The following is a 57,671-nucleotide window of genomic DNA, read 5'->3' on the forward strand; positions in this document are numbered from 1 at the left end:
GGGCACCCACAGCTGGGACATCTTCAGGTGCGTATCCGGGTCCGCCAGGAGTAAGCCCAGTGCGACCAACGCGAGCACGCCCTGACCGGCCAGTTTCCAGCGGCTGGAGAGGCCCTTGGAGTTTTTCTTGCTCACCTTCAGGTAATCATCGAGGAAGCCCAGACCGGTCAGCCCGGCGTAGACCAGCATCGTCACGATGACGTACATATTAGGCTCAGCCCACAGCAGTGTCGCGGTAAAGACCGAGACAAAGATGACCAGCCCGCCCATGGTCGGGGTGTCTTTCTTCCCGGCGTGCAGGTCGGCCAGCTTGCCCACCTCGTCCTTGTTGCGCAGGGTCTGGGATAGCTTGAGCTGGCGCAGGCGCGCAAAAATCCACGGCGCAGCGATAAAGCCGACCACAACGGCGGTTGCCGCCCCCATGGAGGCCCGGAACGTCAAGAAGCGAAATAGCCGCAGCGGGCCAAAGTATTCACTGAGATCAGCCAGATACGTCAGCATCGCTCGGCCCCTCCCTTTACGACGACCGGCAGCAAAGTCTCCAGCGCATAGGCACGGCTGCCCTTGAGCATGATCGCCCCCACAAACGCGGACACCTCGGGCTTCGCCGCTGCGGTTTCCGTGAAGAGCTTGATCTGGCTCGCCCGATTACCGGCCTTGAGCAGGCCATCGCGATAGCCATCGGCCTCGCTGCCGATCACCACTGCCCGGTCCTGCTCGCGCAGCTTGAGCTGCTCTGCCGTCTTGATATGAAAGCGGTAGCTGTCCACGCCCAGCTCCTTCATCCCGCCAAGCACGTACAGGCGCGGCAGCTCAGACGGAGCGGCAACGGCAAAGGCGGCCATGGCCTCGGCCATCGAGGCAGGGTTGGCATTGTAGCTGTCCACGAAAAAGCGCTGCTCTCCGTGCTGGAGCCACTCACCCCGCTGGGGTGAGGCCTTCCAGCGGGCCAGGCGCGTACGCACCGTCTCGGGAGAGACGCCGCAAAGCAGCGCAGCGGTGATGGCAAGCGCGGCGTTGCTGACCATGCCCGGCGAGTTAAACGGCAGCTCGCAGGAAATCGCCGGGATGGCCGCCGACTCCAATTCGAGCCGGCAGCCTCCCACATCCACATTGCCTGGACGTATAACCACGCACTGTTCGTCAGGCAAAGTCCGGGCCAGGCTCTGGTCGTCCGTCACCACCAGCGCACGGGCACCCAGATCGCGGAAGGGTGCGTACTGCCAGCAGGTGCCGGGAAAGATAACTTTGGCAGCCGCAGCTCCCAGACGTGCCTTTTCGCGGGCTACGCCCTCGACCGTACCGAGGCGCTCCAGATGGGCGGGGGCAACGCATGTCACAAGCGCGAGGTCTGGATCGATCATAGACGCGAGCGTGTCCATCTCGCCGGGCTCGTTGATGCCCGCCTCGACCACGGCAAAGTCATGCTCACGCTCATCGAGCCGGGTCAGGGTCAGCGGGACGCCGAGAAAGTTATTCAGGTTGCCCTCGGTGCGCAGGGTACGCTCACCCAGCAGCAGCCCCAGCAGGTCCTTGGTCGAGGTCTTGCCGCAGCTACCGGTCACACCGATAACGCGCCCGGTGTAGTTCGCACGGTGGCTGGCCGCGATTTTCTGAAACGCCTCCAGCGTATCGGGCACGACGAGCTGAGGCAGCTCCTCAGAGACTTGATGCCGCACGAGAGCGGCATCTGCCCCACCCTCACGGGCGGCAGGTAAAAAGCTGTGACCGTCGCGGGCAGAAGTTTCGAGCGCGACAAACATATCCCCCTTGCGGATACGACGGGAGTCCTGCGTAAAGCCCTTGACCGACGCCGGGGCACGGTCGCCGGCCCACGAGCCACCGGTCCATTCTGCGAGATTGTCAGGCATGAAATCAGGCATCCGCGTTGAGGTTCTTCAGATTGATCAACTCACGGGCGACCTGACGGTCGTCAAAGGGGATAACCGTGTCGGCAAATTCCTGATAGGTCTCGTGGCCCTTACCTGCGATCAGCAGGCAATCACCGGGACCGGCCTGCTCCATGGCCAACGAGATCGCGTGGCGGCGGTCCTCGACGAAGCTGATGCGCTCCGGCACGCTGACCCCACCCTGCATATCCTCGAAGATCTGACCCAGATCCTCCTTGCGGGGGTTGTCGGCCGTAGCCCATGCGTAGTCGGCAAAGTTCTGCACCGCGTGCGTCATCTTGGGGCGCTTGGTACGGTCGCGATCACCGCCGCAGCCGAAGACGACCAGCAGCTTGCCGGGCGTAATCTCGCGGAGCATGGTCAGGGCATTGGAGAGAGCATCGTCGGTGTGGGCATAGTCCACCAGCACCTGAAAGGGCTGTCCGGCCTCGACCTTTTCCATACGGCCGGGGACTCCGCCAAAGGCAGCGATACGCCGCACCAGATCGGCGGGAGACTTACCGTGAGCATAGGCCAGGCCAATGGCGGCCACGGTATTGGCGACATTGAAGTGTCCCAGCAAGGGCGTCTTGATTTCCACGCGCCCTTCGGGCCATACGAGGTCAAAGGTGCTGCCGTCGGCCCCGAGCTTGACGTGCTCGGCGCGCAGGTCGGCGTCTGCACAGACCCCAAAGGTGATGATACGCACGCCCTCGGGGATCATGCCCACGAGGCGACGACCGTAGGGGTCGTCGATGTTGATCAGCACCGTTTCAGGCACAGAGCCAAGCGCACCGGTAAAGAGGCGGGTCTTGGCCTCAAAGTAGGCCTCCATGTTGCGGTGGTAATCGATGTGGTCCTGGGTCAGGTTCAGGAACGCCGCCACCGGGAAACGCACACCGTCCACACGCTGCTGCTGGATGGCGTGTGAGCTGACCTCAAGCACCGCCTGTTTGCAGCCCTCGCTCACCATCTGGTTGAGCATGGAGTAAATATCAACCGACTCGGGCGTCGTCTTATACGAGGGCAGCGTGCGCTTGCCCAGGTCGTAGTGGACGGTACCGATCAGCCCGACGGTATCGGGTTCGTCGGCCAGCAGATGCTGGGCGAGAAAGGCGACCGTGGTCTTGCCGTTGGTCCCGGTGATACCAAAGAGCTTCAGCTCGTCATCAGGGCGTCCGTAGTAGCGACGGGCGACTTCGGCCAGCGTCGCGCGGCAGTCCTTCACCTGCAGGTACGGCACCTGCCGGATGGACTCGGCCGGGCTCTCGGAGATGATCCCCACCGCACCGCGGTCGATAGCCTCCTCGATGTAAAGGTTACCGTCGGTGCGCAGACCGCCCTGGGCAAAAAAGAGGGAACCGGGAGCTACACGGCGACTATCGGTAACGAGGGCACGCACGGCGGCCTTGCCTTCGCCGCGGGCATCCACGACGGGCAGGTCCTTGACGAGCTCATCAAGCGTGGGCCACTGAGGTCCCGTCGTTGATGAGCCGCCTCCGGCCATCCCAAAAGAGCATACGAAAGGCCTGCGCCCGCTGCGCAGCCCCCCCAGTAGCAGTTCCATTCCCGGCAGTGCCATTTCTCCAATTACCTTTCTGAAAGCGCCAGCATGGGTTTGTCCTCGCTCGGCGGGATGCCGAGGTAAGCCGCACACTTCTTCGCCAACTCGCTAAAAGCCGGGGCAGCGACAACGCCGCCATAACCAATGCCGTCGAGCTGAGCGTCATCCACCACGACGGTGATGACCAGAGCCGGAGAAGAAGCCGGGAAAAACCCGCTGAAAGAACCTACGTGATGGCGGCTGGAGTAGCGCCCGTTCACGATTTTTTGCGTCGTACCCGTCTTACCTGCGGCCTCATAGCCGGGGACGGCAGCCCGCCGTGCGGTGCCATCGGGGGTACAGACTTTTGCCAGCATACCGGCCACGGTGCGTGCCGTATCGGATGAGACCACGCGGCGGCGGGCGACCGGATCGAAATTCACGGCAGTCTCGCCATGCTCGTCAAAGAGACGGCGCACGACCTGGGGCTTCATCAGCACTCCGCTGTTAGCCACAGTGGCCATGGCCATGTGTACCTGCATCGGTGTCGCGCCCACAGCGTGGCCCATCGGCAGGCGGCTGATCGTCAAGCCGTCCCAGCGGGCAGGCTCAGCCAACAGGCCGCGTGTCTCCCCGTTCAGACCGAGGTCGGTCTTTTCACCGTAACCAAAGGCACGGGCGTATTTGTAAAGACGGTCGTCACCCAGGCGCATACCCAGCAGCGCGGCACCGCGGTTGCTGGACTTAACCACGACCTGCTCCATCGAGATTTTACCCAGATGGTGGTCGTCACGCGGCAGGCGCACCTCGCGGCCCTTGTACTCGACCGAACTCAGACCACAGTCGAGCTCGTCTTCGGGGCGGATAAGACGCTCTTCCAGAGTAGCCGCGGCGGCCACGATCTTAAAGGTGCTGCCCGGCTCGTAAACATCGGTCAGGGCACGATTACGGAGAGCCTCGGTGGGAGACTTCCAGAAGACATTCGGGTTGTAGGTCGGATAGTTGGCCAGCGCGAGGATGTAGCCGGTGGTCGGCTCACTCACGATGATCGTCGCCCCCTTGGGCTTGTACTGCTTGACCAGTTCGTTGAGCTGCTCTTCGGCAAAGTGCTGAATGACCATGTCGAGGGTCAGCTCGACATTCAGACCCGAGCGCGGCTGCACTTCGCGTGTCTGGAACTGCACCAGCTCGCGGCGGCGACCGTCACGCTCGGCTTCGCGCCATCCGTCCTGCCCGCGCAGGTAAAAGTCGAGCCACTGCTCCACTCCGGTCACGGCGGTGCCTTCTTTATTAATAAAGCCTACGGTGTGCGCAGCCAGCGAGGTCGAGGGGTAAACCCGGCGATACTGCGGGTTCCCGTAAACGGCCTTCATGTCCAGCTCGCGGATACGCATGAGCGCATCGCGGCTGATGTTGTCCGCCAGCTTGTGCCAGTGGATGTCGCGCAGCTCAGGGCCGTGCGGGCCGTTGACCTCACGCATCCGCGTATCGAACTTCTCACGGATCTCGCTCTCCGGCACACGCAGGATGGAGGCCAGAGCGGAAATCTTCTCGTAGTCTTCCTCCTTGATCGCGTGCGGGTCCACGCCGACCTGGTACACCTCGTGGGTGGTAGCCAGCAGCTCGCCACGCGCGTCTACGATGTCACCACGGCGGGCACTGATGACCTGAAAGGTCTTGCGGTTGCTCTCAACGATCCGGCTCAGCTTATCCTGGTCAATCACCTGCAGGTAAAACAGTCGACTGAAGACGACGGCAAAACAAGCGACGATGCCAACGACGATCAGGATAAAGCGGAAGCTGGAGACGAAGGAGCGATTCATCAGGGCTGCGGATCCCGAGGCTGGTTAAGGAGGGCGAGGTCGAAAGAAACGGAGGAGGAGCCGCTGGCAGCGACTTCTGCAGGAGCGCTCTGGCGCGCCTGCGCGAGATAGGAAGGCTGGGCACTGGCCTGAATCCAGACGATCTGGTTACCGCTGGTCGGGCGCAGACCGGCGGGCATATGAGTGATGAGAAACTCCGGGTTGTGGGCGCGGGCCATGCGCGCCGACAGCGTGGCGTTGTCGTTATCGAGGGCGCGCAGGTCGCGCTCCATCTGGGCCACATGCTTGGCGGTGCCGGTGATCTGGGTACGCATCCACACGATCCCGAGCGAGCCGCCCACGGCGACGAGCAGGATCATCAGGCACAGGCCGATCGAAAGCCAACGGTAGGAATTAAGATCTTTAAAATAATGCATGGCTCAGGCTGGTTGAAGTTCTCCGACGGCGGGCAGCTTGCGCACAGCGCGTACCTTGGCCGAACGGCTCCGGGGGTTGGCGGTCAGTTCGTCTTCGCTCGGAGTGAGCGGGCGGCGGGTCAGCAGCTCAGCGAGCTTGGTCCGCTCGTCCTGCGGGCGGGAGTCACCGGCGTGCTCAGGACGGCCCGCCAGATGGTTGAAAAAGCGCTTCACGGGGCGGTCTTCGAGCGAGTGAAAAGTGATAATGGCCAGCACACCGCCGGGGGCCAGGCGCTCGAAAGCAGCCGGAAGCATGCGCTCAAGCACACCGAGCTCGTCGTTGACGGCCATCCGGATGCCCTGAAAGGTCCGCGTCGCCGGGTGGATACGCGAGGGCTTGCCGCCGCGCTGCGGGATGGCCGAGGCCACCAGAGTGGCCAGCGCATCAGTCCGGGCGAGCTTACCGGTGCCGCGCGCCTCGATAATGGCCCGGCACACCCGGCGCCAGGCTTTCTCCTCACCCAGATCACGCACCGCATGCGCCAACTCAGCCTCGGGAGCAGTCTCGAGGAAGTCGGCGGCGCTGATGCCGGTGCTGGGGTCCATACGCATGTCGGTGGGGGCGGGCTTGCCGAACGAGAAACCGCGGGCGGCCTCGTCGAGCTGGAAAGAGGATACGCCGAGGTCGAAAAGAGCCCCGGCGTAATCGTGTTCAGTCAGTGTTTGTAGTTGAGAAAATTCCAGGTGGTAGAAATTGAAACGGTTGCCAAATTCCTCGCCCAGGTGCTGGGCGCGGAGGGCGGCGTCAGGGTCGCGATCGAGCGCGGTGAGCTTTACCTCCGGGCTGGCCTCCAGAATGGCGCGGCTGTGGCCGCCGCCGCCGAAGGTCCCGTCCAGAAAGTGGCCGCCCCGCTGCGGAGCAAGCAGGTCGAGGACCTCTCGCAGCATCACAGGCAGATGGCCGGCCATCCTATTTAAGAGGGCTTCCGGTGCCTGCCTAGCGAAGGCGCAGCACATGGGAGAGAGCTCTCCATCCGCGAGCGTTGACCTTGGTAGACTGCTCGCGGCGCTGAAAGGCCTCGAACAGAGGACCGCCCTCGCCAAATCGCGGAGCGTGATCGGCGACCACCCGGAAGGTGGTCGGCTTGCGGGTTTCCTGATGCCCCAGGATACCGGCATTATAGAGTTCCTGGCTGATTCTCATGTTAGGTGTTCGGTTAAAAAAGATGAAAAAAGAAGAAGTTAGAGTCCGAGTTCGTTAAGAACGTCGCTGAGGTCGCCCTCGTCGTCCTCGGCCGAAATGTAGGCCTCGTAGCGCTCAGGCTCCCACAGATGAAATTTGTCAACGCCACCGACCAGCACGACCTCCTTGCTGATACCAGTCTGCTGATACAGACGCTCGCTCAGGTTGACTCGGCCATTCTTGTCGATGGTGAACTGGTCCGCGCCGCTGAACAGCTTCATGACCGCCCGTTGGGCCTTCTGGTCACCCAGCTTCAGCGACGAGAGCTTAGCCTTGAGCTGCTCCACCATCGCGGGCGGGTAAACGGTCACGCAGCCACAGGGGTTGCGGAAAGCGAGGTACAGAGCCTTCTCGTCCCCATCGAATCGCCACTTCGACGGGACCGTCAGACGCTTTTTGGCGTCCAGATTGTGCCGAAATTCACCGGCATAAAGGCCCTGTTCGAAAAGATTCATGGAGAGAAGAGAGAGGATATCCGTTCCACTTCGACCCACATCACCCCACTTCGCCACCCCTGTCAACGTAAAAAATCCACCGCATCCCGCAATTTGACTCGGCATCCAGGCCGTTCCGTGTTTTTGGAAGATGCTCTCAACCAACTGTTAAAATGGAAAAAACACGCGCCGACGACCTCCTCGTACGTGCCGGGCAGGCTGCCAGCCGCAGCCAGGCGCGCCGCCTCATCCTGGAGGGCCGGGTAAGCCTCTCCGGCGGCGAGCCCGTGACCAAACCGGGACGCTTCCTGCCCCCGGACACCGCCCTCGTGGTTGAGAACCCGCCCCGCTTCGTCAGCCGGGGGGGCGACAAGCTCGCCGCCTACCTGGAGCGGTTCCCCGAAGATATTTCCGGCGTCCACCTGCTGGACGTGGGGGCCTCCACCGGCGGCTTCACCGACTGCGCCCTGCAAATGGGCGCGACCAGCGCTACCTGTATCGACGTCGGCCACGGACAGCTCCACCCCAGCCTGCTGGAGGACCCGCGCGTGACAAATCTGGAGGGCATCAACGCCCGCCACCTCGACCCCTCCATCCTGCCCCACCCCTCCTATGGGCTGATCACGATGGACCTCTCCTTTATCTCGCTCACCCAGGTCCTGCCTGCCGTCTGGCCGGCGCTCACGCCAGGTGGGCTGCTCATCGCGCTCGTGAAGCCCCAGTTCGAGGCCGGGCCGGAGGAAACCCGCCGCACGAAGGGCATCATCCGCGACGACGCGGTACGCCAACGCACCCTCTCCACCGTCCGGCTCTTCGCCGAGGGCAACCTCCCCGGCGCGCACGTCGTCGGCGAGATGGATTGCCCCGTCACCGGCGGCGACGGCAACCGGGAGTTTTTGCTTGGTCTGCGCCGGGCCGAAGCCTAGGCTCTCCCCTCACTCACGTCCGATGAAGCCCATCTCGAAAATCGCTCTGGTCGTTAACGCGCAAAAAGAGGGCGCGCACAAGCTGGGAGACATGCTCGCCTCACTCTGTGCGGACGCAGGTGTCGAGAGCCGACTGACCACCAGCCACCCGCTGGAGAAGGACTTCCTCAAGGGCGTCGATGCCTGCTGCGTACTCGGAGGGGACGGCACCCTGCTCTCCGCCGTGCCCGAGTCGATGACCCACCAGGTGCCGGTCTTCGGGATCAATCAGGGTAAGCTCGGCTTTCTGGCCACCTTCTCCGTGGAGGAGGCGCAGTGGCAGTTCAAGCGCATCCTCGAAGGCGAGTACATCATTGAGGAACGCTCGATCCTCGAGTGCACATCCGCCGGTGGCGAAGTCGCCTACGCGTTTAACGATGTCGTCCTGAAAAGCACTGACATCCAGCGGTTGATCGGACTGCGCGTCAGCTGCGATGGCGAGCTGGTCACCGACTACTGGGCCGACGGCCTGATCTTCTGCACCTCGACCGGCTCGACCGCCTACAACCTTTCCGCCGGGGGACCGATTATCCACCCGCACTCCAATGTCATCGGGATGACCCCCATCTGCGCGCACACCCTGACCAACCGCAGCATGATCTTCCCCTCGAAGTCGCAGCTCTGCATCAGCTGCTCCCCCAAGGGCAAGCCCCCCGTCATCTCAGTGGACGGGAACCTCGCCTTTCAGGGCTGCCAACTGCCCCTGAGCGTACGCCGGGCGGAGAAAACCGTCCCCCTGCTCCAACCGCCCAACTACTCGCACTTCCGCATCCTGCGCAGTAAGCTCATGTGGGGCGACGAGAAATCCATCGAATCCTGACCCGGCCCTGGCATCACGCATCAGCGAGGTCGTTGTTGTGATATCTGGTCTGCCCCTCGCATCTCGGCCAGGAGCCGCGACACACGCCGCCGTTTAGAAAATCACCTGGATCTGCCCGCGAAAGATATGCAGCCCGTAACCTGCTCCGGTGAATGACCCGCTCTCGGGATTAACGGTACCCCCGTTGGGCATGTTGTACTGGCCCGAGTAGTCCAGATAGCTGTACCCGAACTGGAGTTTCAGGTCGTCGCCGAGGATGTACCAGTTAAAGCCGAGATAAAAGGACTGCGCCTCCTGAAAGAAGAGTCGGCCGACATCGGGAGCATTCGGCACCGTGCCGTCGATCTGCACACCGCGACCATCTGTATTGATGTAGGCATACTGAAAGACCACTTCGTAGTCGTCGAAGAAACGGTACGAGGGCGTGACGACTATCCCCCACGGAATAGCCTGGCTGGATGCCGTCACGTTACCACCCGAGGCCGCACTGAGCTGTGCGTTGTCGTAGAGCTTCCCGTTCTCCACCCAGTTCATCAGGAACTCACCCGAAATCATAAACCCGTCCCACTGGAAAATCACGTAGGGGTTTACGCCGATGGAGCTGGCATCCGAGTCTGAATTACCGATGTAGAGGTTGGTCGCCGAGGCCGAAGCCCCGTTAGCGGTAGGCTGCCAGTAGGAGTTCCCGGAGGCTTGGTATCCGGTATTGATGCCAGCCTGCAGTTTCATCGTCTCACCCTCTTCCGATGACAGATCCCAGGAGCTGCGCAACTGCGCGTAAACGCCGATTTTATTCTGAAAGGTGTTCCCCGGTGAGGAAGAAGCGTAGCCGTTAACCAGGGCAAGCTCGGCCCCGAAGTTATCGTCGATCTTCCAGTCACCAAAGAGCCCCATGTGCTGGGCGGCAAAGCCGAGGTCGCCGTTGGCCTCCGTCCCTTCAGGGATCTGGTTCTCGGTCCCGGTATCGTTCCCCCAGTAGTCCGTCACCAGCGAACGCTCGATCGTGCGCAACTTCGAGGTCGAGGAATATTCTTCTTCATCGAAGCGCACCTTTCTCAGCCCCGCGTAAAACTTCATATCGGGGTTTTCGATCTCCTTGTAAACGTAGGCATGGTCGAGCCTCGCCTTGGCGTCTCCAAAGTTCGGCACGATAACCGCGCCGAAGCCGTCGCCGATCTTACCCTCCAGGGTGAGATAGGCCCGGCGTAGTTGAAAGTTGTTACGCGTTGCCGGGTTGGGTCCGCCACCGTTTTGCGCCTGCATGTAGTTATACTGAAACTGCAGCAGCGCGCCCACGGTCAGCTCCTCTGTGCGCTTCGAGTTCGGTTTAAAGTCGAAGCTCCCGTCACTCTCGATAATCTCGTTCGCCTCCTTCTCGGAGAGGTAGCCTTTTTGCTCCAGCAAACGGATCAGCTCCTCGTCCGCGGCCTGGGCAAGCGGAGCAGCCAGCAGCAGCCCGAGCAGGGCGATGCGAGAGAGTAGCGGCATGGCTCGAACAAAGCCATAACCGCACCCGTACTGGCAAAACCTTTAGTGTAACAATCCCGTGAACCCGTCACGGAAATTTTTAAAAGCCGGTTGCCAGCCTAACTCACGCTCAATCAGCCCGGCATCAATCCGGCGATTCGGGAGCTTACCACCGCTTGAGCGGCGGCCACTGTCGCGGGCACTTGCCTGCTGCGGGGTAAAGGTCGGCGCCGATTGCCCGAGTTGCTCCGCGAGCCAGCCGATGATCTCGCCGCGCGAGGCAGGCTGCCCATCGACCACATTGTACACGCGCTTGGCAATCTCCGCAGGTGCCTCAAAGGCCGCGAAAACCGCGCTGGCAATATCGTCGCGGTGGATCAGATTGAGCCATGATTCACCCGACCCCGGGAAGGTCGTGTCGCCCGTCCGGAGCTTGTCCACAAAGTAGTGACGATCGGGACCATAGATCCCACCCAGTCGCAGTACGAACCAGCGACTGATGCCCCGCGCGCCCTGCAGCAGAGACTCCGACTCCAGCAGCAGCGAGCCATGCTCAGAGGCTCCGTCCGTGGACGCAGACTCGTCCACCCACTCGCCCTCGGTCTGCGGGTAAACACTGGTCGCACTGGTGTAGACGTAGGTGCCGACGTGGCCATTGGCGGCCCACTTCAGGATGGACTGCTGCCCATCGATGTAGGACTTGCGATAGCCGTCGATCCCGCCTCCGGCGGAGCTGACGCAGTTCAGGACAAAGTCCGGGTGCGGATCGAGCTGGTCATGCCAGGTATCCTCGTCGAGGTCGGCCACTACGACCTGGGAGAGGCCGAGCTGACGCAGCTCGGCAGCCTTGTCCGGGTTGCGGGTCAGCGCGCGCACGTCCCAGCCCTTTTCCAGGGCCTGGCGGGCGACTTCACGGCCGACGTAGCCGCAGCCGAAGATGATGAGTTTCGGTTGGTGGGGATCAGTTTTATCAGACACAGATAGATAAGGGGTTCAGGTGAGAGAGAACCCAAGCAAAAGGAAAGATGCACCGATGGCAAGCCGTGCTCAGTCTTCTTCGGGATCTTTCATCCGCTTGGCCGGGCGGCGGAACTTCGGCTTGGGCCGAGAAGCCTGATCATCATCGTCTCCGCCAACCGCTTCTTTCGGCTCCTCAGCGTAGGCAGCATCTTCATCGACCACCGGCTCTTCTTCCTCGATGATTTCCTCCACGCTCATGGTCGAGGGAGCGATGCGGGCCTTGTTGAAGACCGGCTTCATCATGATACGGGCAGCCTTGCGACCAGCCCCCTGATAGAAGCCATAGGCGATCAGCGAAACCGTGACCAGATCCACCAGGTTCAGCAGCATCGGATAGAGCGAGCTGCTCGGCAGGAAGCGCGAAAGCAGGTTGAGGAACGGATAGAGGAACCAGCCGCAGGCGATCACCAACACGATCGTCGTGATCCCGCGCCGCAGCTCCTCCGGCACGTCATCCTCAGGCAGCGAGCCGAGCGTGAAAAACAGCATGACGATCAAACTCGCCGAGCACGTAAACGAGCCCAACGCGAACACCATCTGAAAGCCCTGCGCCATGCCGGCGACATTTGAAAGCGCAATAAAGAAGAACAGCCCGGCGGCCATCCCGAACATCACCACGTACACGGGAAGGTCCTTTTTCGCCACGTGGATGAGGCGCGAAAGCATGAAGAACAGGAACGGTGCCAGAATCGTCCAGCAAATCCCGCGCACCAGCAAGTTGTAGGTATCCTCCGCTCCCCACAGGAAGTCTGCGTAGCGCATCTTTGCGATGAAGAAGCTCGCAGCCAGCACCATGAGGAAGGCCCCGAAGCCAACCATCGCACCGTAGTGCACGGATGCCTTGCGGCGGATAGCCTGAGTCAGGAAAAAACACCCCATCAAGCCGAAGACGATCAGGTCCAGCACGAAGGAGTAGTACGTCATGCGCTGGAAACCCGTGATCGTCACATCGTCGGGCCGGGGCACCTCAGTACGGCTCTCGGTAGCAGCCTCGCCCGTATGCAGGGGCGAGTAATCATGAGCGCGTAGGGGTGCCTGTGCATCGGCACCCTTAACGGGGGGGAGTTTATCAACGAGAACAGCTCTTTCTGACATAGAAACCGGAGGGTTATCCCCCTACACAAACGGTCTTGATGCCTGATATCCAGCGCGAAGTTTGCAATTACCAGATGTTACAGCAGAATATAAGGACTAAGCCTCATTCACAATGGGGCTGAATGCATATTGGTTAAACGAGTGCAGCTATCGTAGATTTTCAGCCAGATGGGCAATTCGCCCGAGGGCATGCTTGCCAGCTCAGATATTTTCATCGAACCTCCCCTCTCATGCCGCTTCAGCTTACCCATGCCGATCTGTATTTCCCCGGTGAGTCCACTAAGGCCTTCGGGCGCACGACGCATCTGGGTATCGGTGCTCACCAGGACGATCTCGAGTTCATGGCTTTGCACGGCATCCTGGCCGGGTACCAGTCGCGTGAGCGTGGCTTCGCCGGGGTGACGTGCACCGATGGCGGCGGCAGCGCGAGGGCGGGACGCTTTGCCGAGTACAGCGATGAGCAGATGAAGGCCGTCCGCATTGAGGAGCAGAAAGCTGCCGCCCGGCTGGGCGAGTACACGTTTATGGCGCAGTTGAAGCATCCCAGCTCCATCGCCAAGGAGAAAGACCTCCGCACTCCCCTCGTCGCGGACCTCGTCGCAATCCTCAGAGAGTGCCATCCGAGCATCATCTATACGCACAACCCCTTTGATAAACACCGCACCCACGTCGGTGTGCTGATGGCCGTACTGGAGGCCATCCGGCAGCTGCCCCTCCGGCTGCGCCCGACTCAGGTGCTCGGCTGCGAGGTCTGGCGCGGGCTCGACTGGCTCCCCGACTCCCTCAAGCTCGTGCTCCCCGTCAGCGGGCATGACGAGCTGGCCCGCCAGCTCAGCGCGGTCTTTGAGTCACAGATCGAGGGCGGCAAACGCTACGACCTCGCCATCGAAGGCCGCCGACGCGCCAACGCCACCTTTCTAGAGTCACACGCAGTGGATCATGAGGAAGCCGTCAGCTACGCCATCGACCTGACCGCGCTCACCCGTGATGACGCTCCCCCGCTCCAAGCCTGGGCGGACTCCGTCCTGACAAATTTCCGCCACGAGATCCTCGACAACCTGGCCGGGGAATAGTGGCCTTCAAGCGACCAAGGCGGTAACCGACACTAATCGCCGCTCGTCACGCGCTGCACGACTAAGTACAGGACCTCCTCACCCGCGCGGCTCAAGCCACCTGCACAGAAAAGCGGGTCCGGCACGCGGACCCTGGTGCGGGACTCCCGCGTTGCGAGGACGGGCAGCAGCACCGATGATCCCGGCTCCTGCGGCACCCAACTCTCCAGCGTGACATAACTGATCTTCAGTTCGCAGCCGCGCGGATCATTTTCGTCGACGCGGATACTCGCGCTCAGCCCGACTGCGCGCTCCTCTGTGCCTGCGGGCTGGCCGTCGGTTTCCGGCATCTTGGCATAGCGTAGCGTGTAGGTCTGGTTAAGCTCCCACACCAGCGGCTCCGTTTGCGCCAGCTCACCGTAGGCCATCAAGGTCAGGCCATCCTCGCCGACACAGCTGATCATGACCTCAGCCAGTTCCAGATCCGCCTCTGGTGCGGGATACAGCTTTTGCGGTTTGCCGTCTGCGCCCACAAACTCAATCGGCTTCTGGTCACCCGCGGTATAGCCCTTAGCCTCCAGCCAGGCCGGAGTCGCGTAAAACACGTACACCTGAAAGGTGTCGGCACGGGCCGCCGCGAGGCAGCCGGTTAAAAGAACAAAGGCTAACAGCAAGGGGCGGGGCAGCATGCCCGCCATTAAGTAAGAATCATCACGCCAGCGCAAGCAGTCTCTGCTGCACGCGGGGCTTGTCCGCCGGGTAGGTCACCCCGAACCACTCCCCACTGGTGGGCAGGACGGTGCAGCGGGCACGCCCGGCACGGATCAGGTCGTCCACCACGGTCGGGATGTAGCACTCGGACTTGAGTTCAGTCCCATGCGCCTTGAGGAAGGCTGTAAAATGCTCCTCCAGTACGTCAAAAACAGCCGGAATGAAGCCCCAGAAATTCATCGAAACCGGTGCCTCCTCAGGAATTTCTACCCGCTCACCCGCGAGGTTCACGCCACGCACCTTGCCGTCAGACTCTGCACAGATATCCGTGTGCTCCTCCACCGTGCGCAGGAGCTCACCGTCCAGCCGGCACACCCCGCGGTTCACACTCCCGTGCGGGGAGAGGGTGTTTTTCAGTGGATAGCCGACCATGCACAGCTCGCTGGCGTCGGCAAGATCAAGCGCCAACAGATGCTTTAAAATACGCGCGTAGGCATCCGCCCCGTAGTAGTCATCCGCATTGATGGCGATAAAGGGATCGCTCACTGCATCTCGCGCGGCACGAATCGCATGCGCCGTGCCCCATGGCTTCACGCGCCCCTCGGGCACACTGAAACCGGCAGGCAGATCGTCCAACGCCTGAAAGGCGTAGTCCACCTCCATGAAGGCCGCAGCCTTGTCCCCCACTCCCTGGCGGAAAGCCTCCTCGAAATCCCGACGGATGACAAAGACGGCCTTCTCGAAGCCTGCCTCGCGGGCATCACGCAGGGAGTAGTCCAGCAGGGTTTCCCCCTGCGGCCCCATCGGGTCGAGTTGCTTCAGGCCGCCATAGCGGCTACCCATGCCAGCGGCGAGGACGAGGAGAGTCGGTTTCATAAGTCAGCCTGGGAGCATCGCCACCGCCCCTTGCTTTGGCAACCCGCGAATCCAACAAACGCTCGGCGTTTGATCCGATTAATGGGGCTCCGCCCCATGTCAGCGGATAGTGGAAACTGGACCGTCCCATGAACAGTGTGCGGGAAAATAGCCATTGTGGACAAGCCACCCAAGGAGAACCTCAAAGTCGGTCCAGCGTTTGGGTGAGGCCCGGACGCTGGACCGAAAGTGCAGGCTTCGCCCTGGCGGGGGTTGGGGGCGCATAGCCCCAAACAGCATTCCCATCCCTAAAACAAATCCCTTCTGTGGCTTGAAAAGCCCTTCGGTCGGGGCGTTATTCTTTCCACTCGCTACCGCCCTTGGTCAGCGTGTATATTTACCTTATGGATCTCGAAAGCAAGATCATCGAAGCCCTCAGCCGGCCCGACTACGTCCCCCTCAATCAACCCGACCTCTCCAAAGCTCTCGACCTCAGCAAGCGCGAGAGCAAGCAGTTTCGCCGCACCCTGCACAAGCTGCTCGACGACGGCCTCATCGCCAAGGTCAAGGGAGACCGCTTTGTCCGCCCCCACGATGCAGACCTGGTCAGCGGTACGATCAAGTTTCGACAAAGTGGCCGCGCGCTCCTGCTGCCCGACCGCCAGCCGGGCAAGCCACCGCGCGAGCCTCTCACCATCCTCGCTGAGGATACCGGTGTCGCCCTGCACGAGGACAAGGTACTCGTCCGCCTCCACGACGAAAAGTCGCGCCGCCAGCGTGGCCGTGACAAGCGCAACCGCCTCCGCGATGGAGAGACCCTGGCCCGCGTCATCCGCGTGCTCCAGCGCGCCCACCCCACCCTGACCGGCACGCTCAAGCAGTCCCGCATGTACCACCACGTCGTGCCGGACGATCCCCGCATCATCCACGACATCCTCGTCCCCCCGCCCGAGCGCGCCGAGGTCTTCCCCAAGCCCAAGGAGGGCGACAAAGTCGTTGTCCGCCTGCTGGAGTGGAAGATGCGCCACCTCAACCCCGAGGGGGTCATCACCGAGGTCTTGGGAAAAACCCATGAGCCCGGCGCCGAGTTCAAGGCAATCCTCCACAAGTACAAGCTGGACACGACCTTTCCGGATGCCGTCCTCGCCGAAGTTTCCAAGGTGCCCGCCCAAGTCTCCTCGCGCGAGGTCAAGGGGCGGCTGGACTGCCGTAAAAAGTTCACCCTCACCATCGACCCGGACGACGCCAAGGACTTTGATGATGCCCTCTCCTACGAGGAGACCGCCAAGGGCGGCTGCCGCATCGGCATCCACATCGCCGACGTGTCCGCCTACGTCAAGCCCGGCTCCCAGCTCGACAAGGAGGCCCGCCGCCGGGGGAACTCCACCTATCTAGTCGGCTGCGTCATCCCGATGCTTCCGCAGGCGCTCTCCAACGGTATCTGCTCACTGGTTGAGAACGAGGACCGCCTGACCAAGGCCGTCTTTCTGGACTTCGACCGCAACGGCAAGCACACCGGCACCACCTTTGCCAACACCGTCATCCGCTCCAGTAAGCGCCTGACGTATCGGCAGGCCTACGCATTCCTCAAAAAGGACGACATCGCCGAGATCCGTGGCACCCCGCTGCCGCCCGCGCACCAGACCGGCTCCACCGGTCGCGCCCTCACCGAGCTCGACGACCGCGAGATGCACAAAATCCAGAAGACGATCCGTCGCTGCTGGGACATCGCCGACAAGCTCCGCAAGGCTCGCATGCAAAAGGGTAGCCTCGACCTCGATATGTCCGAGGTGAAAATCTTCGTCGATGAAAACGGCTACGCCGACCGCATCGAGAGCATCGTCAACGACGAGAGCCACCAGCTCATTGAGGAGTTTATGCTCGCCGCTAACGAGGCCGTGGCCAAGGCCTTGTTCGAGGCAGCCATCCCCTTTATCTCGCGCGTGCACGACGAGCCCGACCCCGAAAAGCTCTACGAACTGCGCGACCACATGATGACCGTCGGCATCGCGGTGGGCGATCTCACCAACCGCCCCGAGGTCACGCGCCTACTCAAGAAGATCAACGACCACCCGCAGAACTACCCGCTGAAAATCCAGTTCCTGCGCAGTCTCAAGCAGGCCTGCTACCGGGCGCAAACAGACGGCCACTACGGGCTCTACAAAACCTTTTACGCGCACTTCACCTCGCCCATCCGCCGCTATGCGGACCTCGTCGTCCACCGCATCTTTGACTACTACCTGGCCAAGCACGGGCTCGACACCGCCCCGGCGCGCGCGTCCATGAAGTACACCAAGGGCGACCTCGACGGCATCGCCGATCACCTCACCCTGACCGAGCAGAACTCAACCGAGGCCGAGCGCGAGTCCGTCAAGATCAAGCTGCTGGAGTTCTTCGAGCGTGAAGCCAATCGCAAGAAGCCCTCGGTCTTCGAGGCCATCGTCACCGACGTCAAAAACCACGGCATGTTCATCGAGCTGACTGAGTCGATGGCCTTTGGGATGGTGCACGTATCCACGCTGAAGGACGACCTCTACACCCTCTCGGACGATGGCACCGCCCTGCAAGGGCGCCGACGCCGCAAGCAGTACGTGCTCGGGCAGACCATCAAGGTCGCCGTTGAGCGCGTGGACCGCTTCAAGCGCCAGATCGATTTCCATATCGTCGAGGACGAGGAAAAGGACTACGGCCTCGGCCCGGACTCCGCGAAGTTTATCGCACGAGATAAACCTGTGCCGAAGCTCAAAAAGGCGCGCAAACCCTCCAACCCGAAGAAAAAGCAACGCAGAAAGCGCAACCGATGAAACACTACGACTACCAGAAACACCTGCACAGCATCTGGGAAAAAGCGGTCACGCAATACGAAGGCGGCCAGCGCGACGCCCAGACCTATTTCGACACAGACGAGGAGATGTGGCTGCGTGCCAACGGCATCACCCCGCAGGAGATCTACGACTTCGCCGAGGACTACGTCAGCTCCGGCGAGCCAGACTTCGCGACCTTTGCCATGATCTGCGACGTGCGCCGCAACTATTTCTTCGAGAAGATGAAGGGCAAAGCGAGCGGTAAGATCGTATCCAACGACAGCTACACGCCCAAGGACGCGGAGGTCGACGGCATCCGCTGGCTGCCCCGCATCATCGAAAAGGCAAAGGCAAAGCTCCACGGCGAACTCGACGACGACACCATGTACGGCTGTGGCGGCGACCGCGCCTTTCTCAAGGAGCATGACATCCACCCGGCCGAGTTCCTGCGCATCGTAGCCGAGCACGAGGACGACGACCGCGCCGTCATCGACTGGGTCAAACAGCGCTCCGCCGCCAAGGCATAAATGTCTAATGGGGGCTAAGCGCCCTCACTCATTTACAGCAGCTCGGTCTGTTCACTCTGGCTGGGCAGAAACTCCGCGTAGCGTTTTTCCCAGTCGTCGAGTTTCTTCAGGTAGGCATCGGCGTTATACGGGCAGTCTTTTGAGTCAAAGCCTTCCAGTGGGCGCGCCACCTGCCAGTCCGGCGTTCGCTTCTTTTCCCCATAGGTGAGGAAGTACGTCACTTGCTCGCCCATACGCGGCTGCGGGTCCATTTTTAGCGCAACCTCCAGTGAGGCCCGGCGAGGCTTCTTCGAGGTCTCCACACTCTTGCGGTACACCTCGGGGTTCATAGACAGATACTCACGCTTGGCCAGCTCCTCGACCGGCATCTCGCCGGACGTAATGGATTTTCGATACGTATCGAGCAGCGCCTGGGGAGGCTCCGCATCCATCCCCAGCAGATAGCGAATGAGCTGGTCGGTCAGCGCCTTGAGGTAGGGCTCGATACCGCGCGAGCGCAGCGCCGACCCACGGATGCGCAGCTGCTCGCCGTCGTACAGGGCATAGTTTTTGGCCTTGTAGCAGAGCATGGCCGGATAGCTCCCGTCGTACTCCAGATCGATGCCGACTGGCATATCCCCGGCGACGCGTTTGAGCAGCCCCTCGGGATTTGCGAAATCCTTTTCCGAGCTCACGTAGATACCGTCGGTATCGGCCTCAAGCACGGTGCAGCCCTCCTGCTCGAAGGCCTCGATCAACTTGATCAACAGCTCGCGACCGCGCCGGGTGACCTCCGCCGCCAGTTCGCTGTCCGCGAAGCGCGCCCCGCCAAAACCCAGGTAACCGTAGAAAGAGTTGATGAGGATCTTAAAGCTCGCCTGCCGCGCCTGGTACTCGGCCCGCAGCTCGGCGCTCTCGGCCTCGCGGGCGAGCGCCTTGTACCGCAGGCGTTCCTCACGCAGCTCCTTTAGCATGGGGATAAAAATACCGAGCGAATCGCCAGCCGGGTTGCGGCCGATGTGCAGCAGCAGGCTCGGGTAGAGCGAGGCCACGTCATAGTGGAGCACATGTTTATACACGCCGGTGACAAAGCTGCGCGAGTACGCCCCCTCGAAGCGGTCCACCGGCGGCGGATCGGGCAGCGCCTGCCCGGCGTGGAAATACTTTTCCAGAAACAGCAGATCCACCTTACCACCCGTGCCGCGCAGGCAGGTCTCCTGCAGCGTCATAGGAAAGCTCTTGATCTGCGCCACATAGGTGGGCAGCAGCAGCGCAGCCACGCCCTCGGTCTCGCGCAGGTCGTCCCCGAGATAGCTCAGAAATGTTTCCCGATCCTCAGCGAACGCCTTCTGGATGTCATGAGCTTTCAGATACGTGCGCGTCTCGCGGTCAGAGATGCCGAGGTGGACGGCGACCTCTTTCAGAGAATACGAGGCCAGATCGCGCGTGGTCACATCGTAGATCTGAATCATCAGATAGGTATCGAAAACAGTGCGCCCCGGCAGGTCGCAACGCGGAAAGTCGATCCAGCGCTCGGCAATGCGGATACGGCTGTTGCGGAACGAAGCCTCCTGGCCAAAGCGTCCCCATCGGCACGGCACCTTGAAGCGGCCACAACGCCGCCGCAGATACTCCAGATCGAACTTGAAAATATTGTGCCCCTCGATGACATCGGGGTCCAACTCCTCCAGCGCGTCGTTGAGCGACTTCAGCAGCACGCGCTCGGCCGCATCCGTCATCTCCTCCAGCACGAGCGTATGATCCTCGCCCCCCATGCTCAGCCCGATGGCCAGCACGCGGTCCTCCTTGCGGCGTGGGCTGGGGAACCCGCCCTCCTCTGAGCAGGCCGTCTCGATATCGAGCTGGCAGCGGCGCAACTGGTCAAAGCGCAGCCCACCGAAAAGCCGGTCACGGGTCTCCAGCAGATACTGCTGCTCCAGCGGTTTGACCGCCACCACGTCCTCACGCGGGGTCTCTTTTAAAAACGCCTGATAATCCTCCGTATCCTCGAAATGCTCCAGCCGGTCAAAGCTCCCCTTTCCCGCCAGCGGCTCACCGCTACCCCTGCGGCACCAGGCGTAGGGGCTAAAGTCCACGCGGCGAACCGTGCGCGTCCCGTCTGCGCTGGCTTCAGCCAGGTGGATGCCGCCCTCGGGATCAGCCCACAGGCCGCACAGGGAAGGTTTTTCAGAGGTATCAGACATGCTCCGCCCACGCTGACTGCCGCCGCCGCGAAGTTCAACCCGTAAGCGACCTGCTTGGTGTGATTACCGGCCAGTGATACGGCCAACCGCGCGCTCATCGGTGATTGGGCTTGATGAGTCCGGCTGCGAGCCGCTTAAATCGGGGCATGATTTTTTCCAAATACCACGCTCTCGGTAATGACTACCTCGTGCTCGACCCGCAGGACTGCCCGCAGTGCCCCTCCCCCGAGGACACGGTCAAGATCTGCCACCGCAACTTCGGGCTCGGCTCGGACGGCATCCTCTACGGCCCCGAAAAGACCGACGAGGCGGACTTCGCGCTGCGCATCCTCAATCCGGACGGCAGCGAGGCTGAGAAAAGCGGAAACGGCCTGCGCATTTTTTCGCGCTACCTCTTCGACACCGGTCGCGTCAGCGGTGAACCTTTTACCGTGAAAACGCTGGGCGGCATCGTCACCTGCGAGGTGCGTGACGGCGGCGATGAGATCGAAGTCGAGATGGGCAAGGTCAGCTTTGACAGCGAAAAGATCCCCGTCATCGGCGAGCCACGTGAGGTACTCGACGAGCCGATTGAAATCAAGGGTAAGACCTGGACGAGCTACGCCGCCACTATCGGTAACCCGCACGTCGTGCTGCCGATGGAAAAAGTCACCAAGGAGCTGGCCTGCGAAATCGGACCGATCCTTGAGACCATGATCGGCCGCTTCCCCAACCGCACGAACGTACAGCTGCTTCAGATCATCGACCGCAACAACATCAAGATCGAGATCTGGGAGCGCGGCGCGGGCTACACCCTCGCCTCCGGCTCCAGCAGCAGCGCCGCCGCCGCCGTCGCCCACAAGATGGGTGCCTGCGACAGCGACATCACCGTGCACTGCCCCGGCGGCGACATCGGCATCCGCATCGGCGAGGACTTCGCCATCAACATGGTCGGCCCCGCCACCCGCGTCGGCCGCTATGAGATGGACGAGGCCGTCCTCAAGCAGACCCTGCCTGAGGCGTAGTTATGCTTTGGGGCTCTGCACCCCCATACCCCGCAGTGCGTGACCGCACTGGACATTGATGGGGCGTTGCCCCATTGCACGCAGTCAATGGTAATTGGCCCACAAAGTTGCCCCTCCCGGAAGAGAGGCGAGCTGACTTTGTGTGTGTTGGCGTCAATCGCCACTACCCATACCGACGCGTTGGCGGCGACATCAGTGGTGCAGGACTATGTCCTGCTAGCCGCAGCTTCGTCGCGGAAGGCCTGCTGCGTACGGGTAAGGCTGCCCGCCCCCGACCAGACGAGCACGATGTCGCGGCTCACCGGCTTCGGGGAGACGGAGTGAAACCCGACCTGCCGGTGCTCCATCTGTGTGGCGGCCATTTTAGGGATAAAGGAAAAACCCAGCCCGCTCTCCACGAGCGAGACGACGGTCTCCAGCTGTGAGCTTTCGATCGAGACTTTCGGGCTCAATCCGGAGGACTCACACAGGGAGATACTCTGCCGTCCCAGGCAGTGCATGTCTTTCATCACGATCATCGAATGCTCGGCGAGATCGTCGAGCTTGATGCGGCGGCGCTTATTCAGAGGACTGTTTTTAGCCACGGTGACGAGGAGCTCGTCCTCGAAAAGCGTGATGGCCTCCAGCTCATCCTCCCACGGAAAAGGTCGGCTCATCAGAGCGAAGTCCAGTCGTCCATTTCGCAGCGCGGCGACAAGATCATTCGTGGTGTCCTCGACGAGTGAGAGCTGCATCTGCGGGTACTTCTCCAGGCAGCGCTCCATCAGCGACGGCAGTAAAAAAGGTGCGATCGTCGGGATGGCCCCGAGGTTGATTTTTCCGCAGGTCTGGTCGTTCTGGGCCTGCGCCTCGTCGCGGATGCACTCGGCCTCCAGGAGGATGCGCCGGGCGCGCGGGAGCATCGCCTCCCCAAAGTGCGTGAGCAGTGCGCCCTTGCGGGTCCGGTGGATGAGCGGCTGCCCCAGCTCGTCCTCCAGCTTCATAATCTGCTGGCTCAGCGAAGGCTGGGACACGTAGCACGCCGCCGCCGCCCGCGAGAAATTTCCCTGCCGGGCCAGCTCGACGAAGTAGCGCAGCTGATGCATTTCCATAATAGTCTTAAACTATGAAGCGTATAATAACTATGTATTTCCCCAATGGAAGTTTTTTCACTATAGTCTGCGTTAACAAACCAACCGTTAAACGTCATCTAACCCCAGCTACTCGATAAAACTATGGCCAAACGACTGACCACCTCCGCCGGCAATCCCATCGCCGACAACCAGAACTCCCTCACGGCCGGCGCACGCGGCCCCCTGCTGATGCAGGACTACCAGCTGCTGGAAAAGCTCGCCCACCAGAACCGCGAGCGCATCCCTGAGCGCGTCGTCCACGCCAAGGGCTGGGGAGCCTTCGGGACATTTACCGTCACCCATGACATCACCCAGTACACCCGCGCCAAGGTCTTCTCCGAGGTCGGGAAAAAGACAGAGATGCTGGCCCGCTTCTCGACCGTGGCCGGGGAGATGGGTGCCGCCGATGCCGAGCGCGACGTGCGCGGCTTTGCCCTGAAGTTTTACACAGAGGAAGGCAACTGGGACCTGGTCGGTAACAACACCCCCGTGTTCTTCGTACGCGACGCCTACAAGTTCCCGGACTTCATCCACACGCAGAAGCGCCACCCGCGCACCAACCTGCGCTCCCCCACCGCGATGTGGGACTTCTGGTCGCTCTCGCCGGAGAGCCTGCACCAGGTCACCATCCTCATGAGCGACCGCGGCCTGCCTGTCTCGCCCATGCACATGAACGGCTATGGCTCGCACACCTACAGTTTCTGGAATGACAAGGGCGAACGCTTCTGGGTAAAGTTCCACTTCAAGACCCAGCAGGGTCACAAGCACCTGACCAACGCCGAGGCCGCCAAGGTCGTGGGCGAAACCCGTGAGAGCTATCAGGAGGCCCTCTACGGTGCCATCGAGGAGAAGAACTTCCCGAAGTGGGATGTGAAGGTGCAGATCATGCCCGAGAAGGACGCTGAAAAGACGCCCTACAATCCCTTTGATCTGACCAAGGTTTGGCCACACGGCGACTACCCGCTGATCGACGTCGGCGTAATGGAGCTCAACCGCAACCCGGAGAACTACTTCACCGACATCGAGCTGGCGGCCTTCTCGCCCTCAAACATCGTGCCCGGCATCAGCTACTCACCGGACAAGATGCTCCAGGCCCGCGTCTTCTCCTACGCCGACGCGCACCGCTACCGTCTGGGCACACACTATGAGGCCCTGCCGGTCAACCGCCCGAAGAGCGCCGTGAACCACTACCACAAGGACGGCTCCATGCGGTTCTTTGACAACTTCAATGAAAACCCGGACGCCTACTACGAGCCCAACTCCATGAACGGCCCGCAGGAAGACCCGTCCGTGGCCGAGCCGCCTCTGCGCATCGACGGCGATGCCGACCGGTACAACCACCGCGAAGGCAACGACGACTACACGCAGGCGGGCGATCTCTTCCGCCTCTTCAACGACGAGCAGAAGCAGCGCCTCTTCAGCAATATCGCCGAGGCCATGGACGGCGTGCCCGACGAAATCAAGCTGCGCCAGATCAGCCACTTTGCAAAGGCTGACCCGGCCTATGGTGAAGGCGTGGCCAAGGCCGTCGGGCTGAGTGTCCCCTCCTGATCAGGGGGCAGAGCTTCGCGCAACCACCAACGACAGAGACCGAACCCTTTCGTCATATGCAGACCGAGACCGACAACCCCGCCCCAGCCGTCCTGAGTGAAGCCGAAGAGGCCCGCTATGCGGAGCTTCAGCGGCAGGCGCTCGACTTCGCACGCCATGGTGAGACCGAGACGCTCCAGCTCATGGTCGAGGCGGGGCTGCCGGTCAATCTCTGCGACCACAAGGGCCAATCCCTGCTCATGCTCGCCAGCTACAACGGCAACCTCGAAACGACCGAGATGCTGCTTGCACAAGGAGCAGAGGTGGACCGCTGCAACGACCGCGGCCAGACACCGCTCGGAGGCGTCGCCTTCAAGGGCTATCTGGATATCGTCCGGCTGCTGGTCGAGCACGGTGCGGATATCCACGCGGACAACGGCGGCGGCATGACGCCGATTTCGTTCGCCGCTATGTTCGGGCAGCGTGACGTAGTCGAGTTCCTGAAATCAAAAGGTGCCAAACTGCGCATGCGCGACCACTTCCTCGGGCTGGGCGGGTCCTTGCTCAAGCGGGTCGTCAACTAACGCGAGCAGGCACCCGGCCGCATCGTGGATAACGTCTCACTTACGGCGACGGGGAGCGGATGGCTTTAGCCTACCCTGCTCCAGCTCGCGCACAAGGCGGGCCAGCGTGCGTATCGATTTCTGGATACGTTCATCATAGGGATAGCCGCAGCTGATGCGAATCCGATTACGGATATCCGTGTGCGGGCAAAATATCTGCCCCGGCGCGATGTAGATAGACTCCTCGGCAGCCATGCGGTGGAGATCCAGCGCATCCACACCCTCGGGCAGCTGCACCCACAGGTAAAAACCGCCCGTGGGTCGACTCAGGGCCGTACCGGAGGGAAACGTCTCAAGAATGGCTTCGCTGACCTGCTCCACCTGCGTGCGAAAAGCCTGGCGGAGCTTACGCAGATGACGCTCCATCGCCGCAGATTCCAGATAGCGCGCGATAGCCATCTGATTGATAGCGGGCGTGGTCGTGCTGGAGATATACTTCAGCCGACGGGCCTGCTCCGTATAGCGACCGGCAGCCACCCAGCCCACACGCAGCCCCGGTGAGAGTATCTTTGAGAAAGAACCGCAGTACAGCACCTGCCCGTCTCGGTCGAATGCCTTGACCGGTCGCGGGCGCTCGGGGCCGAAGTGGAGATCGCCGTAGACATCGTCCTCCACCAGCGGAATATCGTGGTCCGCCAGCAGGGCCATCAGGCGTTGACGACCGGCCAGGCTCATGCAGCCGCCACCGGGATTACTGAAGCTGGGCACGATAGCCACGGCCTTGACCCGATGGCGTTCGATCGCTGCCTCCAGTAGGTCCAGATCGATCCCCTCCTCACAGGTGCCGGGAATCGGCAGCGCACGCAGCCCGAGGCTCTCCAGCAGCTCCAGGATGCCAAAGTAACAGGGCGACTCCACCGCCACGATATCACCGGGCCGGGTGACGGCGCGTATCGCGATATTCAGCGCCTCCATCGCCCCGCAGGTCACGACGATCTCCTCCTGCGGGACCGGGCAGCCGCAGGCCGCGAAGCGCTGCGCCAGCTGCCGCAGCAGATCAGGATGCCCGGGTAAAATATCGTAGCGTCCCAGACGCTCGGGCTGCTCGCGCGCCACCTGTGCCAGACAACGCGAAAGCCGCTCTGCCGGCAGCAGCGAGGGATCCGGTAAGGCCGCGCCGAGTGGGACCATCTTCGGATCACCAGCCTGCCGAAAGACCTCGGCCACGATGTCGGACACTCCGACCGTGCTGGGCTCCAGCGTACAGACAGAGGGACGCGGCTGCGGTGCCTGCTCTACCCGACGGGGACGTACGAAGAAACCGGACTTAGGACGGGCCTCCACCAGCCCCCGTGCCTCCAGCAGGGAAAGCGCCTGCATCGCACTGGAGGCGCTGACCCGCTCGCGTGCGCACAGCTGGCGCACCGAGGGCAGACGCTCGCCGACCCGAAAGACCCCCTCGCGGATCTGCGCGTCGAGTTGCCGGGCGATACGCTCGTACAGGCATTCACTGTCCTGCGCTTCAACGTTCATATCTACACGGTAACAGATTCATCGAAACAGTACAGATACAGTTTTAACAAAATCAAACCAGTACAGATAGCCACAACCGAACTGTGCCGGTAGCATTTCCCAGCGGCTGCCTCTGTGCCGCTACTGCCCAATCTGTCATACTCGGGGCATGAACTCACTGCTGAGCAAGATCCTGTTCCTGCGCCCACGTCAAAGCTCCGCCTCAGGAGAAAAGCGACGTGTCTGCACGCATGCGGTGAGTTCAGCCAAAGCTCCTCAGGCACGCACGACTTTGATCGATACTCCTGAGCAGCTGCGTACCCGCCCCAGGGGCAGACGCCTCGTACTCTGCGCTAGTCGCTGCCTGACGATTTCCCTCACCGAGGGAGAAGATAACCCCGATGCCGAAAGATGAATCTGTAAAGGTGAATGCCGCTAACTCGATTCACCGATAGACCCATACAGCTTCTGATGTTGTATCCTTGCAGTGGATACATCGCTCCGAGGGCAGTATCTTTAATACAAAGGAGCTGGTGGATTATTTTACCTGAATATGGGTATTTATCGCGGATCGGTCAGGTATCTGCTGGCCATGGGGCAGGATTTGCCACAAGCTCATCCTCACCACGTTAAAGCATGTCTGGTCCAGTCACAGGAAAAACCTACGCTGAGGGTGAAGGCCCTCCCGGAAACTGGCGTTCATGGCTGATCTGGGGCAGTGCCGCGGTCTTCTATTTATACGAGTTTTTCGTGCGTGTCGGCCCCTCTGTGATGGAGAAGGACCTGCAGGATGTCTACGGTGTCAGTGCCGGGATATTCGGCTTTGCGACGGGCATCTACTACTACATTTACGCACCCATGCAGATCGCCGTCGGCCTGCTGCTGGATAAGCTCGGCGTCAGGCGTGTGCTCGTACCCGCCGCCATCTTGTGCTTCCTCGGCTGCCTGCTGACGGTCCTCGTGCCAGACATTGTCGGCTTCGGACTGGGGCGCGCGCTCATGGGCTTTGGGTCGGCCTTCGCCTTTGTCGGGTGTATGCATCTGGCCACTGTCTGGTTTCCCGGGAATCGTGTGGCCCTGCTCTCCGGGCTGACTACCACGCTCGGGATGGCCGGTGCCATCTTCGCCCAGCGGCCTCTGGTCGAGCTTTTCAACGCGGTCGGCTGGCGTGAGACCTGGGCCTTTTGTGGCCTCGGTGGTGTCCTCATCGCGTTCGCCATGTGGATCCTGATCCCGAAGCCCCCGCCCTGGGTGGTCCCCGAGGATGAAGAGGCCAGCACCGTCCTCAACGGTCTGAAGGCCGTGGTCAAAAATCCGCAGAGCTGGATCATCGGCTTGATTGGCTCAGCCCTCTTTTTCAACCTCAGCGTCTTCGGTGCTCTGTGGGGCGATGAGTATGTGGAAACCCTGACCGGGGCCGATGACCGCAGTGCCGCCAACGCCATTTCGTTCCTCTACGTGGGCTGGGCCGTAGGGGGTCCGCTCATGGGTGCCATCTCCGACCGGCTGGGCAAGCGTAAGCCCGTGCTGATGGTCTCGCTCATCGCCACCGCGGCCGTGAGCGCGCTCATGCTGACCGTCAGCCACATGAGTATGTGGGAGTGCAGCGCACTACTACTGCTGCTCGGGCTCGTCTCCAGCGCGCAGGTCATCTGCTTTGTCTGTAGTCTGGAGCATAACCCGGACTGGGCCTCGGCGACCGCCATATCCTTCTGCAACCTCGTGGTCATGCTCATCGGCGGCATTTTCCAGCCGATTGTGGGCTGGATTCTCGACCTGCGCACAGAGGGAGCGCTTCACCCGGTCTACACGGTAACGGACTTCCGGGTGGCCCTGCTGAGCATGCCCATCATCGCCGTCATCGGTATCGTGGCCGCCCTCTTCCTCAAAGAATCCTACGGGATCAAAGAGGATACCTTCGAAGCTCTCGGCGAGGAGTAGCCGATACCACCGAAGCGCACAAATGCTCAGGGCTGCGGCTCTTCAGCGGACGAAGTATCGACTGACCACACCGGCCACTTACCGCTGTAGTCCTTCTTCTCCTGACCGATTTTGAGCTGGCTCATCAGGATGTCTACCTCGGGCCGGGCGTTATCGATAAAGCCCATCGACCAGGTGCGGTCTGCGCCGTTGTCATACGGGATTTCCCGCTCAAAGGTTTTCACCCATGGGTCGCCTCGGTGCTGCTGTTCACGGATCTCGACCTTCACCTGTGTACCGGGTGCAAGCAGCAGGCGATGCGAGCCGTCAGGCATGCGCTCCAGGTCCTTGGCATACAGGTCAGCGATCTGCTCGTGCTTCCAGGCACCATCCTCCCAGACGGCGAGCCAGGAGTTTTTACGCAGGTTGTAGACCACAAAGGGCGTGCCATCCGGATACCAGGACACCAGCACACGGTTGATCAGGCGCTCCTCGGTCTGCGGTCCGGTGTCCACCAGCACGCAGTGCGCAAGCATTTCATCGAAGTCGATTAGCTCGCCCAGATCGGTGCCATCGGCAGACTGCCAGGTGCCGCTCTCGGGCAGAAAGGTCGCGAAGTACGCATTGCGGGAGCCCATGTTGTGGCCATTGGGGCCACCACGCATCACCCACACGAAGTGCACGCGGTCGGGGTGCTCGCCATCGGCAGGCTGCAGGATATCGTGAAAAGCGTACACCTCGTCAATCCGGTCGGGGTCCTGCTGGGCCGAGTCAATCGCCGGGATATGCTTTGACCAGGTGCGGCCACTATCATCTGAGTAGACATACCCGAAGGGGCGATACGGCCAGTGAATGTCCTTGGTCTGGCTGTAGAAAATATAGACCCGCTCACCCACGGTGATGATCATCGGGTAGCAGTTGTTCTCCTCCTCGATGAGTTGATACTCCCAATCCCCTTCCATCTCGTGCGGAGCCGGGGAGCGAGCCAGTTGCAGGTTGTCACTGTGGTCCGCCCAGGTGACGAGCAGGCTGCCGTCCGGAGCCTGAGCCATATTTGGGTAGTTGTGGTAGTCCCAGGTGCCGTAGTACTCCAGGCGGTGAATCTCCTGCTCGGGCGTCCACTGGCCGGTGGCATGATCGTAGCTGCGCCCCATCACGCTCATGCCCGGGCCGTTCCAGCAGACAAAGGTCTTATCGACGACCGGGTCATAGAGCCCGTAGCCGTGCGGACGGCGGCAGCCATAGGTAGCATCAGAGGCCAGCCGCGTAAAAGCCGCGTCCGGCGGTGTAGCAGGCGCCTCAGCGGCACGGGTGGTGCTAAAGGGGAACAACATTGCAAAAGCCAGCAAAGCCAGCCCTGCGGGGGTACGAGCGGTCTTCATTGCGAGCAGTGTAGAACAAACGCGCCGGGTTTGTCCGCACCGGAAAAAACGACATTCATTCAAACGCATTGAATCGCAACACCGCTGTGGCAATTTACCGAATGGCCGCGCAGACGCGCCCCCTTCAACGCTTTCCCGAGCGGGGCTCGAGGGTGAACCGAAAGGCCGGGACCCGTCCGTCGAGGATCTCCCGCAGCGCATCAGCGGCCTCGCACAGCGCTGCCTGCCAGGCGTCCACATCCAGCAGGTAAATAAACCGCGCCACCAGCCCGACCGAGAAGCAGACCGGCCCCTGCCCCGAGAGCATCACGGGGACGGCCAGGCGCAGGATGGCGGAGTTCTCCTCCTGATACTCCAGTGCGTAGCCGCGTTTGCGGATCAGGCGAAGCTGGCGCTCATAGGCACTCCAGTCCTGCTCATAGAGCTCGGGGCGCAGCTGCATCCACCACCGGCTATGACATTGCTTGGCGATCCCCTCCTCGGCATAAGCGATAAAGATCTTGGCGAAGCCGTGAAAGGGCACCAGCGGCCACTCGTAGCCGGCGGGCGAGAATTGCCAGTCTGAGTCCACCGGGCGAAACTCGTCCAGAATCTTCATCGTCATCACCCCCACCCGCGCAAAGAGCGCGCTGGCGTGGCCCGTGCGGGCGCTCAACTCCACCAACACCGGATGCGTCTGCGCCCGCAACGCTGTAGGCAGGGCATAGATATTTGTACCGGTGGCCAGACGGCTCCCCGCACCGGGCAGGTAAAGCCGTTCCCGGTGCTCGACCTCTCCCTCGCGCTCCAGCTCGTCCAGCAGCGCCGAGACCGTCGTGCGCGAGACCGGGCTGAGCAGCGCGACCAACTCCTCGAAGCGGGCGGGCCCCTGCTCCTTCAGGTGTCGCATCACTACCAACGCACGGCTCAGTTGTCCCATCTCGGTATTAGGTCCATTTTTCTGGACTTTTACAAGCTTCACTTGACTTTGCCCCTCCACGGGCTGGACCACCCTGAACGATCCGGACAGCGTTCTCTCCATGGCCCAGCAACGCCCCTTGAACATCCTCCATCTCTTCGCCGACCAGCAGCGCTTCGATACTATCGGAGCGCTTGGCAATACCCTGATCCGCACGCCCAACCTCGACCGCCTCGCCAACGAGGGACTGGCCTTCACCCGGGCCTACTCGCCCAGCCCGGAATGCGTCCCGGCGCGCGCCAGCATGATCACTGGCCACTACCCCGGCCGCACCGGCTGCTACGGGAACCGCCATACCATGCCCTCCAACGAGGAGCAGCCCTCCTTTATGGAGCGTCTGAAACAGGCCGGCTACCACACCCACGGCGTGGGTAAGTGCCACTTCAACCCCGACCGCTTCGCGCTCCGGGGCTTCTGCGCGCGTGAAACACAGGAGGAGATCCCCCAGCGCCGTGAGGATGACGACTACGCAAGCGGCCTGCTGGAGCATGGCTATGACTGGCTGCTCGAGCCGCACGGCATCCGGGGAGAGATGTACTACATCCCCCAGCCCAGCGTGCTGCCCCCGCACGAGCACCCCACCCACTGGATCGGGGACCGCACCGCCGCCTATATCCGGGACAACGCCAATTCTTCCGAGCCCTGGTACCTTTATGGCAGCTTCATCCACCCGCATCCGCCCTTCGCCCCGCCCGTCCCCTGGCACAAGCTCTACCGCGCCCCGGACATGCCCCTACCCATGATCCCGGAGGACCGCGACGATCTGATCGTTTACATCAACCGTTATCAAAACCGCGCCAAATACCGCGACAACGGCGGAATCGACCTCAACCTCGTGCGCTGCCAGCGCGCCTACTACTACGCCTGCATCAGCTTCATCGACATGCAGGTCGGGCGTATCCTGCAGGCGCTGGAAGAGACCGGCCAGCTCGCCAACACCCTCATCCTTTACGGGGCCGACCACGGTGAATACCTCGGCGACTACGGCTGCTTCGGCAAGCGCGGCATGCATGATGTGTCCGCCCGTGTGCCGCTGCTGGTGCGCTGGCCGGACGGATACCGCGCCGGCGAGCGCTGCGACACCCCGGCCAGCCTGGTGGACTTCGCGCCGACCTTTGTTCAGGCCGCCGGGCTCGACACCTCCGAAGGCGAGTACGACGGGCTTCCGCTGCGTGACCTCGCCAGTGGAAAGGTGCACCGTGAGCGCGTTTACTCGCAGCTCGACTGCGCGGACATGGGGCTCTACATGGCCGTCGAGCACGATTGGAAATTCGTCTACAGCGCGCCAGACCAGAAGGAGTACCTCTTCGACCTCAAAAACGACCCGCGCGAAACCGCCAACCTCGCGACCCGCAACCCCGACCACCCGCAGCTCCAGCGTCTGCGCGGAGAATGTCAGGCATGGATCCGCGGTACCGGCCAGACCGAAGAGGTATCCGCCGATGGCCAGTGGAAACCCTATGAGCCGAAGCGCATGCCCAACGACCCTGACCAGGGCCTGATCTTTCAGGACCCGCCCTGGTGGGACGGCAAGCCCCCGGTCTGACCCTGAGCCAGGCGACAAAACTGCACGACAAGCAACTACCCCGCTCGCTCCGGAGCGCGGGTCGAAGGTTATTATCGTAGCGCGGAGGGAAGAGAGTTTCCCCTGTATTCCTGTTCGCTAACACCCAGCGCCCAGCTAGACGGGAGCACGCGCAACACAGAGTCGGGCGCGCCGGAACTAAACGTCGCCGGTGATCTCGACGGCGAGCAGCGTCACGTCGTCCATGCGCGGAGCCTTCCCCCGGAAGGCACGGACACGTTTATTGATACCGGCAGCCATCTCTTCGACCGGTGTTTCCAGCTCAGCCGTAAATGCCTCAATCAGCCGGTCCAGCTCAAACTCCTCGGCGCACTCGTTGACCGTCTCCACTACCCCGTCGGTGTAAAAGAGCAAGCGGTCACCAATGGCCAGATCGAAACACTCGCCGTGGCGCTCACGGCCAGTCGCGAAGCCAATCGCGTCCTGCGGCTTCAGGCGGATGACGTCGACCTTACCGCTGTCCTTGTGGTAGTGAAGGATGTCTGGATGCCCCGCATGGGCGACCTCGAGCACGTATTTGCCATCCTTGTTGCGGATGCGTGCGGCCACCATGGTCACATAGTTGGGGCGGATCAGGTCGGCGATATCCTTCTGGACCTGCTCCATGGCATCCTCCAGGCGATCGACATGGTCGATCACGGCCTGGTCAGCCACGTGCTTGACCAGCAAAGTATAGAGCGCAGCAGAAATACCATGCCCGCAGACATCGCCCAAAAGGGCCAGAAAATCTCCCGATTGCCCCATCGGGAAGCTCATAACGTCACCGCCAACGGCCTCCAGCGGGTTATAGAGGACTGAGTACTTCAGAAAGCTGCAGGGCTGCGACTCACCGGGGATCAGGGCACTCTGCACACGCCGGGCGTTGTCGTAGTCGATCTGGAGGATGCGGTTCTTTTCACGCAGGCGCCGCTCGGAGTCCTCCAGCTTGTCCAGAGCGAGCTTCTCGCGGGTGATGTCACGGGAGATGCCCAGAATGCCCACCAGCTTCCCCGAGTTCAGGTGCAGCGGGATCTTGGTCGAGGTGACCCAGGTGATGTGTCCATCGGCCCAGGTTTCCTTTTCAGTCTCGTTGATCAGGGGCTTACCAGAGCGGAGGATCTCCTGCTCGTCGTCGTAGGCCTGCCGGGCGTGCTCTTCGGTAAAGAAGTCGAAATCCGTCTTACCCACGATCTCGTCCAGCTTACTGACACCGAACTTCTGCGCGTGGCGGTGGCTGACGTACACGAAGCGGCACTTCATGTCCTTAAAGTAGATACAGTCCTCGGACTCCTTTAAGAGCGCGTCAAAGAGCGCCGGAATGCTCATCCGGTAGATGTCCTGTACCTGCTTGACTTCGTCTGATTTCATGGCCGTCAACCTCCCACACTTCGGCTGTCCATGAACCGTCATACAGGTATGCATTGGCTAAGGTCCAGCGCGAAACTTACACGTGAGTGTTTTTCTCACCCACGGGGTCCCGCTGCGGTATAGACACAGTACCTCAAAACCGACCAACACGCCAGCAGACATAAAAAAACGCCCGCCCGGATTGTACCGGAGCGGGCGCCCGCAAAAGCGGTCCAAACCTATAAATAAAGGTGCTACTTCTTGCCCTTCAGCAGATTGACGGGGGCGTTTTTCCCATCGGAGACGTAGCAGCTATCCAGAACCTTCTGCAGCTCCGCTCCGCGGACGAAATCAGGCTGGTCCTGCACACCGGTACGGATGCTCTTGATAAAGCGCGCGTAGTTGTTCGGCGTTTTCTTCGCCTTACACTCCTTCCACGTGGCTTTTTCGAGGTTACGGCCCAGGCTGGTACGATAAATATCGTTACCCCAGTCGGTGTCGATAGCCGCGCTGCCCGTCGTACCGGCAATCTTCAGATACAGACGGTTCGCGTGCCCACCGCACCAGCGTGTGGTGTGGATGGCCCCGAGAGCGCCATTGGTGAACTCGACCGTCATGGCCGCACTGTCGTTCGCGTCGAGGTTGTACTCGCCGATCTTGTCGCCGGGAGCCTTGTGGAAGACCTTCAGCTTGCAGAAGATGTCCTTCAGCGAGCCGACCGGGAAGGTCGCAAAGTCCAGGATGTGGACGCCGACATCCCCGAGGACGCCCTTGCTGCCATGAGAGCTGGACAGACGCCACAGCCAACGCGGCTCGGTCTGCCAGTCGCCCCAGACCTTGCTGGGGAGCCAGGACTGCAGATAGCTGGCCTCGACGTGACGAATGTCACCGAGCTTACCGTCAGCGATCAGCTTGGCCACCGCCTGCAGGCTCGGCATGTCACGATAAGAGAGGTTGACCATGTTGATCACCCCGGCCTTTTCGGCAGCCTTGACCATGCGCTGCGCATCCGCGTGGTTGACGGCCAGTGGCTTCTCGCAGAGCACGTGCTTGCCTGCTTTCAGGCATTCAATAGCGACGGCGGCATGGAACGAATCCGGCACGACGACCGAGACGGCATCCACCTGTGATTGAGCCAGCATATCAGACACAGAGTCGTAGACTTCAGGAATGTCGAACTCGGCTGCGAAAGCCTCAACCAGCTTGCGGTTCATATCAACCGCAGCGACGAGCTTACAGCCAGGAATCTCCTGATAACGGCGGGCATGCTGCTTGCCCATGTTTCCGGTACCAATAATGGCCAGACGAACAGGCCCCGAACGACGGGTAGTCTTTTTCATGGTGAAAGGGATAGGATGGTTTTTATCCGGCCCGGGAGTCCATACCCGGACCGGACAGATTAAATGGAGTGAAGGTTAGTCAAGAAGCGGCTTACTTGTGGCCGATCTTCGAGCGGGAGGCGGCCTCCGGGTCTTCCGGCAGGGGCTCCAGCGCGGGAGAGTTCGGGCATACATCGGGGATGCGGACGCCTGACATCGCCCAGCGAACGGCGTTGGTGATGATCGTCTGCACCTCGTCCTGATGGTAGGTCGGGTAGGTCTCGTGACCCGGACGGAAGTAAAAGACCCGGCCATAGCCGCGGTACCAGGTGGCCGCACTGCGGAAGACCTCACCGCCTGTGAACCAGGAGACCATCAGCAGCTCGTCGGGAGCGGGGATGCCGAAAGGCTCACCGTACATCTCCTCCTGCGGGATCTCAAAGTAGTCGCCGATGCCCTTCATGATCGGGTGCGAGGGCATCATGTTCCAGAGGCGTTCCTTGTCGGTGGATTCGCGCCACTTGAGCGAGCAGGTCGTCCCCATCAGGCTCTTGAAAATCTTCGAGTAGTGACCGGAGTGCAGGACGATCAACCCCATGCCCTCAAGCACGCGGGTCTTCACCTTGGCAACGATCTCGTCGGAGACCTCCTTGTGGGCCATGTGGCCCCACCACACCATCACATCGGTCTCATCCAGCACGCTGCCACCCAGCCCGTGCTCGGGCTCGTCCAGCGTAGCGGTGCGGACGGTGATGTCGGCATCCTTGCCGAGAAAACCGGCAATCGTGTTATGCATCCCATCGGGATAGATTTCGGCAACTTTGGGGTTCTTTTTCTCGTGGCGAAATTCACCCCAAACGGTGACGCGGATCGGTGTGCTCATGATTGTATAGGGAGTATTGGGCGCGGACAGCCGCGCAGGTTCATGGATTAAACGATGTGTCCAACCTGTCCCTACCCTTTGGTTTTGACAAGCGGGCAGAGTCGTATTGATTCGAGCTTTATAGTACAAATCCGGCATAGCCCTACCAAACCATTCCCATGCCTACCTCCCACTCTGAGCTCAAGGACATCCAGGCCGTCCTGGCACGCATGCGCTCAGGCAAGCTCAAGATCCACCTGCCCCAGCGGCGTGAGCTCCACCGTAAGCGCCCGAAGTCCCACTTTCACGCCATTCCTGAGCTCTTTATACAGACAGGGGGCGCCACGGATTTCGACTGCGCTGGCGAGTGCTTCCGCCTGCTCACCGGGGATATCTGTGTCATGCCGCGCGGGGTGCCGCACCGGGAGACACCGGTCGATCTGGCCACGCCCTACAGCATCATATGCATCTGCGGATTCCGGGACGGAGTACAGCTGCGCCGGGCGCAGTCAGACATATCCGGCAAGATCTACGGCTACAATGCCGACAGCTACACCGGCAAGCGCTTCAACACGCTCCTGAGCTACCTCGATGATATTTCCCGTAAAGACAACCTGGCTCCGAAGTTCCGCAAGCCCTACATGCAGGGCTTGCTGGAGGCCTATTTCTGCGCCTTGTGCTCAGAGCTGGCCCAGCCGCGCACACCCGAGCCCAACCCGGCTCCACACCTGGTAGCCGAAGCGGAGAAATACGTACACGGTCGCCTTAGCGACTCCGGGCTGACGGTGGCTGGCATTGCGACGACCCTTAACTGCACAGCCGACCATTTATCCCGCCAGTTCCACCGCGTCCGGGGGCTTACCCTGACGAGCTGGATCGCGCAGGAGCGCATCGCTCAAGCCTGCAACCTGCTCGAAGATCCGGGCTATAACATCTCGGAAATCGGCTGGGCCTGCGGCTTTAACGAGCCCTCCTACTTTATACGCATCTTCAAGCGCCACATGGGCATGACGCCGCGCCAGTTCCGGCTCACGACCAACAAGCCATGAGCCTAAACATCGTCGACCAGGCCGATCTCGTGGCAGGCGGCGATGTACTCGCTACATGACCAGGCCTGATAGGCCTTCCCCATGGGCTTACCGGTCAGGCCATGCGCCCACTCGTTAAACTCCCATTCGTAAAAAGCACCGGCGTGGTTCAGCTCGGCGAGTTTGACCAGCTGCTCGCAGGCCAGCTCGCGCAGCCCGAGGCGGTTCAGGAAGCGCACCCAGACGCCACCCACCAGCGGCCAGATGCCGCCGTTGTGATAGTGCTGCGGCAGGTTGAGCAGATTCACCGTGTAGTAGCGCTTCCAGTTCGGGTCTCCCGACTCGACGGGCGGGTACAGGTTTTTGACAGGGAAGGGCTCATTGACCCCCGAGCCCCACATAAAGCGGAACGCAGTCTGCGCGTGCTCGTGGTCGATGACATTGAAGAGGAAAGCCAGCGCATTACCGTACACATCGCAGCGCCAGTCGTGGTCAAAGGGCGTGATCTGCGCCAGCAGGTAGCTGGTGTCCCCCATGGAGGCCTGTGAATCCGCAAAGGTGTAGTTGAGCTCACCCGCGGCATTCACCGACGGCCAGAACTCACGGAAGATTTTCTTTTTGATCGAACCGGCCCAGCGCAGGTAGTCCCCTGCCCGCTTGCGGTCGCCGAGATATTCCAGCAGGCGTCCAAATGCGATGTTGGCGCGGAACCACAGCACCTCGTCAATCAGCACGTGGTAGCTGCGCCCAAACAAATCGGTCCAGTCGCCGGCCTCGGGTATCTCCAGCAGCGCGTCGTTGTTACTGTCGTGCGCACTGAGCCAGTCCATCGCCTTTTGCAGTGAGTCGATATGGCTCCGCAAAAACCCAAAGTCCTGCGTGGCGCGGATAAACTCCGCGAAGGCGATAATCACCCATAAGCCGCTGTCGATGGAGCAAATGCCGCCCACCCCGGAGTAATCGGGCTCACCCGTATCTAGGCTGACATTGGCAGGGATCTGGCCGGTCGGCGTCATGCAGTTGATCAGAGTATCCAGCGTGGCGCGCTGGCAGGCCCGGATATCGGGATCGTCCAGCTCAATCGTACCAACAATGGTCACCGCACCATCGCGCGCCCACACGCTGCGGTAGTTCGCATCGGTGCCGCGCGTATTATTGTCTTCGAGCGAACAGGCCGAGAAGCCCTTCGGTGTAATGTTGCGGCGGATACCGTCGATCGCGTGCCGATAGCCCTCCTGGATAAAGGCCAGGTCGCTCTCACTGAGCGGGCTGGTGTGCTCCTCCTCGACCAGGTGCTGAATCTCGGGCGCATGGCTGAGAGCCTCCTCCGGGTCACCTTCTACGATTTCGCTGATGACGCCATAGTGCATCAAGCCCTCAAGCACGCCGTCCGCACAGGTGCCGTGTGCGCGGTACATGCCGTTGCGGCCGACCATTCGCTCCAGCAGCTCCGGTTGCGCATTCGCGACAATGATGCCACGCACCCCGCGCTTGAGGAACATCGCATTATCGTTGCCGGTATCCCCGGCCACGAGGCACTGCTCACGAGCGATGCCGAGCCGCTTGAGCAGCCAGACCAAGGCATTACCCTTGTCGGCGAATTTCGGGAGCACGTCCAGGTCGCGACCGCTGGAGTAGACGACATTGACCTGCAGGCCCGTGTCGCTGAGCCGGTCTTCCAGCGCATCCAGCTCCGGCTGCTCGCAGTGGGCATACCAGCTGGTTTTGTACGGGCTCTGAAAATGCTCGGGCTGGCGCACAGCCTCGGGCATACAGTCGCGGACGACCTCCTCGGCTTTTGCCAAATCCCAACCGTCCTCCAGGACGACGGAGAAGGCCTTGATGCACTCGGACTTTCGATAGTCGTAGATGACCGTGCCCACTCCGCAGATGCAGTAGTCGGGCACTGGCAGGCGCTTCTTTTTGATCAGGCGCTGCACATCCTCGAGCAGGCGTCCGGTATTATACACGAGCAGGGGCCGCTGCTTCTCAGGCAGCGACTCCCAGGTGCGGGCAAAGGCCACGGCAGCGTCAGCTTTGCCGAGGAGCGTTCCGTCGATATCCGAGCACAGGAGCCGGACGGGCGGGTTCTTATCTTTTGCGGCCATATTCAGGTACGCAGTCAGTTACTAGTCAGTCCGTATGCAAACATGGTGCCAGATCAACCGGCATCGGTGATTTCGAGGCGAGGCGCGTTGCGGCCTTCGACGATCTTCAGCAGCTGCTGAGCGATCCCCGTCCAGGTGAACAGGCTGCGGACCTTGTGCGCGCCACCATAGGCCAGGCGATTATGAATCGCCGGGTGGCGAAGGGCTTTCAGGATCGTGTATCCAAAATCACCCGCATCAAAGCTGTCCGCATAGAGCGCATCCATGCCGTATGTCAGGGTACGATACAGGCCACCATGCGTGGTAACGACGGTCGGCGTACCACAGGCCATGGCCTCGATAGCCGTCATCCCAAAAGGCTCATAGCGGCTGGGCAGACAGAAGACATCCGCAGCGCGATAAAAGTCGGGCATATCGGGATCGTCCAGCGAGCCACTCAGGACAACGCGCTCCTGGATGCCGTAGTCCTTGATCTTGTTGACGAGCTCCTGCAGCATCGGGTCTTCCATCGTCTGCTCGTTCTCCGTACCGACAGCCAGACGCAGGACCACATTGTCCATGTGCTTGGCCACGATCGCAAACGCATCCACCAGCAAGTCGAAGCCCTTGTTACGGGACAGGCGACCGATGGAGGAAACGACCTTGAAATTCGGATCGTACTGGAGCGACTCGCGGATGGAGGTGCGGGTCGCCTCACTCACCGGGAAGAAGCGGTTATCATCATAGCCCGGGGGGATCATCTTCACCTTGTCAGCGGGCAGCCCGTAGTCGGCCTTGAACATATCGAGCTGGATCGGGGAAGTCGCCACCACCATGTCGCACTCGCGATAAAGTGTGCTCTCGTGGTGGATACGCCGGGAGAAGTTATACGTCTCCTCCAGCGACTTTTCATCGTCGGGATAATCCTCGCGCATGAGGCGCTGCTTCCAGGTGCCGATCGAGTGCGGTGTGTGAATGTGGGGCACGCCCAGCTCCTCAGCCATATGCTGCCCGGCCAGTCCGGCGTCCCAGTAGTGCGAGTTGATAAACTGGTAGTTGTAGCGCTTCTTCGCGATGTAGCGCAGGGCGTTCTCGGTCCACTCCGGGAGCTTCTTATAGAGATACTCCTTTGGGATAAATTCCTTACCGCCGCAGCGCATGCGAATAATCCGTACGTGGTCATCGACCTCCTCGCGCTCGGGCTGATCCTCGAAACGGCGCGTCCAGATATCCACCTCGTATCCTAGCTGGGCCAGTTTTTTAGCCAACTCGATCACATAGACGACTTGTCCTCCAGTGTCGGGGAGCCCCAAGGGGGGCTCAGCGGCGACGTAGCCATGGGTGGATACCATAGCGATACGCTCGCGCTTACGGGCGCGGCGTGTGCGTTTAACCTCGGGCGGCTTCAGGTATACTTCCTCTGCCATCCTATGAAGGATAGCTAATTAACCAATCAACGCAACGTTTCATCCGAAAAGGTTTCTATCTGAGCGTTACGACGAGGTAAAAACATGCCCAAATTCGCGACCATATCCGCACAAAAAAAAGCCCTCCCCGAAAACGCTGGGAGGGCTTTGTCATGAAAATCGGATACAGGCTAAGAGCGTGTCTTCGCAGCCGGGCTCTTGGTGCGCAGGGCCTTTACCGCCGAGGACGTATAGACGACCCCACGGTGCAGATAGTCCTCATGATGTTTCTCGATGCGCTCCAGCTTGTAGCGGTAGTTTACCATCAGCCCGAAGGACTCACGCAGCCCGCGCGGGGTGACATTCGCCACCCAGTTAATCTGCTCGATGCGGGCGCCGTTGTTGAGGTGGAAGTGGGCAACCGGATCCAACGCCGTCGGGTTATTACCACGCTTGGCCTCGCCGAGGTAGCGCACGCAGAGTCCCTTGAGCAGCATCTTAAAATCTTCGCTCATCGACTCGGGATGCTCCCAGTCAAGTCCTGCCAGGTACTCGGCAAAGTTCTCCGGCGCACTCAGTCCGGGCGCGGCAGCGGCGAGCTTTTTCGGGTCGAGCCCCTTGAGCATTTCCAGACCGCCCTCGCCTTCCATCCACTTGCGGAAGCCGGGGATCGGCGAGAGCGTGATGAACTTGCGGATGTTCGGCACGTCATGTCGCAAGCGGTCTACGACCTGCTTGATGAGGAAGCCCCCAAAGGGAATCCCGCCCAGGCCCTTCTGCGTATTGGAAATGGAATAGAAGACCGCGGTATCGGCATCGCTGGGCTTGAGAGCCGGGGCCGAGGTATCGAGCAGTTTCTGCACGTTGTCGGCCACGCCCTTGTGCAGGGCCACCTCGATAAAGATCAGCGGCTCGTTCGGCATGTTTGGATGGAAGAACGCGAAGCAGCGCCGGTCGACATTGAGCCGGTGCTTCAGGTCCTCCCAGCTCTCGATCTCGTGCACGGCCTCGTAGGCGATCAGCTTCTCCAGCAGGGCAGCGGGAGAGTTCCAGCTGATGGACTGGAGCTGGAGGATGCCGACGTTGAAGAGCGAGGAGAGCATCTCCTTGAGGTCGGTGCTCAATGGCTTGAACCGCGGCTCTTCCCTCATCAGGGCGAAGACATCGCGGCGCATGTCCACCAGGAACTTCACCCCGGCGGGGAGAAGCGTCCAGCGGCGCAGTAACTCAGCCCGTGCGGGCACGAGAGCCTTGCGGAGCGCCTGGCAAGCGTTCCGCAGTTCTTCGCCGGTCACATTACCGGCGGCCTGCAGCGCCTCCTGCACCTGGGCTTCGTTAAAATCAAAATCATCCAGCAAGAGCGCGAGGAACCGGCGCTTACCGGCCTCGTCCCACTGGCTATAATCCTCGGCGAGGCGGGCCGCCTGCTGCGAAGACGACACCGGACCGCCGCGCTGGGCGATGCAGGCCTCGATCTGCTCGCGCAGGGTTTTGGCATCAGCCTGCACGAGCGCCCCCTCGGGGGTCATTTCTTTTCCCTTGCGGGTCAGGCCCAAGACCTTGGGCAGGCGGGACCAGTTGCGTTTGCCCCGCTGGATCACTTCTGTGGCAATATTCATACGTTCTATCTCCTCTCTCGGTGGAGAGTATACACCCGGTCGCCGCACACCATCAACTATGTTTATACAAGCGTAACCGAAAATTAGCATTGTTAAAGACAGGTGTAAATGCCTGCGGTTCCCTAAGCACTGCCGTGCTTTTCGCATAAGAGGCTTCACCCCGCGCGACGGATGACTAAAACTGTGCCCATGCCCATCGCCGCGTTTCCCCGCCTCTCCCATCGCTGCCACCTGCGGCGCTGGCTGCGCGGGGCGATCGCAGGGTTGGTGCTAGGTGCAGGCGGGCACGCTGCGGCTCAGCCAGAGCCATCCCCCCAACCCGCCTCCAGTGCAAGCTCGACCGAGCCGGTCGCCATCGTGGTGGAAAACCTGCCCCAGCCGGGCGAAGTCACCGTAGACGCGCTGGCAAAGCGCGAGGTCGTGCGCGCCTTTCTGGAAGCCAACCCCGACGTGCGGATCAAGTCCTTTGCCATGCCCGTCATCGGGGTGGACGACGCGCGCGACTCTGGCTCGCTCATGGCCATCGCCGCCGGGATGGGCGCGAACGCCATCTATGTGAACTTCCGCCAATCGGCGACCTACAATGAGCACGGTTTTCTCCTGCCGCTGGAGACGCTGCTGGCGCGTGTCTTGAGCGACGACCCGACAGTTCGCCAGACCGATGGCAAAGGCCGTTGGCTCGCCGACCCGAGCGAGGCTGAGGTCGCTGCTGCCCTCGCCCTGATTAAAGAACGTGTCCCTGAGCGGGCCTGGCCCGTCGTTTACCGGGAGGACCTGAGCGGGCGCTTCGAGGGCCGCCATGTCTGGACGCTGCCGACCTCCACCCTCGTGCGCGCCCTTTTCTACCGCAAGGACCACTTTCAGGCCGCCGGGCTCGACCCGAGCCGCCCCCCGCAGACCTGGGACGAGCTGCTGAGTACGGCACGTCAACTGCACGCTCCCGAGCAGCGCCGCTACGCCATGGCCTTCTCGCCCGGCGAGGGCATCAGCTACCAGGCCTACCAGTTTCTCATGAACGGCGGCACTCGCGCCATGACGCGTGATAAAGACGGCCCGTGGCGAGCCTCGTTCGCTACCCCCGAGGCGACAGAGGGTATCCTGTTTTTCTGGCAACTGCTGCGCGAGCCCTACACCTACGGCGACCAGACCCACGCAGGAGCCGCCACCCTGCGCCCGGACTTTAACCTGCTGTGGAAGTACGGACAGGTCAGCATGAGCTTTGGTTCGCTCGATGACCAGATGCTCGCCGCCATCAACCCGCAACTCGTCGGCATCGCTCCCCTACCCGCCGGCCCCGATGGCGAGCGCGGCAGCCTCCTCAACGCGCGCATGCTCGGGGTCTTCAGCCAGAGTAGCCCGGCCCAGCAGCTCGCGACGATGCGGTACCTGTGGTTCGTCACCGGCGAGCAGGCGCAGCAGATCCGCACCCAGCTCTTTGTAGACCGTGGCTACGGTGCCTTCGTCAACCCGGACCTGCTCACGAAATTCGGGTACACCGACCTCTTAAAAAAAGTTCCGCCCGGCTGGAAAGAAACCTATGAGACCGCCCTGTCCGGGGGCGTCCCAGAGCCCTATGGCCAAGGCACGCAGTTCATCTACCGGATGCTCTCCGAGCCGATCAACCAGGCGCTGGAGCGCGACTACTCCAGCATGACCCCCGAGGAGGCACAGGCTGACATCCTCCAGCTCCTGCAAGCCGCAGAGCGCGAGGTCAACGCGCGCGCACTCGGCCAGATCGATCCGGCTGAGCTGAGTAAACGCCGCTGGGTGGCGGGTGCCGTCCTCGCGGCGCTGGCAGCGGCATTTACGCTCGGCATCGGAGCGGTGTGGAGAAGCTTCGGGCGCGCGGGACCCGTCTATGAATCCAGCCGCGCCACCCACCGCCGCAACCTGCTGCGGGGATGGGCGCTGCTGCTGCCGGCCTTTGGGCTGATCCTGTTTTGGCAGTACCTGCCGCTGGTGCTGGGCGGAGCGAGCCTGACCTTCATGGACTACGAGCTGGTCCTGCCCAGCCACTGGGTGGGGGTGGATAACTTCGCACGCATCCTCTACGACCCGCGCTTCTGGCAGGCACTCTGGCGGGAGTTTTACTACGTGGCGCTCATGGTAGGCCTGGGCTTCTGGCCACCGATCCTGCTGGCGATTCTCCTGCAGGAGGTACCCACCACCTTTGCCAAGGTCTTCTTCCGGACGGTCTTTTATCTGCCCGCCGTGCTGGCCGGGGTCGTGGTGCTCTTTCTGTGGATGCAGCTTTACGATCCCTCCCCTGCCGGAACCTTCAACCAGCTCCTGCTCGCGCTCAACGCCCTCGGAGCGGTGCCCGCGACGCTGATCAAGCTCACCCTGCTGCTGGTGTGGCTCACGCTCGTGACCGGCCTGCTCGCCCTGCCCTTTAAACTCACGGAGCTGGGCGCGGGGCTGAAACTCCTCCTCGGCGCGCTCGGGCTGGGGCTGCTCGCGGTTACAATGGCTCCGCTCGTCAATGCCTGGATGGCGGGTGGCATCAGCAGCACCATGGAAACGCTCGGTGCGCTGGCCGGACGCTTCCAGATCGAGCCGCAACGCTGGCTGCAAGACCCGCGCATGGCCATGCTCTGTCTGGTCATCCCTACCGTCTGGGCCACGAGCGGTCCGGGCTGCCTGATCTATCTGGCCGGGCTCAAGAGCATCCCCGATGAGCTCTACGAGGCTGCCGCCATCGACGGGGCGGGCTTCTGGCACAAGGTCTTTTACATCACCCTACCGAGGATGAAGTTCCTCATCGTGATCAACCTGATTGCGGCCATGGTCGCCGCCTTCAAGGGCGGGGCGGACCAGATCCTGGTCATGACCGGAGGTGGCCCCAACGGCGCGACCAACACCCTCTCACTTGCCATTTTCTACCGCACCTTTATGGATCTCGACTACGGAGCGGGCACCGCCATGGCGTGGATTATGGGCGGCATCCTGATCGGCTTCACCGCCTACCAGATGCGCCTGCTCGCACGCTCGGAGTTCAAAGCAGGAGGGAGCGGAAGCTGACGCGCCATGCCGATCTTTACGCCAGTCGAATCCAAGTCTACCGCCGGGCGGCTTTTCCACGCGGGGATTTTTATCCTGCTCACTCTCGGAGCAGTGACGATGCTCTACCCGCTGCTGCTGATGGTCTCCGGGGCCTTCCGCAGTGAGATCGACGAAAACGAACTCGGCCTGATCCCCGCCTACCTGACCGATGACGACGCGCTCTACCGCAAGTTTCTCGAATACAAGTACGAGCAGCGCATCGGCGAGCTCAACGCCGCTCACCTCAGCCGCGACTACGCCTTTTCCCAAATCAAGCCCCCTGCCACGCTGAACGAAACGGCGGTCCGCGATTTGCGCGCCTTTATCGCGGAGGGTAACCTGCCGCTACACTGGCAGGCGCTGGGCGGAAGCTCCGGCATGCTGACCATCCCGAAGAATCTGCGCACCCTGCGCCAGCGCGTACAGGAGCGCTTCGGGGGCGATGTGGAGGCCTTTGCCAAGGGAACCGGCACCGCCATCACAAGCTGGACACAAGTCACCCTGCCCCCGCCGGAGTGGCTATCATCACGCTACGATTTCGAGAGCAACGCCCTGCATGCCGAGTACCTCAAGCTGCTCCAGGCATCCCCTCCGGCCGAGCTCCGCCTCGTCACGCCCACCGGCACCTTTCTCGTCCAGATCGCCTATCCGCGCTACGGATCGCTGGAGCGTTTCAACGAGGCACTGCGGCTCAACCTGAAAAGTTTTTCCGAGTTCCGGCTACCCCGGCGGGTTCCACCGCAGGAGCAGGCGGCATTCCGAAGCGTGTGGCTGGAGTATGTCGGCAGCGAGCTCAACCCGTCCTTTATTTTGACCAAGAGCGTAGAGCCTGCCACTTACCAAAGATTTCTCTCCAAGCGCTATGGCGCTGACATCGGCACACTTAACCAAGCCTGGGGGGAAACGGTCTACGCAGATTTTTCGGGCATCACCCTGCCCCATGGCGAATACCTCTCGGGGCAGCAGCGCCGTGACTACCGAGCCTTTCTCGACACACTACCTCCCGAGAGCTGGGAGCTAACCGGCCCGGAATACGCATGGGCGGACTGGCTCCGCCAGCAATACAAAACCGGAGAGACTCTTTCGCAAGCGTACGGCGGCTCGTATTCAAATACTGAATACGCATGGCCACCACAGGATCAGCTTGAGTATCAGTACACACGCGAGCATGCCGGCCAGCTTCGGCGGCAGTTCGCAGCACGAAACTTCGTCAATGTGATTGATGCGGTCGCCCTGGAGGGGCGCGTCCTCTGGAACACTATCATCTTCTGCACCCTCTCGGTCCTGGCCGCGATCATCCTGAACCCGTTGGCAGCCTACGCGCTCTCGCGCTTCCGACTGCCGGGTACCTATAAGGTGCTGCTCATCATGATGGCCGTGATGGCCTTCCCGCCCATGGTGACGACGATCCCGATCTTTCTCATGCTCCAGAAGCTCAGCCTGATGAATACTTTCATCGGGCTGCTGCTGCCGACCATTGCGAACGGCTACCTGATATTTTTGCTCAAGGGCTTCTTTGATTCGCTACCCCGCGAGCTATACGAGGCCGCGCAGTTGGAGGGAGCCTCGGAGGGACGGATGTTTTTCACCATCACGATGGCGCTGAGCAAGCCGATCCTGGCAGTGGTGGCGCTGACCGCCTTTAACACCGCGTACACGCTGTTCATGTTCGCGATCATCGTCGCTCCAGAGCAGGACATGTGGCTGCTCCCAGTGTGGCTGTACCAGTACCGCGAGACGGTGACCAGCGGAGGCGTCTACGCCTCGGTGCTCCTGGCGGCCATCCCGCCGCTGGTGGTCTTCCTCTTCGCCCAGAAGCTCATCCTGCGCGGCATCGTGGTGCCCACGGAGAAATAAGGACGCCGCGGCTTACTTGAACGTGATGTCCACGTCCATGCTCTTGCGCTGAAAGTACCAGCGTTCGAGGCAACGCTGCAGAGCCTCGACCTGCATGGGCTTGGGGAGGTGGTCATCCATGCCCGCCAGGAGGCACTTTTCGGCATCGCCGGGCAGGACGTTAGCGGTCAGCGCGACAATGAAGGGACGCTCAATTTCTTCGCCCTGCTCCGTGCGCAGCGAGTGATACTCGCGGATGCGCCGGGTGGCCTCGTAGCCGTCCATGGTCGGCATCTGGCAGTCCATGAAAATGATCGGATAGCTTTTGCTCTCCCAGGCCTCAATGGCCTCAGCACCATCATGAGCCGTATCGGACTGGATGCCGAGCTTACGCAGGAGCAGGACCATGACCTTGAGGTTGACAGAGTTATCATCAACAACCAGCACACGAATCCCCCCGTAGGCCGAGGACGCGGGAAGCTGCTCAGCACCCTCATCAGGCACGATAGCCGCAGACTCCGGCTCCTGCCGGGGCGAGAAGACTCTCATGAGTAAATCCAGGAGGCGCGAGGGCGTGAGGGGCTTACGCTCCCAGTCGTCAATACCGGCAGCAGTGGCTTCATCATCGCTCAGACTCAGGCCGACGGATTTCAGCAAAACAACGGCAGGAGAGCTCCCAATTTTACGCCCATAGAGACCTGCCTCACGGGTCAGAGTGGCGACATCGCCGTTATCGATATCCGAATCGAGCAGGACCATGTCAAAGGCACCCTGTTCGCTAGCCAGCAGCTCACGCGCCCCCCACAGGGAGTAGACGGAACGGCTCTTAACACCCCAACGGCGCAAGCGGCGCTCGATAAGTTTGGCAGCAGTCGGGCTGTGCAGCAGGAGCAGGGATCGCTTTTCTTTCAGGATATCTGTGTGGTCCTGCGGGCGTGGCTCATCCGGATCCGCCTCGGGCACCCCAAACTCAAGCGAGAACGAGAATGTCGAGCCCTTACCCAGCACACTGCTGACCTGGATATCCCCACCCATGACACCAATGATTTTCTGCGAGATGGATAGGCCCAGTCCGGTGCCCCCATACTTACGGGAGGTGGAGCCGTCAGCCTGCACGAAGGGTTGAAAGATCTCTGCGCATTGCTTGGGCGTCATACCGATACCCGAGTCATGCACCTCGAAGCGTAGCACGCGGCAGTCTTTGCGTTCGTTTGCCGTGGAAACCAGCAAGCTGACTTCCCCTTGATCGGTGAACTTGATGGCGTTACCGAGCAGATTCATCAGTACCTGTCGTAGGCGGCCAGGGTCGCCGACCAGTTCAATCGGGCCGTCAACATCCGTCCACACCAGCAACTCGATCTTCTTGCGAACGGCCAGCGGAGCCAGCAGCTCGACAGTGCCCGTCAGGAGGTCGGACAGGTAGAAAGGCACGCTCTCGAGCTTCATCTTCTTCGCCTCGATCTTGGAGTAGTCGAGGATGTCGTTGATGAGGGAGAGCAGCACATCCGCGCTCTCGCGAATCGTGTCCACACACTCCAGTTGCTCACGGTCGAGCTTGGTATCGAGGAGGATCGTAGCCATGCCGATGACACCGTTCATCGGCGTGCGAATCTCATGGCTCATGTTGGCGAGGAACTGGCTTTTGAGGCGGTTGGCCTCCTCTGCCCGCTCACGCATCGCGTCGATCTCCTGCTCGTGCTCCACCTCGTGGGTGATGTCCTCGGTAAACATCATGATGCCGCCGATATCACCGTCCGGCTCAAACCATGGGCGCACCTCCCAGCGCAAATACTGGTCATGGTCCCAGCCCTCCGGCCGCCAGCAATCGCGGTCGCAGCTCTCCACATCGCCCTGCATGCAGCGCTGGTGGATACGCTTCCACTCATCAGATATATTCGGGAAGACGTCGTAGTGACAGCGTCCGATCACCTCGATTTCTTCCAGCGCATAATCCTTGAGCCAGCAATTACTAACCGCGATAAAACGCACCTCCCGGTCAAACATGGCAACCGCCGCCGGGGCGTGTTGAACAAAGGCCGCCAGCTGCGCCTTTTCGCGAGAGAGTTCCCACTGCGTCTCCCGGATTTTCTCCAGCCGGGACCGCCCAAGCTGCAGAGAATAAGTCACAAAAGCCAGCAGCGTGGCAAAGCCCAGCCCTCCCAGCAGGAAGAAGTTGTGAAGGCGGTAATTGATCCCCACCAGCCGGGTCGGATCCACGATAACCTTCCAGTAAATATCCGGTGAGATCGCGACATAGCTGACCCCCTTCTGGCTGTCATCCGGAACACTCGGATCAATCGAGAAGCCGATATGCACAGCCTCCGGATCCTGACCAATGGCGTCCAGACTGTTGGCGATCAGGATGTGCCAGTCGATAACAGCCGTGACCTGAACGCCTTGGCCGTTGGTGGCATTGTAGGCCATCACTTCCCAGCACAGGCCCTCCTCGCCGTCGCCAAACTCAACCGGATGCACTTCGACCAGACGGCTGTTCTCTTCGGGGAACTCGACCGAGGTGGAATCAAGCAAGTCCCCGGGCACCGCCCCCTCGGGATAGGCCCAGTTCACACCCGCATCTGGTTTGCGCAGGAAGATATACCGCAAAGAGGGAAAATCTTTGGACAGAAACTCGATATCCTCATCCCATGTATCGGGGTTGGGAGTATCCTCCCCCAGGACCTGACGAGCCTGGCGCGCCAGTGTGCCGTTAAACTCGTATAGGCGGGTGCTCAACAGGCCCGAGATCAGGTCCGAGCGTAACTGAGCAAAACGAATCCGGCTCTGCATCGCCTGCGTATGCAGCCCCAAATAGACGGCCAGCACGAAAAACGTCGTACCCACAAAGACCGGCACCCACACCCAGGGCAGGGAACGCTCCCTCAGGATATTACTACAGCGAAAACGATGGGTAATCAGTCCGACGGAGAGCAGAAAGAAAGCCAGTGATGTGTGGACGGCCATCTCCGAGAGCCGGTACTCAAGCCAGAGCAAAGGCGGCATCCCGAGGGCATAGCGAAACAGAGAGGAACCGGATATACCTGCCAGCGCACAGGCCAACACCAGAATGACAATCGCCTTCCGTGTTCCCTGCCTGCGAGCACAGGCCAGGACCATGGCCACGCCTCCAAATAAAAAGCATATGCTCGTCAGCGCAGACATCCGCCCCGGAGCCGGAGAGCGATCTGTCACAAATGGCTTAGCAAAGAGCGTGTCGATCCACAGATTAATGCCAAAGACGTGCTGGGCCAGATTAATGCCGCCCCATACCAACAGCCCGATACTAAACCACAGCTTAAGATTCCACCGGTTTCTCGTCTTGTTCACCGACAGGCACAGGAGTGAACCTGCAAACAAAATAAAGCCGATCGCCGTCGTGGCCTGCATCGGGGCCAATCCCGGCATGATCTGGACCAGTACCGGAATCTGCAGCAGCCAACCAGCATAGACTGAGCAGGCAATCCCCCCTACAAGTACCGATGCGATCACTGCCAGCGGACAGATGCGACGCAAGGGGGTATCCGGGCCGTTTACCATGTATGGTAACTTATACGAGAATACGTGTGAGCAAGTCGAACCAATAGATTAAATCCACCCAGAGCGCACTATCACGAAAAATTAAGGACATCCCTTCATGCGCACCATGGACCAGCCTACGAAAAAATTAAAGAATCCGAGACGACAAGCAGCCCATCAAAAGCACATAAGGCATTTAGACTTCAATAAGTTACAATAAAGCTATGACCTGACATAATCCCGCTGAAACTGCTGGGGGCTCATCCCCGTACTTCTCCGGAAAGCACGCGAAAAGCTGTTCGCGTCCGTATAGCCGCAATTCGCGGCAATTTGGGCAATGGAGCTAAACTGCATCCCGAGCAGGTCCTGAGCCTTGCGCATGCGCAGCTCCTGGCAGAACGCGCCGGGGCTCACCCCATATCGCTCCCGAAAGGCTCGCGTCAGGTGTTCCCGGCTCAGCCCCACGTAGTCGGCGACTTCCTTCTGGGACAGCGGCTCGCTAAAACGCGTGCGAATACACTCGTGCGCAGCGGCCACCGGATCGCTCATCAGGACCCCCTGCGAGACCTGCCTCAGCATCACCATCAACAGCTCGTACACGCACTGGGACTCGTGGAATCTATCCCGGAAACGACGGTCGCGATGGTGGTAAGCCACGGTTTGAAAAGCCGCCAATGTCTCCGAGTGAGGAGCGAGCGATACCCGGGAGCCACCCCGCTCACGAATAACCTCAAACAGCTCCGAAACACCTCCCAAGGCCAGAAAGGCGAGCTTGTAGGGGCCCGTCGCATCTTGGGGATACCCATAACAGGAGTCTTCCCCATGGCGAAACAGCATGGCATAGCCAGGCCCTACCCGGAACTCACCATGCCTATCCTTAAAAAAACCCTCCCCCTCGATTGTTTGCTGAATCACACATACCCCTTCCTCACCTTCAGACCTGTTCTTATTCTCCCAGTAGTAGCGAGGCGAGTAACGCGTCTCGTTATCGTAAAAAAGGGACTTCATGAGGGTAGGCATGAAGCATCATCTAGAATTAGCCTCCGAGCCTGTCGATCACAAATTGCATAACATTAATCACAACAGACGCCTTGATGCAGACAAGCGAGCAAGGCTAGGCTGTGTGGACAAAATACGGAACGAGCCCGCGAAGGCCGATTTTGAGGACGTTTTTTGGGCTTCGAGGCGAGGCAATTTTGAGAATTGTCGAGCCGAGGACACGAAAAACGAACCAAAATCCGGCCAAGTGGGCGACCTGAGTTATTTTGTCCACGTAGCCTAGTGTCTGAGACAATCACATACCTTCCGGACATCCACAAACCGACCGGACCACCCAATAATCACACCACCCATGCCCTGCAAAATCACCCTCATCGGAGCCGGCTCAGTCGTCTTCGCTAAAACCCTCATCGGCGATATCCTGCGATTCCCCGAACTGGCTGATGCCACCATCTGCCTGATGGACATCGACCCGGCCCGCCTCAAGGTGGCCGACGTGATGATGAAGCGCATCGCGCAGAAGCTCGGCGTGCCCGCTCGTATCGAGTCCACCATGGATCAGCGTGAGGCCGTCCGCGACGCCAACTACGTCATCTGCACCATTCAGGTCGGCGGCTTCAAGCCCGGCACGGTGACCGACTTTGAGATCCCGGCTAAGTACGGGCTCAAGCAGACCATCGCCGACACGCTGGGCGTGGGGGGTGTCTTCCGCGCCCTGCGCACCATCCCGGTCATCAACGGTATCGCCCGCGACATCGCCGATGTCGGCCGCCCCGGCTGTCTGTTGCTGAACTACACCAACCCGATGGCCATGAACTGCTGGGCCGTCGAGGAAGCCGTCGGCATCCCGCATGTGGGCCTCTGCCACTCGGTCTTTGGCACCGCCAACCTGCTCAGCCGCTTCGCCAAGCTGCCCGCTGAGGATGTGAACTACCTCGTGGCCGGGATCAACCACATGGCCTTTTTCCTGAAGTTCCAGTACAAGGGCCAGGACGCCTACCCGCTCCTCTACAAGGCCCTCGAAGACCCCGAGCGCCGGCACGAGCTGGTGCGCTTCGAGATGATGCGCCGCACCGGCTACTTCGTCACCGAGTCCAGTGAGCACCAGAGCGAGTACGTCCCGTACTTCATCAAGCACGGCGAGGAGATGATCGAGCGCTTCAGCATCCCGATCAACGAGTACATCCGCCGCTGCGAGGCCATTGTCAGCACCTGGAAGGAAACCGAGGCCAACCTGCTGGGCAAGGACGGGGACATCGAAATCAAGCCGCAGTCCCATGAGTACGGCTCGTACATCATCCACTCACTGGAGAGCGGCCAACCGCGCACCGTTTACGGCAATATCCCGAACAAGGGCACCATCGCGAACCTGCCCGACCGCTGTAATGTCGAGGTCCCCTGCCTCGTGGACGGCACTGGCCTGCACCCGGTCAAGGTCGGCGCACTGCCTCCGCAGCTTGCCGCCATCTGCATGAGCAACATCAACGTGCAGGAGTTGACCGTGAAGGCCGCCCTCACCGGCAAGCGCGAGCACATCTACCACGCCGTCATGATGGACCCCAACGCGGCCTCCACCCTCTCTCTCGACAACATCTGGGCCATGTGCGACGAGATGATCGAGGAGCACCAGCAAAACGGCCTGCTGGGCGAGTTCAGCCCTGTACTGAAAAACACCGGGCGCGGCTTCACAGGGATCGGTGACCGCGTCATCGCCCGCCTCGACGCCAAGGGCGCCTTTGCCACTGCCGAAGGCGGCGTAAACACGCTCAGCCTGAGCATTGAGAATCCGACCGACGAGCCCTTCGAGGTCGCCTTTACCCTGCGCCCGCAGGACGCGCGCATGCGCCTCAACGGCGACGAAAATGTCTCGCTCACCATCCCGGCCCAAAGCACCGAGACAGCCGAGTTTACCACTGAGAACGTGGAGCCCATCAATGAGCCCTACCGTGTCGCGCTGAAGAACGACGATCTGCAGGTGCTCGCCATCGGCGCCTACCTGCAGCCACGTGTGATGCTCGAAAACGACGAGGACGGCTGCGCCCACTTCGCCATGAAGCTGTCGGGCTTCGACGCAGTGGAAGGCTCGCTCGCCAAGGACGGCGACAACCTGCGCGTCTCGATCAAGGTCCACGACTCCGACATCAAGGAGTGTCTCGACCACCGCAAGAACGGCTCCTATGTGCGCCTGCTCTTCGCAGACCCGGCCCACTCTGACAGGATTGAGGAGGCGGTGCTGCGGCCGGGCTACGACGGCGGCGATCCGGTCTTGCTGGACGGAGCGAGCAAAACGATCGAGGGAGCAAGCGTCACTCAGCGGACGACCCCGATGTACTACGAAGCCGACCTTACGCTACCGTTGGTCGGGCTGAACCTGGACCCATCGCTGGACGGCCTGCTCTTCGACTGTATCTGCAACCTCGGTGCCCTGGGCGATGCCCACTCCGGCGGCCAGACCAGCCTCGGCGGAAAGGTAGAATGGAACCCCACCAGCGGACATTTCGCCTGGGCCCAGCTCGCCTCCGCCACGGCGGGCGCACCGGCCTGAGTCTGATGTAACGCCTGCAAACCCTTCACCGGGTCTTCGCGACCCACAAAGAAAGCCGGACGGGAAACCGTCCGGCTTTTTGCTGTCGTAAATACGATGCTCGCAGCGAGAGGCTCACACCCCTGCCGGGGCGACGATGTGCGCGCCCTCGCCAGTACGGGTATGGAAGACCTTCGGGCTGTGTCCGAAGCGCTCATTGTAACGGGCGCAGGCTTCCTCGGCGATCGCCTCAGAGAAGGTCCCATCGGTCACGGCCATAACGGCCCCGCCGAAACCACCGCCGGTCAAACGGGCGCCATGGACGCCGGGGAGGTTCTTCAGCTCGTCCACGAGGAAGTCCAGCTCGTCGCAGCTGTTTTCAAAGTCATGCCGCGAGCTTTCGTGCGAAGCGATGAGCAGGTTCCCCATGCGCTCGAGATCGCCGTCCTGCAGGGCTGAAGCCATCTCATGCACACGCATGCTCTCGGTGATGACGTGGCGGGCGCGCTTGAGAAGGATTTCGGACATCTGCCCGGACACGCTGTCGAGCTGCAGCAGCGAGGCATCAGCCAGACACTCCAGCTCGGGGTACTTGACCTTCAGGATGTCGTACGCCTCCATGCACTCCTTGTGACGGTCGGCGTAGAAAGAGTCGATCAGCGCGTGCTTTTTCTGGGAGTTGAAGACCCAGAAGTGGACACCGGCGGGCATGGGCACGCGGTCAAAGGTCTCGGTCTTGCAGTCGATGGTGACGATGTGGTCCTTTTCACCGAAGGCGCTGACGCCCTGGTCGAGGATGCCACAGGGCATACCGACAAACTCGTTCTCGGCCTTGCGGCCAAAGCGGGCCATCTGCTTGCGGTCGGCGTCAAAGCCGAAGGCGGACTTGTAGGCGTAGGCAGCGGCCAGCTCAAAGGCAGCGCTGCTGCTCATGCCCGCGCCGGGAGGCAGCGTGCTGGCGAGCGCCATCTTGAAGCCGCCCGGCATATCGAGCCCGCTCTCACGCATGGCGTTAAAGACGCCCAGCGGGTAGTTGGCCCAGCTGTTGTTACCCTCCAGCGGCTTCAGATCGGTGAGGTCGACGACGACCTGCCCCTCGAGCTTACGGTCTACCAGTACCGCTGTCGGCTCCGGAGTACGCGTGAGCGCGATCGAGATCACACAGTCCACAGCCACGCCCATCACGGGCCCGCCATTATAGTCGGTGTGATTGCCGATGAATTCCAGACGACCGGGAGCCATGGCGAGATGCTCGGGCTCTTCGCCAAAGTGTTCTTTAAAGCAGGTGACGACTTCTTTCATGGTACAAAGAAAAAGCCCGCAGTTACTGCGGGCTTTCTCAAGTCTAAAATGACGGAACAGATTAGAGAATGCCCTTCAGGCCGGCACCCGGCTTGAACTTGACAGTCTTGGAAGCGGCAATCTTGATCTTCTCACCCGTCTTCGGGTTGACGCCGGTGCGGGCGGCACGCTTGGTGACGGAGAAAGTACCGAAACCGATGAGCTGAACAGCCTTATCCTTTTTCACGCCCTTTTTGACAGCGTCGAGAAAGGCGTCAACGGCACGTTCGGCCTGAGCCTTGGAAGTGTCTTTACCGAGTTGCTTTTGCACTTCGATAACAAGCTCTGCTTTATTCATATTGGTATAGATGTATTGGATGTTTACGGTTTGAGAATACAATGCCGATTAGGTAGGTGTCAGCTATGCACCGTCAACCCAAATATTGGGTTCAACCGGCCTTTTTTTGAGGTTTCGTGCGGGTTCAGCCCTTTTCTGGCGGGGGATCGGTCCAAACCTCCCCCTGTCGCCCCCTGACCATCAGCCTCAGAAGGTGGTCCATGGCCTCAACCTGCTTGATATTGCGTTCGAGGGCAATTTGCTCCGAACGTTTCCATAATTGACGGGCCATAACGGGGGCCTGCTCAGGGCTCGCTCCAAGGTTCTCGCAAAGCTTTTCCAGCTTTGATAGGTCCTGATCCGTCATCCCAGTGCCCCCCTGACCGTAACTGCCCCAGCCCCGACAACGCTCAACGCAGTCCCTTCGGTCAGCGCGCGCTTTTTCAGCATGGCCAATCCGATGACGGAACCCTCGCGGGCTGCAGCCGAGCGCAGCTCGCCCACAGCCTTACCTTCGGAATTAAGTATCTCTACTGGGAGGGATTCCGGAAGCTTCTCCAAGTCAATCTGATGCAGCGCCCGCTGGGTCCGCCCCATCGCGTGCAGGCGGGCCATCACCTCCTGCCCCAGATAGCAGCCCTTATTAAATGAGACAGCGACTTTCTCCAGCCCGCCCTCCTGCGGCAGGTCGCCGGGGCCGATATCCACCGGCACCAGCGGGACACCCGCCGCGATACGCTCGTAGGCGAGGATCGAGGGGTCGGCGTTGAGCTCCAGGCCCTCCGGCAGGCTGTAGAGCCAGAGGGTCTCGCGGTCTGGACTCCGGGAATGCCGACCCGCGAAACACACCGCGGCGGGTGTACTCTTACCAGCGGGCCTCGGTGTCACAGGGATAAAGATCCCATCGGCAGGCACATCATTCTCATCCAGGCCGATTTCAACCACCAGGCAGGCAGTTTCCGTTAAATCCTCAATCTCGACCTCGTCGGCGATGATGTTCTCCTCCAGCTTGGCGATGAGGGAATCCGCCGGGCAGCCATAGCTCAGCAGCAGGTAGTCTTCCGGGCCGAGCCAAAAGATCAGGCTGTCAGCGCAGACCTTGCCCTTGCGGTCGAGCCAGAGCCCGTAGCAGTATTGGCCACGCTGGAGGTTACGTAAGTCGTTGGAGCACTGGCTCTGCAGGTAGTCGGGAGCATCTTCGCCCGTCACCCGCAGGACGGCGGCAGGCTGGAATTTGGTGGTGAGAGGAGTCGGCATAAGGAGAAATTTGTAAAAAAGCTGAACCGGATTAAACGGAGGTTGTCCAAGAATAGCCTTGAAAAGACCGCCCGCGTCAAACGTGATATGACCTTTTTATATAGATCCCATGGAGCCCTGTAAGGTCACTGACATCAATATCGCCGCCACGCGGGAACTTCCCGCCCCGGCCCAACTGCTGCAAGAAATCCCCCGTACGGAGGCGCAGCAGGCATTTGTGGCCAACGCGCGTAGCGAAATCCACCGCATCATCTTCGGCAACGACAAGCGCCTGCTGCTCGTCGTCGGCCCCTGCTCGATCCACGACATCAAGGCCGGACGCGAATACGCCCAGCGCCTGGCCAAGCTCGCCGAGCAGGTCAAGGAGCGCATCCTCATCGTCATGCGCGTGTACTTTGAGAAGCCGCGCACGACCGTCGGCTGGAAGGGCCTGATCATGGACCCCTATATCGACCGCACGTACAATATCCCGGCTGGCCTGCGCATGGCCCGGGAGTTCCTGCGCGAAGTCATCGACATGGGGCTGCCCACCGCCACCGAGCTGCTCGACCCGATCACCCCGCAGTACATCGCGGACCTGATCTGCTGGTCCGCCATCGGGGCGCGCACCACCGAGAGCCAGACCCACCGCCAGATGGCCTCCGGCCTCTCCATGCCCCTGGGCTTTAAAAACAGCACGGACGGCTCCATCGAGGCCGCTATCAACGCCATTAACGCCGCCAGCCGCGAGCAGACTTTCCTCGGCATCGACCAGCAGGGTCGCGCCGCCTCCGTCACCACCAAGGGCAACCCCAACTGCCACCTCGTCCTGCGCGGCGGCAAGAGTGGCCCCAACTACGCGGA

The 57,671-nt window shown here is 61.2% G+C and carries 45 protein-coding genes (2 of these 45 only partly in view); 16 read left to right on the top strand and 29 right to left on the bottom strand.

Annotation, left to right across the window (positions count from 1 at the left end):
* The 8 genes in view from mraY to K0V07_RS15990 are tightly spaced (at most 38 nt apart) and all read right to left on the bottom strand, a layout consistent with a single transcriptional unit that may run on beyond the window.
* Positions 1-501, bottom strand: the 5' portion of a protein-coding gene (gene mraY, locus K0V07_RS15955) for a phospho-N-acetylmuramoyl-pentapeptide-transferase (protein WP_220622387.1). The gene continues 600 nt to the left of window position 1, outside the view; only the first 501 of its 1,101 coding nucleotides appear in the window; the start codon lies at positions 499-501; its stop codon lies off the left edge, out of view.
* Positions 495-1,871 (bottom strand): UDP-N-acetylmuramoyl-tripeptide--D-alanyl-D-alanine ligase, encoded by a 1,377-nt coding sequence (gene murF / locus K0V07_RS15960; protein WP_220622388.1) that lies wholly within the window; start codon positions 1,869-1,871, stop codon positions 495-497. The genes mraY and murF overlap by 7 nt, the downstream gene beginning before the upstream one ends.
* A 4-nt stretch (positions 1,872-1,875) precedes the next feature.
* A complete protein-coding gene (locus K0V07_RS15965) occupies positions 1,876-3,471 on the bottom strand; it encodes a UDP-N-acetylmuramoyl-L-alanyl-D-glutamate--2,6-diaminopimelate ligase (RefSeq protein WP_220622389.1) in 1,596 nt (531 codons plus the stop codon).
* Positions 3,472-3,479: 8 nt separating this feature from the next.
* Positions 3,480-5,255: a penicillin-binding protein 2 gene (locus K0V07_RS15970; RefSeq protein WP_220622390.1), complete on the bottom strand. Its 1,776-nt coding sequence runs from the start codon at positions 5,253-5,255 to the stop codon at positions 3,480-3,482.
* The gene (locus tag K0V07_RS15975) at positions 5,255-5,671 is read right to left on the bottom strand and encodes a hypothetical protein (protein ID WP_220622391.1); all 417 of its coding nucleotides are present in this window, start codon (positions 5,669-5,671) and stop codon (positions 5,255-5,257) included. The genes K0V07_RS15970 and K0V07_RS15975 overlap by 1 nt, the downstream gene beginning before the upstream one ends.
* A 3-nt stretch (positions 5,672-5,674) precedes the next feature.
* A complete protein-coding gene (gene rsmH, locus K0V07_RS15980; protein WP_220622392.1) occupies positions 5,675-6,619 on the bottom strand; it encodes a 16S rRNA (cytosine(1402)-N(4))-methyltransferase RsmH in 945 nt (314 codons plus the stop codon).
* Positions 6,620-6,647: 28 nt separating this feature from the next.
* Complete coding sequence (locus K0V07_RS15985; protein WP_220622393.1) at positions 6,648-6,854, bottom strand: hypothetical protein; 207 nt, start codon at positions 6,852-6,854, stop codon at positions 6,648-6,650.
* A 38-nt stretch (positions 6,855-6,892) separates the two neighbouring features.
* The gene (locus K0V07_RS15990) at positions 6,893-7,348 is read right to left on the bottom strand and encodes a hypothetical protein (protein ID WP_220622394.1); all 456 of its coding nucleotides are present in this window, start codon (positions 7,346-7,348) and stop codon (positions 6,893-6,895) included.
* A gap of 152 nt (positions 7,349-7,500) precedes the next feature.
* Between K0V07_RS15990 and K0V07_RS15995 the strand changes: the two genes are divergently transcribed.
* Both K0V07_RS15995 and K0V07_RS16000 read left to right on the top strand, forming a co-directional pair.
* Positions 7,501-8,253, top strand: coding sequence for a TlyA family RNA methyltransferase (locus K0V07_RS15995; RefSeq protein ID WP_220622395.1), 753 nt, complete (start codon positions 7,501-7,503; stop codon positions 8,251-8,253).
* Between the two features lie 22 nt (positions 8,254-8,275).
* The gene (locus tag K0V07_RS16000; RefSeq protein ID WP_220622396.1) at positions 8,276-9,112 is read left to right on the top strand and encodes an NAD(+)/NADH kinase; all 837 of its coding nucleotides are present in this window, start codon (positions 8,276-8,278) and stop codon (positions 9,110-9,112) included.
* Positions 9,113-9,205: 93 nt separating this feature from the next.
* On the opposite strand, the gene K0V07_RS16005 is transcribed toward K0V07_RS16000, so the two are convergent.
* The 3 genes from K0V07_RS16005 to K0V07_RS16015 form a co-directional block, all read right to left on the bottom strand.
* A complete protein-coding gene (locus tag K0V07_RS16005) occupies positions 9,206-10,600 on the bottom strand; it encodes a porin (RefSeq protein ID WP_220622397.1) in 1,395 nt (464 codons plus the stop codon).
* A gap of 42 nt (positions 10,601-10,642) precedes the next feature.
* Entirely contained in the window at positions 10,643-11,557 is a 915-nt protein-coding gene (locus K0V07_RS16010; protein WP_220622398.1) for an NAD-dependent epimerase/dehydratase family protein, read from the bottom strand.
* A 69-nt stretch (positions 11,558-11,626) separates the two neighbouring features.
* A complete protein-coding gene (locus K0V07_RS16015; protein ID WP_220622399.1) occupies positions 11,627-12,694 on the bottom strand; it encodes a hypothetical protein in 1,068 nt (355 codons plus the stop codon).
* A gap of 230 nt (positions 12,695-12,924) precedes the next feature.
* Between K0V07_RS16015 and K0V07_RS16020 the strand changes: the two genes are divergently transcribed.
* Entirely contained in the window at positions 12,925-13,767 is an 843-nt protein-coding gene (locus K0V07_RS16020) for a PIG-L family deacetylase (protein WP_220622400.1), read from the top strand.
* A 32-nt stretch (positions 13,768-13,799) separates the two neighbouring features.
* Here K0V07_RS16020 and K0V07_RS16025 read toward each other — a convergent pair whose 3' ends face one another.
* Together K0V07_RS16025 and K0V07_RS16030 are read right to left on the bottom strand one after the other, a co-directional pair.
* Complete coding sequence (locus tag K0V07_RS16025; RefSeq protein ID WP_220622401.1) at positions 13,800-14,435, bottom strand: hypothetical protein; 636 nt, start codon at positions 14,433-14,435, stop codon at positions 13,800-13,802.
* A 22-nt stretch (positions 14,436-14,457) separates the two neighbouring features.
* On the bottom strand, positions 14,458-15,333 hold the full coding sequence (locus K0V07_RS16030; protein ID WP_220622402.1) for an NTP transferase domain-containing protein: 876 nt from the start codon (positions 15,331-15,333) through the stop codon (positions 14,458-14,460).
* Positions 15,334-15,716: 383 nt separating this feature from the next.
* Between K0V07_RS16030 and K0V07_RS16035 the strand changes: the two genes are divergently transcribed.
* Together K0V07_RS16035 and K0V07_RS16040 are read left to right on the top strand one after the other, a co-directional pair.
* Complete coding sequence (locus K0V07_RS16035; RefSeq protein WP_220622403.1) at positions 15,717-18,116, top strand: RNB domain-containing ribonuclease; 2,400 nt, start codon at positions 15,717-15,719, stop codon at positions 18,114-18,116.
* Positions 18,113-18,643 (top strand): DUF5069 domain-containing protein, encoded by a 531-nt coding sequence (locus K0V07_RS16040; protein ID WP_220622404.1) that lies wholly within the window; start codon positions 18,113-18,115, stop codon positions 18,641-18,643. The genes K0V07_RS16035 and K0V07_RS16040 overlap by 4 nt, the downstream gene beginning before the upstream one ends.
* Before the next feature lie 32 nt (positions 18,644-18,675).
* On the opposite strand, the gene K0V07_RS16045 is transcribed toward K0V07_RS16040, so the two are convergent.
* Positions 18,676-20,826, bottom strand: a complete 2,151-nt coding sequence (locus K0V07_RS16045) for a DNA polymerase domain-containing protein (RefSeq protein ID WP_220622405.1) — start codon at positions 20,824-20,826, stop codon at positions 18,676-18,678.
* Between the two features lie 146 nt (positions 20,827-20,972).
* Here K0V07_RS16045 and dapF point away from each other — a divergent pair, with 146 nt between their 5' ends.
* A complete protein-coding gene (dapF, locus tag K0V07_RS16050; RefSeq protein WP_220622406.1) occupies positions 20,973-21,830 on the top strand; it encodes a diaminopimelate epimerase in 858 nt (285 codons plus the stop codon).
* A gap of 206 nt (positions 21,831-22,036) precedes the next feature.
* Here dapF and K0V07_RS16055 read toward each other — a convergent pair whose 3' ends face one another.
* A complete protein-coding gene (locus tag K0V07_RS16055; protein WP_220622407.1) occupies positions 22,037-22,921 on the bottom strand; it encodes a LysR family transcriptional regulator in 885 nt (294 codons plus the stop codon).
* 123 nt (positions 22,922-23,044) lie between these two features.
* Between K0V07_RS16055 and K0V07_RS16060 the strand changes: the two genes are divergently transcribed.
* Both K0V07_RS16060 and K0V07_RS16065 read left to right on the top strand, forming a co-directional pair.
* Positions 23,045-24,493, top strand: coding sequence for a catalase (locus tag K0V07_RS16060; protein ID WP_220622408.1), 1,449 nt, complete (start codon positions 23,045-23,047; stop codon positions 24,491-24,493).
* A 56-nt stretch (positions 24,494-24,549) separates the two neighbouring features.
* Entirely contained in the window at positions 24,550-25,056 is a 507-nt protein-coding gene (locus K0V07_RS16065; RefSeq protein ID WP_220622409.1) for an ankyrin repeat domain-containing protein, read from the top strand.
* Positions 25,057-25,092: 36 nt separating this feature from the next.
* On the opposite strand, the gene K0V07_RS16070 is transcribed toward K0V07_RS16065, so the two are convergent.
* On the bottom strand, positions 25,093-26,568 hold the full coding sequence (locus tag K0V07_RS16070) for a PLP-dependent aminotransferase family protein (protein WP_220622410.1): 1,476 nt from the start codon (positions 26,566-26,568) through the stop codon (positions 25,093-25,095).
* 148 nt (positions 26,569-26,716) lie between these two features.
* Here K0V07_RS16070 and K0V07_RS16075 point away from each other — a divergent pair, with 148 nt between their 5' ends.
* Together K0V07_RS16075 and K0V07_RS16080 are read left to right on the top strand one after the other, a co-directional pair.
* Entirely contained in the window at positions 26,717-26,962 is a 246-nt protein-coding gene (locus K0V07_RS16075; RefSeq protein WP_220622411.1) for a hypothetical protein, read from the top strand.
* A 221-nt stretch (positions 26,963-27,183) separates the two neighbouring features.
* On the top strand, positions 27,184-28,488 hold the full coding sequence (locus tag K0V07_RS16080; RefSeq protein ID WP_220622412.1) for an MFS transporter: 1,305 nt from the start codon (positions 27,184-27,186) through the stop codon (positions 28,486-28,488).
* Positions 28,489-28,514: 26 nt separating this feature from the next.
* Here K0V07_RS16080 and K0V07_RS16085 read toward each other — a convergent pair whose 3' ends face one another.
* Both K0V07_RS16085 and K0V07_RS16090 read right to left on the bottom strand, forming a co-directional pair.
* Complete coding sequence (locus tag K0V07_RS16085) at positions 28,515-29,849, bottom strand: BNR-4 repeat-containing protein (RefSeq protein ID WP_220622413.1); 1,335 nt, start codon at positions 29,847-29,849, stop codon at positions 28,515-28,517.
* A gap of 124 nt (positions 29,850-29,973) precedes the next feature.
* Entirely contained in the window at positions 29,974-30,768 is a 795-nt protein-coding gene (locus K0V07_RS16090; protein ID WP_220622414.1) for a hypothetical protein, read from the bottom strand.
* 100 nt (positions 30,769-30,868) lie between these two features.
* Between K0V07_RS16090 and K0V07_RS16095 the strand changes: the two genes are divergently transcribed.
* A complete protein-coding gene (locus K0V07_RS16095) occupies positions 30,869-32,353 on the top strand; it encodes a sulfatase-like hydrolase/transferase (RefSeq protein WP_220622415.1) in 1,485 nt (494 codons plus the stop codon).
* A 177-nt stretch (positions 32,354-32,530) separates the two neighbouring features.
* Here K0V07_RS16095 and K0V07_RS16100 read toward each other — a convergent pair whose 3' ends face one another.
* The 3 genes from K0V07_RS16100 to K0V07_RS16110 form a co-directional block, all read right to left on the bottom strand.
* Positions 32,531-33,739: a SpoIIE family protein phosphatase gene (locus K0V07_RS16100; RefSeq protein WP_220622416.1), complete on the bottom strand. Its 1,209-nt coding sequence runs from the start codon at positions 33,737-33,739 to the stop codon at positions 32,531-32,533.
* Positions 33,740-33,972: 233 nt separating this feature from the next.
* Positions 33,973-35,058, bottom strand: a complete 1,086-nt coding sequence (locus K0V07_RS16105) for a Gfo/Idh/MocA family oxidoreductase (protein ID WP_220622417.1) — start codon at positions 35,056-35,058, stop codon at positions 33,973-33,975.
* A 91-nt stretch (positions 35,059-35,149) separates the two neighbouring features.
* Positions 35,150-35,920, bottom strand: coding sequence for a ThuA domain-containing protein (locus K0V07_RS16110; protein ID WP_220622418.1), 771 nt, complete (start codon positions 35,918-35,920; stop codon positions 35,150-35,152).
* Positions 35,921-36,078: 158 nt separating this feature from the next.
* On the opposite strand from K0V07_RS16110, the gene K0V07_RS16115 reads away from it, so the two are divergent.
* Positions 36,079-36,948, top strand: a complete 870-nt coding sequence (locus K0V07_RS16115) for a helix-turn-helix transcriptional regulator (protein ID WP_220622419.1) — start codon at positions 36,079-36,081, stop codon at positions 36,946-36,948.
* Positions 36,949-36,950: 2 nt separating this feature from the next.
* Here K0V07_RS16115 and K0V07_RS16120 read toward each other — a convergent pair whose 3' ends face one another.
* The 3 genes from K0V07_RS16120 to K0V07_RS16130 form a co-directional block, all read right to left on the bottom strand.
* Positions 36,951-39,035, bottom strand: a complete 2,085-nt coding sequence (locus K0V07_RS16120; RefSeq protein WP_220622420.1) for an HAD-IIB family hydrolase — start codon at positions 39,033-39,035, stop codon at positions 36,951-36,953.
* Positions 39,036-39,088: 53 nt separating this feature from the next.
* Entirely contained in the window at positions 39,089-40,366 is a 1,278-nt protein-coding gene (locus K0V07_RS16125) for a glycosyltransferase (RefSeq protein ID WP_345778182.1), read from the bottom strand.
* Positions 40,367-40,611: 245 nt separating this feature from the next.
* Positions 40,612-42,039, bottom strand: a complete 1,428-nt coding sequence (locus K0V07_RS16130; protein WP_220622422.1) for a malonyl-CoA decarboxylase — start codon at positions 42,037-42,039, stop codon at positions 40,612-40,614.
* A 171-nt stretch (positions 42,040-42,210) separates the two neighbouring features.
* Here K0V07_RS16130 and K0V07_RS16135 point away from each other — a divergent pair, with 171 nt between their 5' ends.
* Both K0V07_RS16135 and K0V07_RS16140 read left to right on the top strand, forming a co-directional pair.
* Entirely contained in the window at positions 42,211-45,060 is a 2,850-nt protein-coding gene (locus K0V07_RS16135; RefSeq protein ID WP_220622423.1) for an extracellular solute-binding protein, read from the top strand.
* Between the two features lie 6 nt (positions 45,061-45,066).
* Positions 45,067-46,938: a carbohydrate ABC transporter permease gene (locus K0V07_RS16140; RefSeq protein ID WP_220622424.1), complete on the top strand. Its 1,872-nt coding sequence runs from the start codon at positions 45,067-45,069 to the stop codon at positions 46,936-46,938.
* A 12-nt stretch (positions 46,939-46,950) separates the two neighbouring features.
* Here K0V07_RS16140 and K0V07_RS16145 read toward each other — a convergent pair whose 3' ends face one another.
* Together K0V07_RS16145 and K0V07_RS16150 are read right to left on the bottom strand one after the other, a co-directional pair.
* Positions 46,951-50,451 carry an ATP-binding protein gene (locus K0V07_RS16145; protein WP_220622425.1) on the bottom strand — a complete coding sequence of 1,167 codons (3,501 nt, stop codon included), beginning with the start codon at positions 50,449-50,451 and terminating at the stop codon, positions 46,951-46,953.
* A 201-nt stretch (positions 50,452-50,652) separates the two neighbouring features.
* A complete protein-coding gene (locus K0V07_RS16150) occupies positions 50,653-51,438 on the bottom strand; it encodes an AraC family transcriptional regulator (protein ID WP_220622426.1) in 786 nt (261 codons plus the stop codon).
* Between the two features lie 343 nt (positions 51,439-51,781).
* Here K0V07_RS16150 and K0V07_RS16155 point away from each other — a divergent pair, with 343 nt between their 5' ends.
* Positions 51,782-53,974 (top strand): alpha-glucosidase/alpha-galactosidase, encoded by a 2,193-nt coding sequence (locus tag K0V07_RS16155; RefSeq protein ID WP_220622427.1) that lies wholly within the window; start codon positions 51,782-51,784, stop codon positions 53,972-53,974.
* Between the two features lie 114 nt (positions 53,975-54,088).
* Here K0V07_RS16155 and galK read toward each other — a convergent pair whose 3' ends face one another.
* The 3 genes from galK to K0V07_RS16170 all read right to left on the bottom strand — a co-directional run bounded on the left by galK (position 54,089) and on the right by K0V07_RS16170 (position 56,828).
* The gene (gene galK, locus K0V07_RS16160; protein WP_220622428.1) at positions 54,089-55,255 is read right to left on the bottom strand and encodes a galactokinase; all 1,167 of its coding nucleotides are present in this window, start codon (positions 55,253-55,255) and stop codon (positions 54,089-54,091) included.
* 61 nt (positions 55,256-55,316) lie between these two features.
* Positions 55,317-55,592 (bottom strand): HU family DNA-binding protein, encoded by a 276-nt coding sequence (locus tag K0V07_RS16165; RefSeq protein WP_220622429.1) that lies wholly within the window; start codon positions 55,590-55,592, stop codon positions 55,317-55,319.
* A 342-nt stretch (positions 55,593-55,934) separates the two neighbouring features.
* Positions 55,935-56,828, bottom strand: a complete 894-nt coding sequence (locus tag K0V07_RS16170; protein ID WP_220622430.1) for a hypothetical protein — start codon at positions 56,826-56,828, stop codon at positions 55,935-55,937.
* A 109-nt stretch (positions 56,829-56,937) separates the two neighbouring features.
* Here K0V07_RS16170 and K0V07_RS16175 point away from each other — a divergent pair, with 109 nt between their 5' ends.
* A protein-coding gene (locus tag K0V07_RS16175; RefSeq protein WP_220622431.1) for a 3-deoxy-7-phosphoheptulonate synthase crosses the window boundary here: on the top strand, positions 56,938-57,671 show its 5' portion. Its footprint extends 331 nt past the window's final position; only the first 734 of its 1,065 coding nucleotides appear in the window; its start codon is at positions 56,938-56,940; its stop codon lies off the right edge, out of view.

This window comes from Ruficoccus sp. ZRK36 (assembly GCF_019603315.1).
In the GTDB taxonomy this organism is placed as follows: Bacteria; Verrucomicrobiota; Verrucomicrobiia; order Opitutales; family Cerasicoccaceae; genus Ruficoccus.

What these genes read in the sequence shown, in the direction of transcription:
- K0V07_RS16120 (WP_220622420.1), bottom strand. Translation starts at nt 39,035, where the DNA reads ATGGCCGCAAAAGATAAGAACCCGCCCGTCCGGCTCCTGTGCTCGGAT.
- K0V07_RS16130 (WP_220622422.1), bottom strand. Translation starts at nt 42,039, where the DNA reads ATGAATATTGCCACAGAAGTGATCCAGCGGGGCAAACGCAACTGGTCC.
- K0V07_RS16070 (WP_220622410.1), bottom strand. Translation starts at nt 26,568, where the DNA reads ATGAACGTTGAAGCGCAGGACAGTGAATGCCTGTACGAGCGTATCGCC.
- K0V07_RS15985 (WP_220622393.1), bottom strand. Translation starts at nt 6,854, where the DNA reads ATGAGAATCAGCCAGGAACTCTATAATGCCGGTATCCTGGGGCATCAG.
- K0V07_RS16025 (WP_220622401.1), bottom strand. Translation starts at nt 14,435, where the DNA reads ATGCTGCCCCGCCCCTTGCTGTTAGCCTTTGTTCTTTTAACCGGCTGC.
- K0V07_RS16095 (WP_220622415.1), top strand. Translation starts at nt 30,869, where the DNA reads ATGGCCCAGCAACGCCCCTTGAACATCCTCCATCTCTTCGCCGACCAG.
- K0V07_RS16080 (WP_220622412.1), top strand. Translation starts at nt 27,184, where the DNA reads ATGTCTGGTCCAGTCACAGGAAAAACCTACGCTGAGGGTGAAGGCCCT.
- K0V07_RS16055 (WP_220622407.1), bottom strand. Translation starts at nt 22,921, where the DNA reads ATGGAAATGCATCAGCTGCGCTACTTCGTCGAGCTGGCCCGGCAGGGA.
- K0V07_RS16015 (WP_220622399.1), bottom strand. Translation starts at nt 12,694, where the DNA reads ATGTCAGAAAGAGCTGTTCTCGTTGATAAACTCCCCCCCGTTAAGGGT.
- K0V07_RS16115 (WP_220622419.1), top strand. Translation starts at nt 36,079, where the DNA reads ATGCCTACCTCCCACTCTGAGCTCAAGGACATCCAGGCCGTCCTGGCA.
- K0V07_RS15965 (WP_220622389.1), bottom strand. Translation starts at nt 3,471, where the DNA reads ATGGCACTGCCGGGAATGGAACTGCTACTGGGGGGGCTGCGCAGCGGG.
- K0V07_RS16150 (WP_220622426.1), bottom strand. Translation starts at nt 51,438, where the DNA reads ATGAAGTCCCTTTTTTACGATAACGAGACGCGTTACTCGCCTCGCTAC.
- K0V07_RS16000 (WP_220622396.1), top strand. Translation starts at nt 8,276, where the DNA reads ATGAAGCCCATCTCGAAAATCGCTCTGGTCGTTAACGCGCAAAAAGAG.
- K0V07_RS16005 (WP_220622397.1), bottom strand. Translation starts at nt 10,600, where the DNA reads ATGCCGCTACTCTCTCGCATCGCCCTGCTCGGGCTGCTGCTGGCTGCT.
- K0V07_RS16020 (WP_220622400.1), top strand. Translation starts at nt 12,925, where the DNA reads ATGCCGCTTCAGCTTACCCATGCCGATCTGTATTTCCCCGGTGAGTCC.
- K0V07_RS15970 (WP_220622390.1), bottom strand. Translation starts at nt 5,255, where the DNA reads ATGAATCGCTCCTTCGTCTCCAGCTTCCGCTTTATCCTGATCGTCGTT.
- K0V07_RS15995 (WP_220622395.1), top strand. Translation starts at nt 7,501, where the DNA reads ATGGAAAAAACACGCGCCGACGACCTCCTCGTACGTGCCGGGCAGGCT.
- K0V07_RS16085 (WP_220622413.1), bottom strand. Translation starts at nt 29,849, where the DNA reads ATGAAGACCGCTCGTACCCCCGCAGGGCTGGCTTTGCTGGCTTTTGCA.
- K0V07_RS16045 (WP_220622405.1), bottom strand. Translation starts at nt 20,826, where the DNA reads ATGTCTGATACCTCTGAAAAACCTTCCCTGTGCGGCCTGTGGGCTGAT.
- K0V07_RS16035 (WP_220622403.1), top strand. Translation starts at nt 15,717, where the DNA reads ATGGATCTCGAAAGCAAGATCATCGAAGCCCTCAGCCGGCCCGACTAC.
- K0V07_RS16165 (WP_220622429.1), bottom strand. Translation starts at nt 55,592, where the DNA reads ATGAATAAAGCAGAGCTTGTTATCGAAGTGCAAAAGCAACTCGGTAAA.
- K0V07_RS16155 (WP_220622427.1), top strand. Translation starts at nt 51,782, where the DNA reads ATGCCCTGCAAAATCACCCTCATCGGAGCCGGCTCAGTCGTCTTCGCT.
- murF (WP_220622388.1), bottom strand. Translation starts at nt 1,871, where the DNA reads ATGCCTGACAATCTCGCAGAATGGACCGGTGGCTCGTGGGCCGGCGAC.
- dapF (WP_220622406.1), top strand. Translation starts at nt 20,973, where the DNA reads ATGATTTTTTCCAAATACCACGCTCTCGGTAATGACTACCTCGTGCTC.
- K0V07_RS16105 (WP_220622417.1), bottom strand. Translation starts at nt 35,058, where the DNA reads ATGAAAAAGACTACCCGTCGTTCGGGGCCTGTTCGTCTGGCCATTATT.
- K0V07_RS15990 (WP_220622394.1), bottom strand. Translation starts at nt 7,348, where the DNA reads ATGAATCTTTTCGAACAGGGCCTTTATGCCGGTGAATTTCGGCACAAT.
- K0V07_RS16135 (WP_220622423.1), top strand. Translation starts at nt 42,211, where the DNA reads ATGACTAAAACTGTGCCCATGCCCATCGCCGCGTTTCCCCGCCTCTCC.
- K0V07_RS16170 (WP_220622430.1), bottom strand. Translation starts at nt 56,828, where the DNA reads ATGCCGACTCCTCTCACCACCAAATTCCAGCCTGCCGCCGTCCTGCGG.
- K0V07_RS16145 (WP_220622425.1), bottom strand. Translation starts at nt 50,451, where the DNA reads ATGGTAAACGGCCCGGATACCCCCTTGCGTCGCATCTGTCCGCTGGCA.
- K0V07_RS16040 (WP_220622404.1), top strand. Translation starts at nt 18,113, where the DNA reads ATGAAACACTACGACTACCAGAAACACCTGCACAGCATCTGGGAAAAA.
- K0V07_RS16090 (WP_220622414.1), bottom strand. Translation starts at nt 30,768, where the DNA reads ATGGGACAACTGAGCCGTGCGTTGGTAGTGATGCGACACCTGAAGGAG.
- K0V07_RS16030 (WP_220622402.1), bottom strand. Translation starts at nt 15,333, where the DNA reads ATGAAACCGACTCTCCTCGTCCTCGCCGCTGGCATGGGTAGCCGCTAT.
- K0V07_RS15975 (WP_220622391.1), bottom strand. Translation starts at nt 5,671, where the DNA reads ATGCATTATTTTAAAGATCTTAATTCCTACCGTTGGCTTTCGATCGGC.
- K0V07_RS16075 (WP_220622411.1), top strand. Translation starts at nt 26,717, where the DNA reads ATGAACTCACTGCTGAGCAAGATCCTGTTCCTGCGCCCACGTCAAAGC.
- galK (WP_220622428.1), bottom strand. Translation starts at nt 55,255, where the DNA reads ATGAAAGAAGTCGTCACCTGCTTTAAAGAACACTTTGGCGAAGAGCCC.
- K0V07_RS16100 (WP_220622416.1), bottom strand. Translation starts at nt 33,739, where the DNA reads ATGAAATCAGACGAAGTCAAGCAGGTACAGGACATCTACCGGATGAGC.
- K0V07_RS16110 (WP_220622418.1), bottom strand. Translation starts at nt 35,920, where the DNA reads ATGAGCACACCGATCCGCGTCACCGTTTGGGGTGAATTTCGCCACGAG.
- K0V07_RS16125 (WP_345778182.1), bottom strand. Translation starts at nt 40,366, where the DNA reads ATGGTATCCACCCATGGCTACGTCGCCGCTGAGCCCCCCTTGGGGCTC.
- rsmH (WP_220622392.1), bottom strand. Translation starts at nt 6,619, where the DNA reads ATGGCCGGCCATCTGCCTGTGATGCTGCGAGAGGTCCTCGACCTGCTT.
- K0V07_RS16140 (WP_220622424.1), top strand. Translation starts at nt 45,067, where the DNA reads ATGCCGATCTTTACGCCAGTCGAATCCAAGTCTACCGCCGGGCGGCTT.
- K0V07_RS16060 (WP_220622408.1), top strand. Translation starts at nt 23,045, where the DNA reads ATGGCCAAACGACTGACCACCTCCGCCGGCAATCCCATCGCCGACAAC.
- K0V07_RS16065 (WP_220622409.1), top strand. Translation starts at nt 24,550, where the DNA reads ATGCAGACCGAGACCGACAACCCCGCCCCAGCCGTCCTGAGTGAAGCC.